Source organism: Lacihabitans lacunae (assembly GCF_042649125.1).
GTDB classification, from domain to species: Bacteria; Bacteroidota; Bacteroidia; order Cytophagales; family Spirosomataceae; genus Leadbetterella; species Leadbetterella lacunae.
In genome coordinates, this window is record NZ_JBHRYQ010000001.1 from 980413 (window position 1) to 1038083 (window position 57671).

General features: G+C 35.0%; 52 protein-coding genes and 4 tRNA genes (2 of these 56 only partly in view). 33 read left to right on the top strand and 23 right to left on the bottom strand.

Annotation, left to right across the window (positions count from 1 at the left end; translation table 11 throughout):
• From ACFOOI_RS04110 to ACFOOI_RS04130, 5 genes are all read left to right on the top strand, one after another.
• On the top strand, positions 1-50 hold the end of the coding sequence (locus ACFOOI_RS04110; RefSeq protein WP_379835392.1) for an amidohydrolase family protein. The gene continues 3010 nt to the left of window position 1, outside the view; 50 of the gene's 3060 nt are visible here — the last part of the coding sequence; its start codon lies beyond the left edge, outside the window; it ends in the stop codon at positions 48-50.
• A gap of 24 nt (positions 51-74) precedes the next feature.
• Entirely contained in the window at positions 75-1379 is a 1305-nt protein-coding gene (locus ACFOOI_RS04115) for an amidohydrolase family protein (RefSeq protein ID WP_379835395.1), read from the top strand.
• Positions 1380-1491: 112 nt separating this feature from the next.
• A complete protein-coding gene (locus ACFOOI_RS04120) occupies positions 1492-2748 on the top strand; it encodes a prephenate dehydrogenase/arogenate dehydrogenase family protein (RefSeq protein WP_379835398.1) in 1257 nt (418 codons plus the stop codon).
• A gap of 3 nt (positions 2749-2751) precedes the next feature.
• On the top strand, positions 2752-3300 hold the full coding sequence (locus ACFOOI_RS04125) for a WcaF family extracellular polysaccharide biosynthesis acetyltransferase (RefSeq protein WP_379835400.1): 549 nt from the start codon (positions 2752-2754) through the stop codon (positions 3298-3300).
• 102 nt (positions 3301-3402) lie between these two features.
• Complete coding sequence (locus tag ACFOOI_RS04130; RefSeq protein WP_379835401.1) at positions 3403-4587, top strand: glycosyltransferase family 4 protein; 1185 nt, start codon at positions 3403-3405, stop codon at positions 4585-4587.
• A gap of 76 nt (positions 4588-4663) precedes the next feature.
• Here the strand turns inward: ACFOOI_RS04130 and guaA are convergent, their stop codons facing one another.
• Positions 4664-6193 carry a glutamine-hydrolyzing GMP synthase gene (guaA, locus tag ACFOOI_RS04135; protein WP_379835403.1) on the bottom strand — a complete coding sequence of 510 codons (1530 nt, stop codon included), beginning with the start codon at positions 6191-6193 and terminating at the stop codon, positions 4664-4666.
• A 6-nt stretch (positions 6194-6199) separates the two neighbouring features.
• Positions 6200-7378: an exo-beta-N-acetylmuramidase NamZ family protein gene (locus tag ACFOOI_RS04140; RefSeq protein ID WP_379835405.1), complete on the bottom strand. Its 1179-nt coding sequence runs from the start codon at positions 7376-7378 to the stop codon at positions 6200-6202.
• On the opposite strand from ACFOOI_RS04140, the gene ACFOOI_RS04145 reads away from it, so the two are divergent.
• Complete coding sequence (locus tag ACFOOI_RS04145) at positions 7379-8599, top strand: ABC transporter permease (protein WP_379835407.1); 1221 nt, start codon at positions 7379-7381, stop codon at positions 8597-8599.
• A 47-nt stretch (positions 8600-8646) separates the two neighbouring features.
• Here the strand turns inward: ACFOOI_RS04145 and ACFOOI_RS04150 are convergent, their stop codons facing one another.
• The 3 genes from ACFOOI_RS04150 to ACFOOI_RS04160 form a co-directional block, all read right to left on the bottom strand.
• Complete coding sequence (locus tag ACFOOI_RS04150; RefSeq protein ID WP_379835409.1) at positions 8647-9642, bottom strand: LiaI-LiaF-like domain-containing protein; 996 nt, start codon at positions 9640-9642, stop codon at positions 8647-8649.
• Between the two features lie 19 nt (positions 9643-9661).
• On the bottom strand, positions 9662-10177 hold the full coding sequence (locus tag ACFOOI_RS04155) for a PspC domain-containing protein (protein WP_379835411.1): 516 nt from the start codon (positions 10175-10177) through the stop codon (positions 9662-9664).
• Between the two features lie 98 nt (positions 10178-10275).
• Positions 10276-10827, bottom strand: coding sequence for a hypothetical protein (locus ACFOOI_RS04160; RefSeq protein WP_379835413.1), 552 nt, complete (start codon positions 10825-10827; stop codon positions 10276-10278).
• A 116-nt stretch (positions 10828-10943) separates the two neighbouring features.
• Between ACFOOI_RS04160 and mnmA the strand changes: the two genes are divergently transcribed.
• The gene (mnmA, locus tag ACFOOI_RS04165) at positions 10944-12050 is read left to right on the top strand and encodes a tRNA 2-thiouridine(34) synthase MnmA (protein WP_379835415.1); all 1107 of its coding nucleotides are present in this window, start codon (positions 10944-10946) and stop codon (positions 12048-12050) included.
• Here mnmA and dnaB read toward each other — a convergent pair whose 3' ends face one another.
• Complete coding sequence (gene dnaB, locus ACFOOI_RS04170) at positions 12051-13619, bottom strand: replicative DNA helicase (protein WP_379835417.1); 1569 nt, start codon at positions 13617-13619, stop codon at positions 12051-12053. It lies immediately after the preceding gene.
• A gap of 201 nt (positions 13620-13820) precedes the next feature.
• Between dnaB and ACFOOI_RS04175 the strand changes: the two genes are divergently transcribed.
• From ACFOOI_RS04175 to holA, 5 genes are all read left to right on the top strand, one after another.
• Positions 13821-14765: a PhoH family protein gene (locus ACFOOI_RS04175; protein ID WP_379835419.1), complete on the top strand. Its 945-nt coding sequence runs from the start codon at positions 13821-13823 to the stop codon at positions 14763-14765.
• The gene (locus ACFOOI_RS04180; protein ID WP_379835421.1) at positions 14746-16017 is read left to right on the top strand and encodes a M43 family zinc metalloprotease; all 1272 of its coding nucleotides are present in this window, start codon (positions 14746-14748) and stop codon (positions 16015-16017) included. The genes ACFOOI_RS04175 and ACFOOI_RS04180 overlap by 20 nt, the downstream gene beginning before the upstream one ends.
• Positions 16018-16140: 123 nt before the next feature.
• The gene (locus ACFOOI_RS04185; RefSeq protein ID WP_379835424.1) at positions 16141-16614 is read left to right on the top strand and encodes a deoxycytidylate deaminase; all 474 of its coding nucleotides are present in this window, start codon (positions 16141-16143) and stop codon (positions 16612-16614) included.
• Positions 16611-17213 carry an acyl carrier protein phosphodiesterase gene (locus tag ACFOOI_RS04190; RefSeq protein WP_379835426.1) on the top strand — a complete coding sequence of 201 codons (603 nt, stop codon included), beginning with the start codon at positions 16611-16613 and terminating at the stop codon, positions 17211-17213. The genes ACFOOI_RS04185 and ACFOOI_RS04190 overlap by 4 nt, the downstream gene beginning before the upstream one ends.
• Positions 17214-18233, top strand: a complete 1020-nt coding sequence (gene holA / locus ACFOOI_RS04195) for a DNA polymerase III subunit delta (protein ID WP_379835428.1) — start codon at positions 17214-17216, stop codon at positions 18231-18233.
• On the opposite strand, the gene ACFOOI_RS04200 is transcribed toward holA, so the two are convergent.
• The 5 genes from ACFOOI_RS04200 to ACFOOI_RS04220 form a co-directional block, all read right to left on the bottom strand.
• Positions 18230-18757 carry an NUDIX hydrolase gene (locus ACFOOI_RS04200; protein ID WP_379835430.1) on the bottom strand — a complete coding sequence of 176 codons (528 nt, stop codon included), beginning with the start codon at positions 18755-18757 and terminating at the stop codon, positions 18230-18232. The genes holA and ACFOOI_RS04200 overlap by 4 nt on opposite strands.
• A 3-nt stretch (positions 18758-18760) precedes the next feature.
• Complete coding sequence (locus ACFOOI_RS04205; protein WP_379835431.1) at positions 18761-19792, bottom strand: YncE family protein; 1032 nt, start codon at positions 19790-19792, stop codon at positions 18761-18763.
• A 54-nt stretch (positions 19793-19846) separates the two neighbouring features.
• Positions 19847-20137 (bottom strand): hypothetical protein, encoded by a 291-nt coding sequence (locus ACFOOI_RS04210; RefSeq protein WP_379835433.1) that lies wholly within the window; start codon positions 20135-20137, stop codon positions 19847-19849.
• 59 nt (positions 20138-20196) lie between these two features.
• The gene (fumC, locus tag ACFOOI_RS04215; protein ID WP_379835435.1) at positions 20197-21594 is read right to left on the bottom strand and encodes a class II fumarate hydratase; all 1398 of its coding nucleotides are present in this window, start codon (positions 21592-21594) and stop codon (positions 20197-20199) included.
• A 71-nt stretch (positions 21595-21665) separates the two neighbouring features.
• Complete coding sequence (locus ACFOOI_RS04220; protein ID WP_379835437.1) at positions 21666-22874, bottom strand: nucleoside permease; 1209 nt, start codon at positions 22872-22874, stop codon at positions 21666-21668.
• A 104-nt stretch (positions 22875-22978) separates the two neighbouring features.
• Here ACFOOI_RS04220 and truA point away from each other — a divergent pair, with 104 nt between their 5' ends.
• Both truA and ACFOOI_RS04230 read left to right on the top strand, forming a co-directional pair.
• Positions 22979-24193, top strand: coding sequence for a tRNA pseudouridine(38-40) synthase TruA (truA, locus tag ACFOOI_RS04225; RefSeq protein WP_379835440.1), 1215 nt, complete (start codon positions 22979-22981; stop codon positions 24191-24193).
• Positions 24193-25155, top strand: a complete 963-nt coding sequence (locus tag ACFOOI_RS04230; RefSeq protein ID WP_379835442.1) for an L-threonylcarbamoyladenylate synthase — start codon at positions 24193-24195, stop codon at positions 25153-25155. The genes truA and ACFOOI_RS04230 overlap by 1 nt, the downstream gene beginning before the upstream one ends.
• Here ACFOOI_RS04230 and ACFOOI_RS04235 read toward each other — a convergent pair.
• Positions 25152-27752 carry an OmpA family protein gene (locus ACFOOI_RS04235; protein WP_379835444.1) on the bottom strand — a complete coding sequence of 867 codons (2601 nt, stop codon included), beginning with the start codon at positions 27750-27752 and terminating at the stop codon, positions 25152-25154. The two genes, ACFOOI_RS04230 and ACFOOI_RS04235, sit on opposite strands and share 4 nt — an antisense overlap.
• A gap of 68 nt (positions 27753-27820) precedes the next feature.
• On the opposite strand from ACFOOI_RS04235, the gene ACFOOI_RS04240 reads away from it, so the two are divergent.
• The 5 genes from ACFOOI_RS04240 to ACFOOI_RS04260 all read left to right on the top strand — a co-directional run bounded on the left by ACFOOI_RS04240 (position 27821) and on the right by ACFOOI_RS04260 (position 33632).
• The gene (locus tag ACFOOI_RS04240; RefSeq protein WP_379835446.1) at positions 27821-28438 is read left to right on the top strand and encodes a WbqC family protein; all 618 of its coding nucleotides are present in this window, start codon (positions 27821-27823) and stop codon (positions 28436-28438) included.
• 64 nt (positions 28439-28502) lie between these two features.
• Positions 28503-31031: an ATP-dependent Clp protease ATP-binding subunit gene (locus ACFOOI_RS04245; protein ID WP_379835448.1), complete on the top strand. Its 2529-nt coding sequence runs from the start codon at positions 28503-28505 to the stop codon at positions 31029-31031.
• Between the two features lie 128 nt (positions 31032-31159).
• On the top strand, positions 31160-32311 hold the full coding sequence (locus tag ACFOOI_RS04250; RefSeq protein WP_379835450.1) for an Lnb N-terminal periplasmic domain-containing protein: 1152 nt from the start codon (positions 31160-31162) through the stop codon (positions 32309-32311).
• Entirely contained in the window at positions 32308-33102 is a 795-nt protein-coding gene (locus ACFOOI_RS04255) for an inositol monophosphatase family protein (protein ID WP_379835451.1), read from the top strand. The genes ACFOOI_RS04250 and ACFOOI_RS04255 overlap by 4 nt, the downstream gene beginning before the upstream one ends.
• Positions 33103-33116: 14 nt before the next feature.
• Complete coding sequence (locus ACFOOI_RS04260; RefSeq protein ID WP_379835453.1) at positions 33117-33632, top strand: YfiT family bacillithiol transferase; 516 nt, start codon at positions 33117-33119, stop codon at positions 33630-33632.
• Positions 33633-33801: 169 nt separating this feature from the next.
• On the opposite strand, the gene ACFOOI_RS04265 is transcribed toward ACFOOI_RS04260, so the two are convergent.
• Positions 33802-34548, bottom strand: coding sequence for a queuosine precursor transporter (locus tag ACFOOI_RS04265; protein ID WP_379835456.1), 747 nt, complete (start codon positions 34546-34548; stop codon positions 33802-33804).
• A gap of 23 nt (positions 34549-34571) precedes the next feature.
• Positions 34572-35225, bottom strand: a complete 654-nt coding sequence (locus ACFOOI_RS04270) for an ABC transporter ATP-binding protein (protein WP_379835458.1) — start codon at positions 35223-35225, stop codon at positions 34572-34574.
• A 120-nt stretch (positions 35226-35345) separates the two neighbouring features.
• Here ACFOOI_RS04270 and sucC point away from each other — a divergent pair, with 120 nt between their 5' ends.
• Positions 35346-36557, top strand: a complete 1212-nt coding sequence (sucC, locus tag ACFOOI_RS04275; RefSeq protein WP_379835460.1) for an ADP-forming succinate--CoA ligase subunit beta — start codon at positions 35346-35348, stop codon at positions 36555-36557.
• 60 nt (positions 36558-36617) lie between these two features.
• Here the strand turns inward: sucC and ybeY are convergent, their stop codons facing one another.
• Together ybeY and ACFOOI_RS04285 are read right to left on the bottom strand one after the other, a co-directional pair.
• Positions 36618-37037, bottom strand: coding sequence for an rRNA maturation RNase YbeY (ybeY, locus tag ACFOOI_RS04280; RefSeq protein WP_379835462.1), 420 nt, complete (start codon positions 37035-37037; stop codon positions 36618-36620).
• Positions 37034-37621: a hypothetical protein gene (locus tag ACFOOI_RS04285; RefSeq protein ID WP_379835464.1), complete on the bottom strand. Its 588-nt coding sequence runs from the start codon at positions 37619-37621 to the stop codon at positions 37034-37036. The genes ybeY and ACFOOI_RS04285 overlap by 4 nt, the downstream gene beginning before the upstream one ends.
• Positions 37622-37693: 72 nt before the next feature.
• On the opposite strand from ACFOOI_RS04285, the gene ACFOOI_RS04290 reads away from it, so the two are divergent.
• The 5 genes from ACFOOI_RS04290 (at position 37694) to ACFOOI_RS04310 (ending at position 43712) form a co-directional block, all read left to right on the top strand.
• Positions 37694-38584 carry a Ppx/GppA phosphatase family protein gene (locus ACFOOI_RS04290; RefSeq protein WP_379835466.1) on the top strand — a complete coding sequence of 297 codons (891 nt, stop codon included), beginning with the start codon at positions 37694-37696 and terminating at the stop codon, positions 38582-38584.
• A 2-nt stretch (positions 38585-38586) separates the two neighbouring features.
• Complete coding sequence (locus ACFOOI_RS04295) at positions 38587-39990, top strand: TlpA family protein disulfide reductase (RefSeq protein ID WP_379835468.1); 1404 nt, start codon at positions 38587-38589, stop codon at positions 39988-39990.
• A gap of 116 nt (positions 39991-40106) precedes the next feature.
• Positions 40107-40451 (top strand): C40 family peptidase, encoded by a 345-nt coding sequence (locus tag ACFOOI_RS04300; protein WP_379835470.1) that lies wholly within the window; start codon positions 40107-40109, stop codon positions 40449-40451.
• A 34-nt stretch (positions 40452-40485) separates the two neighbouring features.
• Positions 40486-43590 (top strand): tolB protein precursor, encoded by a 3105-nt coding sequence (locus ACFOOI_RS04305; protein ID WP_379835472.1) that lies wholly within the window; start codon positions 40486-40488, stop codon positions 43588-43590.
• A gap of 48 nt (positions 43591-43638) precedes the next feature.
• Positions 43639-43712 (top strand) — tRNA-Ala (locus ACFOOI_RS04310).
• Positions 43713-43745: 33 nt separating this feature from the next.
• On the opposite strand, the gene hisC is transcribed toward ACFOOI_RS04310, so the two are convergent.
• Positions 43746-44789 carry a histidinol-phosphate transaminase gene (hisC, locus tag ACFOOI_RS04315; protein ID WP_379835474.1) on the bottom strand — a complete coding sequence of 348 codons (1044 nt, stop codon included), beginning with the start codon at positions 44787-44789 and terminating at the stop codon, positions 43746-43748.
• Between the two features lie 128 nt (positions 44790-44917).
• Between hisC and hemF the strand changes: the two genes are divergently transcribed.
• Entirely contained in the window at positions 44918-45838 is a 921-nt protein-coding gene (gene hemF / locus ACFOOI_RS04320) for an oxygen-dependent coproporphyrinogen oxidase (RefSeq protein ID WP_379840176.1), read from the top strand.
• Here the strand turns inward: hemF and ACFOOI_RS04325 are convergent.
• Positions 45828-46895, bottom strand: a complete 1068-nt coding sequence (locus tag ACFOOI_RS04325) for an o-succinylbenzoate synthase (protein WP_379835476.1) — start codon at positions 46893-46895, stop codon at positions 45828-45830. The genes hemF and ACFOOI_RS04325 overlap by 11 nt on opposite strands.
• Position 46896: 1 nt before the next feature.
• On the opposite strand from ACFOOI_RS04325, the gene lpxK reads away from it, so the two are divergent.
• On the top strand, positions 46897-47892 hold the full coding sequence (gene lpxK / locus ACFOOI_RS04330; protein WP_379835478.1) for a tetraacyldisaccharide 4'-kinase: 996 nt from the start codon (positions 46897-46899) through the stop codon (positions 47890-47892).
• A 123-nt stretch (positions 47893-48015) separates the two neighbouring features.
• Positions 48016-49869, top strand: a complete 1854-nt coding sequence (locus ACFOOI_RS04335; RefSeq protein ID WP_379835480.1) for a putative porin — start codon at positions 48016-48018, stop codon at positions 49867-49869.
• A 40-nt stretch (positions 49870-49909) separates the two neighbouring features.
• Here the strand turns inward: ACFOOI_RS04335 and ACFOOI_RS04340 are convergent, their stop codons facing one another.
• The 3 genes from ACFOOI_RS04340 to ACFOOI_RS04350 form a co-directional block, all read right to left on the bottom strand.
• Positions 49910-50212 carry a DUF4286 family protein gene (locus ACFOOI_RS04340; protein ID WP_379835482.1) on the bottom strand — a complete coding sequence of 101 codons (303 nt, stop codon included), beginning with the start codon at positions 50210-50212 and terminating at the stop codon, positions 49910-49912.
• Between the two features lie 72 nt (positions 50213-50284).
• The gene (locus ACFOOI_RS04345) at positions 50285-50848 is read right to left on the bottom strand and encodes a DUF6580 family putative transport protein (protein WP_379835484.1); all 564 of its coding nucleotides are present in this window, start codon (positions 50846-50848) and stop codon (positions 50285-50287) included.
• Positions 50849-50907: 59 nt separating this feature from the next.
• Positions 50908-52341, bottom strand: a complete 1434-nt coding sequence (locus ACFOOI_RS04350; RefSeq protein WP_379835486.1) for a circularly permuted type 2 ATP-grasp protein — start codon at positions 52339-52341, stop codon at positions 50908-50910.
• Between the two features lie 70 nt (positions 52342-52411).
• Here ACFOOI_RS04350 and ACFOOI_RS04355 point away from each other — a divergent pair, with 70 nt between their 5' ends.
• Positions 52412-53971, top strand: a complete 1560-nt coding sequence (locus ACFOOI_RS04355) for a hypothetical protein (protein WP_379835488.1) — start codon at positions 52412-52414, stop codon at positions 53969-53971.
• A gap of 41 nt (positions 53972-54012) precedes the next feature.
• On the opposite strand, the gene ACFOOI_RS04360 is transcribed toward ACFOOI_RS04355, so the two are convergent.
• Positions 54013-54096, bottom strand: a tRNA-Leu gene (locus ACFOOI_RS04360).
• Positions 54097-54205: 109 nt separating this feature from the next.
• Positions 54206-54907: an SH3 domain-containing protein gene (locus ACFOOI_RS04365; RefSeq protein WP_379835490.1), complete on the bottom strand. Its 702-nt coding sequence runs from the start codon at positions 54905-54907 to the stop codon at positions 54206-54208.
• Between the two features lie 78 nt (positions 54908-54985).
• Here ACFOOI_RS04365 and ACFOOI_RS04370 point away from each other — a divergent pair.
• The 4 genes from ACFOOI_RS04370 to ACFOOI_RS04385 all read left to right on the top strand — a co-directional run.
• Positions 54986-55058 (top strand) — tRNA-Lys (locus tag ACFOOI_RS04370).
• A 29-nt stretch (positions 55059-55087) separates the two neighbouring features.
• Positions 55088-55160: transfer RNA gene (locus ACFOOI_RS04375), tRNA-Lys, on the top strand.
• 199 nt (positions 55161-55359) lie between these two features.
• Complete coding sequence (rlmD, locus tag ACFOOI_RS04380) at positions 55360-56772, top strand: 23S rRNA (uracil(1939)-C(5))-methyltransferase RlmD (RefSeq protein WP_379835492.1); 1413 nt, start codon at positions 55360-55362, stop codon at positions 56770-56772.
• 92 nt (positions 56773-56864) lie between these two features.
• A protein-coding gene (locus ACFOOI_RS04385; RefSeq protein ID WP_379835494.1) for an MBL fold metallo-hydrolase crosses the window boundary here: on the top strand, positions 56865-57671 show its 5' portion. The gene runs 48 nt beyond the window's last position; the window shows 807 of its 855 coding nt (coding positions 1-807); the start codon lies at positions 56865-56867; its stop codon lies off the right edge, out of view.

Consider the following 57671-nt stretch of genomic DNA (forward strand, 5'->3'; position numbering starts at 1 on the left):
AGTTATATGAGTTAATGGACTTTTCTAACTACAATACTGAAGGTAAATAATTATTGAATTTAAAGAAGAAGAATATGAAATTAAATATAATCTCAATATCGTCTGTTTGTTTGTTCTTGTCTTCTCTGGGGTTATTTGCTCAAAACCCAGCAGTAGGTGTTCAAATGAAAAATCAGACCGCTTTTATCAACAGCGAAATATATACGGGAACCGGAGAAGTAATTAAAAACGGGATATTAGTAGTTGAAAAAGGCAAAATTTTAGATATCGGGTCTACCGATCTAATCAGTAAATATCCAAACGCTATAATAGTTGATGTGAAAGGAAAGCATATCTACCCAGGTATCATTTCACCAAATAATCAATTGGGTCTTAACGAAATAGCGGCGGTAAGAACTACGCAAGACTATCAAGAAATTGGGAAATTCAACCCTAATGTGAGAGCTTTGATAGCCTATAACACGGACTCTGAGGTAATTCCTACGGTAAGAGGTAACGGAGTTTTAATAACACAAGTTACACCAGAAGGAGGTACTATTCCGGGGCGTTCGTCTGTTATGAACCTAGACGGTTGGAACTGGGAAGATGCCGTATTGAAGGCAGACGATGGAGTGTGGTTAAACTGGCCAGCTAAAATGGCAAACAGTTTTAATATGGAAACATTTACTAGAGAACGTAAGAAGAATGAAAAGTATGCTCCTGAAATAGAAGAGTTGAATACGTTTTTTACCCAAGCTAAAAACTACCAAAGTAACCCAAAAGACTTCGACAATTTGAAGTTTTCGGCTTTGGCAGATGTATTTACGAGCACTACCAGGCTATATATTAATGTAGGTGGAGAAAAAGAAGTTCTGGACGCAATAAGTTTTTGCAAGAAATTTGAAATAAAGTATCCGGTAATAGTAGGAGAGGTTAGTTCAGAAATTGCACTTAATATGCTAAAAGAAAGTAATATTCCTGTTTTATTACCTACTACACACAGGATTCCTGAAAGTGTGGATGCTGATGTATGGGAAGCCTACAAACTTCCTGCTAAGCTATTTGCCAAAGGTATATTGGTGGGTATGTATTACAACGAATCGTATTGGAGAACGCGTAACTTGCCATATGTAGCTGGAAATGCCGCTGGACATGGCTTAACCAAAGCAGAAGCTTTAAAAATGATTACATTAAACAATGCGAAAATATTGGGAATTGATAAAATGGTTGGGTCACTTGAAAAAGGCAAAAATGCCACTTTTATAATTTCAACCGGTGACATCCTAGACATGCGTACGTCGAAAGTTGAACAAGCATTTATCAATGGTGCTGAAGTAAATCTTGACGATAAACAGAAGCGTTTAGCAGAAAAATACAATAGCAAATACGGAATAAAGTAAAGTTATTTTAAAGTTTTTAAAGGCTCTGTGTAAATGTTTACACAGAGCCTTTTTTATTATAAAGCTATTTTAATGTATTTTTGCATAGGTAGCTCATTTAAAAGTAGAATTAATGAAAATAGGGATTATTGGCCTAGGAGACATGGGAAAAATGTTTGCCAAAAGATGGTCAGGCAGCGGTTTTGATGTTTATGGATGCGACTTGCCCCAGAATATGGTGAGTATCAAATCAGAATTAGCCGAAATAAACATCACCTATCTTGATAATGCCGAAGATGTTTCGCGATTATGTGACTTTATTCTTTATGCAGTAGAGGCCGAAAATATTGACAATGTGGTAAAATCTGCTGGGCATGCTACTAAGTTTGGTGCAATAGTTACGGGGCAAACCTCAGTAAAAAATCCCGAAATTAGAGCTTTTGAAAAATACCTTCCTAATGACACTCAAATAGTAGGCTCACATGCTTTATTTGGTCCCAATGTAAATCCCGTGGGACAAACAATGGCAGTATTTAATCACAGAGCATCTAAAGAAGCTTTTGATGTAGCAATTGAAATTTTAGCCCAAATTGGTTCCAAAATAGAAATTCTAGAAAACGCCGACACCCACGATAAAATGATGGCGGACATACAAGTAGTTACCCATGTGGGTTTCGAAAGTATAGGAACGGCTTTCATGCACAGGAAGGTTTATCCTTGGGAAAACACGCAAAAAGTTAACGGAATTGATAATATCAAAATGTTGATGACTTTGCGAATTTATAGCTACAAAGCTCACGTTTATGCAGGTTTAGCATTTCATAATCCCTTCGCAAAATCTGATGTTAGAAAATATGCCGAAATAGAGAATGAGCTTTTCGGACTGATGATTTCAGAAAATAGAGAGCGTTTTATTTCAAAAATATTACGAGCTAGGGATGTAGTTTTTAAAGATCACAGTTCAAAACTAATGCTCAGTGATGAAATTATGGATGAATATACTCTAAATCCAGACGATGACCATAAACCGAACTCACACTTGAGTTTACTTGCAATGGTATGCACATGGGCGAATCTAAAAACTAATCCGTATAATAATATGGTGTGTCAAACGCCACCGTTTAAGCTGCGTGTAGGTTTGGCAGAATATTTGTTTTTAAATGAAGAGTTATTGAACGAAACCATAACCACGGCCCTCAAAGACAAGTCAATATTGAAAGATGACTTGGCGTTTCATACGGCGGTTCACGAATGGACAAACATATTGGAGCTTGGAGACATGCGGGCCTATGAAAAGCATTTTGAAGCAACGAAGCGATTCCTAAAACCAAGACTAGAAGAAGGAAGATCAAAAAGTACAGAACTTATTTCAAGATTGAATCAAAGCTAAAAAATGAAGACCGTAGATTTTAAAAATTTTAACACAGATTGGTATTATCCTGGAAATAAAGTAAAACTCTTACTTTGGTTTATTGTTGGAAGAATATTTCTAAATACCTATTTACCAATACCGGTATCGTTAAAATTAACCATTTTAAGGCTTTTTGGAGGGAAAATAGGTAAAGGAATTATGATTAAACCAAAAGTAAATATAAAATATCCGTGGTTTCTTGAAATAAAGGATTACGTTTGGGTAGGAGAAAAAGTATGGATAGATAACTTTGTAATGGTAACGTTAGAATCCAATGTTTGTATTTCTCAAGAAGCGATGCTTCTTACTGGCAATCATAACTACCGCAAAACGAGTTTCGATTTAATGCCTGCAGAAATATATATAAAACAAGGAGCTTGGATTGGAGCCAAGACAGTGGTTTGTCCAGGTGTAACTGTTGGAGAAAATGCAATTCTGACTGTTGGCAGTATAGCAACAAAAGACATGGAAACCGCTGGAATATACCAAGGGAATCCCGCGATTTTGATAAAAAAACGAATAATCGATTAAAAACAACCTTTAAATAAATTAAAGCTTCATATTCTAAAAAAATGTTTTTAGAATTATCTAAATGAGCTTATATTTGATAAATATATTAATCTTCAAACACTTATGAATTTAATATTCGAAAACCTGGTAGGAGAAAAAAGTATTCAAATTCTTATATCAATGGTTTTTGCACTTTTAGTTACTTGGAGATCAATCCCTGTAATTATTAACATTTGCAACCTGAAAGGATTAATGGTGGACCCCATAAAGAGGTCTTCACACGAAACACCTACACCTACATTTGGTGGGGTAGCAATATTTGCAGGAACTTTGATTGGCTATATGATGTGGAACTTTTTTGATGAGGGCTTCCTCCTTCACAAAGTTTTCCTTGGTCTTATGGTTTTGTTTTTTCTTGGCATCAAAGATGATATGTTCGCTTTGGCCCCATTTAAAAAATTAGCATCTGAAGTTTTAGTTGCTGTACTTGTAGTAGTTGGGAGTGACCTTAGAATTACAAGCTTCTTTGGAATATTTGGTGTTCATGAATTACCATATTTGATAAGTATACTATTTACAATCTTCCTTTTTGTCGCATTAATCAACTCATTTAATCTTATCGATGGTATCGATGGTTTATCTGGTGGTATCGGAATGATTGCAAGTGGAGGCTTTGGCCTTTGGTTTGCCATGAATGACCAATGGTCTCTTGCATGTCTAGGTTTATCTCTTTCAGCATCTTTGGTTGGTTTTTTAAGATATAATTTTTCACCCACCAATAAAATATTTATGGGTGATACTGGTTCTCTAATTGTCGGTTATATTATATCGGTTTTGGCAATTCAATTTGTACAATTCAATGTCTACAACCAAAACCCTAACTCAGTTTACAAAAACGCTCCAGTTATTGCAATTGTACTTCTGTCCGTGCCTATTTTTGATACACTAAGGGTTTTTGGCTTGCGTATATTAAAAGGAAAATCTCCATTTAAAGCAGACAGACTTCACTTACATCATCTTATGGTTGACAATGGCTTATCACATATTGGTACCTCAATAATTATGATTTGTACCACTGTTATACTTACCTCATTTACATATTTCCTTAGATCCTATTTTACAAATACAGAACTTAGTTTTTCTTTAATATGCTTATTTTTAGTTTACCTAGGTGTTTCATATAATTTAGAGATTAGAAGACTAAAATATCACAAGCAAAAAATTAACGAAAAAGAAACAAGTCCTTCTAATAACAATAACCAACAAAGACCTAAAATATCGTTTGAAGGAAGTATTAATCCGAACTAAATACTATTTAGAATAGCAATAATCAAAAAAAGGACAATCTTACGATTATCCTTTTTTTATGTCTGAAAATGAGGTTTTATTCCCACTCAATAGTTGCAGGTGGCTTTGAGCTGATGTCATAAACCACTCTATTTACACCTTTTACTTTGTTAATTATTCTGTTAGAAATTTCTCCTAAAAACTCATACGGTAAGTGTGCCCAGTCTGCTGTCATTCCATCAACACTGGTAACCGCCCTTAAAGCCACTACAGACTCATAAGTTCTTTCATCGCCCATAACTCCAACACTTTGTACAGGAAGCAACATGGCACCCGCTTGCCAAGTATCGTCATATAGACCATGTTCTTTTAAGCCATTGATAAAAATTGCATCTACTTCTTGTAGAATTGATACTTTCTCAGGCGTTACATCTCCCAAAATTCTGATTCCCAAACCTGGACCAGGGAATGGGTGTCTTGATAAAATGTTTTGGGGCATATCCAATGAAGCACCCACTATTCTAACACCGTCTTTAAATAATAATTTTAGCGGCTCTACAATTTTTAGCTTCATATAGTCAGGCAAACCACCCACATTGTGGTGCGACTTGATAGTCACAGATGGTCCTTTTACCGAAACTGACTCAATAATATCAGGATAAATAGTACCTTGAGCTAACCATTTTACATCCTGAATTTTATGGGCCTCATCATCAAAAACCTCAATGAAAGTTTTCCCTATTGCCTTTCTCTTTAGTTCAGGATCGCTTAACCCTTTAAGAGCATCGTAAAAACGCTGCTTTGCGTTAACTCCAGTTACATTAAGACCAAGACCTTTATAAGATTCCAAAACATCCTCAAACTCATCTTTTCTCAATAAACCATTATCAACAAAAATACAATACAAGTTTTTACCGATTGCCTTGTGAATCAACATTGCAGCTACTGATGAATCTACTCCACCCGATAGGCCCAAGACTACCTTATCATCACCTAATTGTGCTTTTAGCTCAGCTACACTAGATTCCACGAAAGATTCTGCAGTGTAAGTTTGCGAACATCCACAAATGCCAACCACAAAATTCTTAAGGATTTTAACTCCTTCGTCTGAGTGTGTTACCTCAGGGTGAAACTGAATAGCATGAGTAGGCTCGTTTTCAAATGAAAACCCAGCTACTTTTACTGAGCTTGTACTCGCCGTAATTTTGGAATTTGTAGGCATTTGGGTGATGGTATCTCCGTGAGACATCCACACCTGAGAATTTAAAACCACATCTTTAAACAATGGATTTTCTTTGTCAAATTCAGCTAATTTAGCTCTACCGTATTCCCTAGTATTGGAAGCTTTTACTTCACCACCGTTTTTGCTAGCTAATAACTGTGCTCCGTAACAAATACCTAAAACCGGAATTTTACCTCTAAAAGCCGACATATCAATGTTTGGTGAGTCTTCATCTCTTACAGAACACGGACTTCCTGACAAAATCACCCCTTTTATGTTTTCTCCTATTTCGGGTACATTGTGAAAAGGATGGATCTCACAATACACATTAAGTTCTCTCACTCTTCTCGCAATCAGTTGCGTATATTGTGATCCAAAATCTATAATTAGAATTTCTTCGGTCATAATTTGTTATTCGTATAGTAAATATTTCTTTCTCGTTATTTTAAATTTCTCTAAATCTGCCTGCCATTTTTTCTCAATCTCATTTGCTGACAACCCAGCTTCTATATCTTTTATTACCCAATCGTTACCAATCAATAGGTTAAAAAACTTCTTGTTTGTAAAAAAAGTAGATTGATCCGTAAAATTATGATAAAACTTACAAATAAACTCTAAACTAAATGGTTTTTGATAGGCATCTACTTGACTATAATCATCACCATAACACAATTTACCTTCATTAACGGGATTTTCGGCACCCGGCATATCTTTAGGTGTAAACAAAAATTCTCCCAAATGTGAATCTGGCCCACCTAAAATTTGAAACTGCTTGTCGGTACCCCTTCCCACACTAATTTGAGTTGGCTCCATCAAACACAGACTCGGATACAGCAAAATAGAAGTATAGTTTGGGAGATTGGGCGAAGGTTTTATTGGTAAATCATAAGGGGTTTTGTGTTTGTAGTTCTTATTTTTAATAACAGTCAAGTCACAAATAAGCTCTTTTCCAAGATAACCTTCGCCGTTATAAAGCCCTGCAAGTTCACCAATAGTAAGGCCATAAACTACAGGAATAGGAGCAATGCCCACAAAAGAAGTATATGCCATGTCTAAAACTGGACCGGCCACATAATGTCCGTTGGGATTTGGGCGATCTAAGACTATAAGTTTGATTCCGTTCTCGGCACAAGCTTGTTGCACATAAAACAAAGTACTTATGTAGGTATAAAACCTGACTCCTACGTCTTGAATATCAAAAACTACCACATCAAGCCCTTTAAGTTGACTTTGAGTTGGTTTTTTATTTTTCCCATAAAGTGAGTAAATAGGAGCTCCCGTATTTTTATCTTTCGAATTAGAAATCAAATCTCCTGCACTTGCTTCGCCCCTAAAGCCATGCTCAGGAGCAAAAATAGCCTCTATATTTATCTTTTTATTGTGCAAAAAATCAACCAAATGACCTTTTTTAGTCATAGAAGTATGATTAACCACCAAGCCCACTTTTTTATTTGATATCAAATCCAAATATTCGCTAAGGTTTTCGGCCCCAACAATTACCTTTGTATCTGCATTCGGCTTTTCTTCAGTCAATCTTTTTGTAGAAAAACTACAAGAGACAAGTAGAAAGCCTAAAATTGCCAATTTCATATGAATATAACTTTTTTTTTAGCTGAAAAAATTAAGAACACCAAGAACCAAACATTCTCTTCACTAATAATCAAAATTGGAGTAGCAAGTATTGCTATTTCTATTTCTGTGCTACTTATTTCATTTTTTGTTTTGTTTGGGTTCAAAAATACCATAAAGCAAAAGCTCTTTGGTATTTCATCACACATTCAGATAAGCAAAATTACACTTAATCGTTCGTTTGAAGAAGCGAGCATGCCTAATAATTTGCCGTTTTTAAAAAAAATAGAGAATAACCCAGAAATTAAATCTATAAATAAGGTAGGGCAAAAATCTATAATCTTAAAATCAGAAGAAGAAATATCGGGAGTAGTGCTCAAAGGAGTTGATGAAAATTACGATTGGAGCGAATTTGAAACCAATATTATAGCTGGCAGAAAACTTAATCTCGATAAAGATGAGATAAAAAACGAGGTAATTATAAGTGAAAAAATCAAAAAAGATTTAAACCTAAAACTCAACGATGACCTTTTGGTATATTTTATTCAAGATCCACCTAGAGCTAGAAAACTAAAAATTGTGGGTATTTATGACACCAATGTAGAGGAACTTGACCAAGTTTATGTTTTGGGCGATTTGAAATTAATTCAAAAAATAAACGGCTGGAACGAAGGACAATACGGTCATTTGGAAGTTTTTATAAATGACTTAAGTAAATTGGACATTTTAAAAGAACAGCTTTTGGATCAGATTCCGGTAGAATTTCAAGTTTTGAAAATCACGGAAATATTACCGCAGTTTTTCGATTGGTTTAACCTCTTAGATCGAAATATTTTGATGGTTATCGTGCTTATTTTGGTGGTAGCTGCATTTAACATGATTTCTGTGTTACTGATTATGATTATGGAAAGAACACCTATGGTTGGTCTTTTAAAATCTATCGGAACTAGTAACCGTAAAATTCAAAACATATTCTTGATAAATGGCTCCAAAATAATCATTAGAGGCATGATATGGGGAAATATTATTGGTTTTGGACTTTGTTTTTTACAAGCCAAATTTCATTTTATAAAATTAGATGCCGCTAACTATTACATGAGCTTTGTGCCCATTGAATGGGATTTTAAAGTTGCGGTTTTAATCAATATCGGAATATTCATGGCCGTGCTTTTAGTATTGATTATTCCTACGTGGTTTATTCAAAAAATCAATCCTGTAAAGGCCTTAAAATACAAAGATTGACCTTATTTCTAAAGTCAATCTTTTAAAACTAAACTTCTATAGTCTAATTAATATCTGTCAACAGTCACTGCCGAAAGGCCGCTTTTTATTTTGATGGTGATTTTGTTAGTAGCCGTATCAAAATTATCTGATTTATACCTTCCTGAGCTTTGTTTATCAAAACCATTAAAGTCTTTAGCGTTTAAGGCTCCATCAAGAACTATTTCACATGCACTTGACTTTGGTACTTTAATTTTGATTTTGGCAACGCCACTTTCTACATCAATAGCCGTTTCTTTTACAAGAGAACCAACTTTAAGGTCGATCTCAGCGGCTCCAGTTTTTACTTCTAGATTTTTTACTTTGTAATCGCTTAAGTCAAAATCCAAGTTACCTGCACCTATTTTAAGTTCCAAGTCCCAAATTGGCTTCTTGTTTAGTTTTAAATAAACGTCATTCCCTTTTCCTTTGGCCATTTTAATACTCGAATTATTTTTAGAACGCATATTAAAATTGATCTCATGAACATCGTCTTTTACTTCATCTTCAAGTTTAAAACTATTTCCAAAAATCTTGGTATCAGCTTGGAAAACATGAGCAGCGTCAGCTTCGTCTAAGTGAAACTCAGCAGCACCACCACCTATTTCTAATCTTGCTTCTTTTACAGCTGAATTGTAATCAACCTGAAAATTCTGTTCGAAATTTCCACGACTTGAAGAATCACTCGAGCTACTGTAGCTTTCGTCATCGTCAGAATCGTCATTCCATTCAAAATTCAAATCTTCATTTACATCATCTTTAAACTCATCAATGGCTTTATTAGATGCATGATAAATACCCATCGGTATCGCAAACGCCACTAAAAGTGCAGTTGTAGGATTGTAAATCGTTTTTCTTTCATTAAAAAGAACAGCCACCCCAGCCAAAATTATCATTACGGGCCAATATTTGGCAATTTCCCTCATCGAAAAGTCGATATCGAACCAATCGTTTGATACACCCAAAAATATTATTCCAAGGACCACCAAAATGGCCCCACCAAAAACGTTACCTCTATTTCTCATAATTCTCTTTTATTAAAGATTAATAATTGGTACCCGTTGGATTCTTCACATCCGAGTTACCTCCATTAAGATCATCGTCTTTATCTTTTATAATAATCCAAACACCCAAACCTATTAAAATCAAAGGCCAAAGGTTTTTCATATAAGAGAAAAGATTTATATCAAAAAACGTCTTAAAAGAGAAGATTGCTCCCAAAATGATAAGAATAAGTCCTCCTATCATATTTCCGTTTCTATTGTGGTTGCTCATATTATTAATTGGTTTAAAATTTTGATTTGCTGTTTGATATTCTGAATTTGAAAACTCTGTGACTAAAGAACTATAAGTTACGGGCAAAACAGCCCATAAAATTAGATAAATAAAAAAAACAGGGATAGGAGTAAAAAATAATACAACACTTGCTATCCTTACCAGTGTTACATCTACATTTAAATATTGGGCAAATCCACTACAAACACCCCCCAACATGCGATTTTCATCTTTGATTCGATACATTCTTTTATTCATTTTAATAATAGCTTTATTTTGATTCAAAACTATATTATTATGAAGTACTATGTTATGCAAACTACATGAATGGAAATAAATGCGGATGAATACTTCGAATTTAAATGTTAAAAAATGTTAGATTATCAATCATCTAACTTTTCTAAACAATCCATAAGCTCATCGTAAGTGCTAAATCCGGGTCTAAGCTCTTTGCTGCCATAAAAAGCGAAACCAATTTCGGAATTAATGAAAGCGTCTAAATTGTCAAAATCATAACCAACCAATATATTAGGATGCAACTCCGGCAATTTTTCTATTTTTTGGTCCGAATACACAATTATGTTGTCTACTCCCGAGACCGACTTATCCGAAATTTCGGAGAGTTTAATTTCAAACATCTTTATATCTGCCTCTACTTGCGAAATCAGACCTTCTTGAAAATCTTGAAAAATAAAACCATCGAGACTCTTCTCTTCTATAAGGTTTTGCACTTCTGCAGCATCTAGACTATCAAATAAACCTAAGATTTTTACACCACTTAACCAATTTCTTATTTCTTCAAAATGTTCTTTTTTAACAAAAGCCTCACTGTCAGGATTAAAATCAAATGAGATAAAATCCACCATCATTCCTGCACAATATCTCGCCTCAGACAAATTTGTAATACTTTTTACTAGTACTTTTTTAGAAAGCATAAATTCTTTTTTTTCGTAAAAATAACCAAGAACCAAAAGATAGTTACCATTGTTAGCTATTTTTGTAAAAATTTTTAAATATTAAACGAAGGGCCTTGAACCCTTGCAGTGACGAAATGAGTAAAAAAGGAAGAGTTTTAGTAGCTATGAGCGGCGGTATAGACAGCTCACTTGCAGCGGTATTGCTACACGAAGAAGGATACGAAGTAATAGGTATGACCATGAAAACATGGGACTACGCCTCGTCAGGAGGAAATAAAAAAGAAACAGGCTGCTGCAGTCTAGACTCGATAAACGACGCTAGAAATATTGCGGTTGATTTAGGCTTCCCACATTATATATTAGATATCAGGTCAGAGTTTGGCGATTATGTGATCGATCACTTCACAGGAGAATACCTAGAAGGCCGAACCCCAAACCCATGTGTATTATGTAACACACACATCAAATGGGATGCACTTTTGAGGAGAGCAGATAACCTAGATTGTGATTTTATAGCAACAGGTCACTACGCCAAAATTAGAGAAGAAAACGGCAGACACATTATATCTAAAGGAAAAGACACTACAAAAGACCAAAGCTATGTGCTTTGGGGAGTTTCCCAAGAGAGCCTTTCGAGGACTTTATTACCACTGGGGGATTTGACAAAGGCTGAAATCAGAGAAATGGCGGTAGAGCGAGGATTCTATGATTTAGTAAACAAATCTGAATCATACGAAATCTGTTTTGTACCCGATAATGATTACCGAGGTTTCCTAAAAAGAAGAGTGGATGGTCTTGAAGAAAGAGTAAAAGGCGGCAATTTTGTTCTTGAAAATGGTCAAATAGTTGGAAAACACGAAGGTTATCCTTTTTATACCATTGGCCAGCGTAAAGGCTTGGGTATTGCTCTTGGCTATCCAGTTTTTGTTACAGAAATTAGAAAAGACACCAATGAGGTAATTTTAGGTACAGAAGCCTACTTAATGAAAAACGCCATGCATGTAGGAAAACTTAATTTACAAAAATACGCGTCGATACCCGAAATGGGAATTTCGGCAGTAACCAAAGTTAGATACAAAGACCCCGGCACTTCATCTATGGTGAAGCAAATTGGGCCGGATAAAATTGAAATAATATTTGACGAGTCAGTTTCAGCCATCGCACCAGGGCAAGCATCGGTTTTCTATGAAGGAAACGATGTAATAGGAGGGGGCTGGATTTTGAAAAACTTTAATGTTTAATTAGAATGGATACTCCTCAGTATCGTCTTCTTTCGGTTTGGGAGACTCTGGATTGGCTTTGCTACTAAAAGTTTTAAATCCAGGGTCTACATTTTGATTTTCAAAATGGCTAAAACCTGTATTAGCAGAAAAGTTTTGGAAGGAAGCATTTGGGTTTTTAGCTTCATAATTTGTATGACTACCCAAATCGGCAAACTTGGTGTATTTACCAATAAACTGAAGTTTGATATTTTCTATAGTACCTGCACGGTTTTTGGCTATAATAACCTCACCCATACCCTCAGTAGAATTACCAAGTTCATCTTCGGTAATTTTGTAATACTCTGGTCTATACAAAAACATTACCATATCGGCATCTTGCTCTATCGAACCAGATTCTCTTAAATCTGACAGTTGGGGACGCTTGTCTCCACCACGGGTTTCCACGGCTCTACTTAACTGAGAAAGAGCCAAAACAGGCACCTCAAGTTCCTTTGCAAGGTTTTTTAATGAACGTGATATCGCCGCAATCTCTTGCTCTCTACTTCCAGCTACACCTGAACCATCGTCACCAGTCATTAGCTGAAGGTAATCAATGATAACCATCTGAATGTCATGCTGAGCTTTTAGACGTCTACATTTGGCTCTTAATTCCAAAATAGACAGAGCGGGCGTATCATCAATAAATATATTAGATTTAGAAAGTCGCTCTATTCTGTGGTGAAGCTGCTCCCATTCGTGGCCTTCCATGGTTCCTTTACGGAGTTTTTCACTGTCTATTTCTGCTTCTGCAGATATCATCCTGAGCATCAACTGAGTAGCTGACATCTCTAATGAAAATATAGCAATCGGTATATCATGATCCACAGCGGCATTTCGCATAGACGAAACTACAAAAGCGGTTTTACCCATACCAGGTCTAGCTGCAATAATCGTTAATTCTGTTTTTTGCCAACCGCCAGTTAACCTATCTAAATCTGTAAATCCACTCGGAATACCAGTTAAACCGTCTTTATTATTCTCTTTTTTATTTTCTAATTCATCAATAGTTAAACGCATAATTGTATTTGCGTCAGAATAATTTTTCTTGATGTTTTTTTCAGAAATAGAGAAAAACGATTGTTCGGTGAGGTTAAGTAGCTCAAAAATATCTTTTGATTCTTCAAAACTTGATTCCAATATTTCATTGGCTACACGTATCATGTCTCGCTTTACGGCCATTTGGGCAATAGCCATGGCGTGATATTCAATATTGGCAGAAGAATTAACTTTGCTACCCAATGCAGCTATGTATTTGGCTCCTCCAGCTTTTTGAATCAAACCATTTTTACGAAGTCTTCTGATTACATTAAGGGAATCTACAGTTTCTGATTCAGAACTAAGCTCAATGATGGTGGCAAAGATAATTTGATGGGCTTCAATGTAAAAACTACTGACTACGAGCGTTTCTGACACAGCTTGAAATGCATCTTTGTCAATGAGAATAGCACCTAAAACCGCCTCTTCCATCTCAGGAGTTTGAGGTGCTATTTTTCCACGCTGATTAGCGAGGGTCTCATTAGACAAACTTATATTTATAGATTCACTCAAAGCCTTTTTTTTCTTAATTGGTTAATTCAAATACAAAACTAGGAATAAAAAAACCAATACCTAAATTACATATTTTGTTAAAAAAATAGAACCATTTATTTATCAATCATTTATAAAATAAATACGTTTTTTTTGTGGAAAAAATGCTAAAATTGTGAATAATTTTTTTAAAATTTACAGAAATAATAAATCAGAGAAAATTTGACTGAAAAGACATTGAAGTTGGAGCTGTTTCCATTAACAGAGTTCTTAGGAATGCAAAATGGAAATATCAAAGAAGTAGCTAGAGCATACCCAAAAAGCAAAATAATCTCTAGAGGTGACGAAATTCACCTAAAAGGACCTGAAAAAGATATTGACGAAATTACCATTCTGTTTGATAACCTTACAAGTCACTTCGAAAAATTTGGCAATCTGAGCGTAGATAATGTCAAAAACTACATTCAAGGCGAAAAAAATGACATAGAAGACATCATTTACGACAAAGATGTAATTGTACATGGCAACAAAGGTCTTATCGTAAAAGCCAAAACACCCAATCAAAAACGCCTCGTAGAAGCCTCTGAGAAGCATGACATCGTTTTTGCGATAGGACCTGCCGGAACCGGTAAAACCTACACCGCGGTAGCTTTGGCAGTAAAAGCTCTCAAAGAAAAAACTATTAAAAAGATAATAATCACGCGTCCAGCAGTAGAAGCAGGTGAGAATCTTGGTTTTTTGCCGGGTGACTTAAAAGAAAAAATAGATCCCTATTTAAGGCCTATTTATGATGCTTTGGAAGATATGATTTCTTCAGAAAAGTTAAAGTCATTTTTAGAGAAAAATACGATTGAGATAGCCCCATTGGCATATATGAGAGGAAGAACCCTCGACAACGCCTTTATACTCTTAGATGAAGCTCAGAATACTACGCCCATGCAGATAAAGATGTTTTTGACGCGAATGGGACCTAGCTCTAAAATAATTATTACCGGTGACCGTTCTCAAGTAGATTTACCCAAAAACCAAAAATCGGGTTTAGAAGATGCGGTGAAAAAACTACATGCCATTAAAGGAATTAAGTTTATTGAACTTGATGGAAAAGACGTAGTAAGACACCCACTCGTGATAGAGATACTTGATGCGTATGAAAAAGCTGAGCAATAAAATTTTAGTTTTACTATTAATAAGTTTCTGGTCATACGGGCAAACTCCCAAACGCTGTGCTTTAGACGATATGCCTGCTAAATACGGCAGAAATAAAGTCAATGAGCTACAACAAAAAATTGAAGAATTTTATCTTAAAAAAGGAGGAAGACCTAGTTTTGAGAACGAGGTACTAAAAATCCCAATTGTAGTACATGTCATTCACCATTCAACTTCACCTAACCCAACTGGAGGTCAAGACGACAGCAACATTTCAGATGAACAAATAATATCTCAAATTCGGGTATTAAATGAAGACTACCGCCGGAAAATAGGTACACTTGGGTATAACAATTCTCCGGTAGGTGCCGACATGCAGATTGAGTTTTACCTTGCCACTACTGACCCAAAAGGGAATATTTCATCTGGAATAAATAGGGTGTATAACAGCAAACTAAGTTTTGATGTTTTTGAAGATTTAGAATTACTCTCAAGCTTGTCTTATTGGGATTCAAATAAATACTTGAACATTTGGGTTACGAGTCTAAAAAACTCTTACTTAGGCTATGGGCAATTTCCTGGAGCTAAAATAGACGGACTAGACTACGACGACGTAGACGAAAAAATAGACGGAGTATTTATTGAACACAGTGTATTTGGTAGCCAAACTGGAACTGCTACTACAGGCTCTTATAGCTACGGCCGAACTTTAACTCACGAAATTGGGCATTGGCTAGGTCTCCTTCACACATGGGGAGACGAATTCTGTGGTGATGATTATTGTGCTGACACACCTAGAGCTGAAAAAGGAAACAATACGCTAAATTGTAGACCCGTATTTTCAACTTGTGGGGGCACTAAAACCCAGAACATGATAGAAAACTACTTAGATTACACAATAGACTCATGCATGAATATATTCACTTCAGACCAAAAAAATCGCGTTAGAGCTGTTTTAGAGCTAAGTGCAAGACGAAAAAGACTAATCGAAAACTCTAAGTTTAGCTTACCCTCTGCATCCGAACTTTCTGTCAAAATCATCAATAACCCTTCTGGTTTAGACAAAATTGATGTGCAGGTCTTGGTTAATGATTACAAAAATATTGAGCTTGTAATATATAGTGCGGATGGGAAAATTATCCAAACAAAAAGCTTTAAAGACTCTCCGAGTAGATTAATTAGTATTCAAAAAAATGATACCGGTTCTGGGGTATTTATTCTGAAAGTAATAAGTGGGGCTGAAAATTATACTTCTAAATTTATCTTTCTATAATTTAAAAATACGCGGCCTTTCCGAAAGCCCGAAAATTAATATTCGTATATTTGGACTTTGGTTTACACAAGTTACTTTATAGGTAAGCCGTCGTTTTATAAATACAAATTTTGATTATTTTAAATGGAAAACGCAATTCGTCACAAACCAAAATTTGATGACATCTACATGGACTTGGCCGTCAATTTAGCCCAAAGGTCGCATTGTATCAAAGCTCAGGTAGGAGCGGTGTTGGTTAATGAAACAAGAATAATCTCTATTGGTTATAACGGCCCACCCGCAGGCACTCATAACTGTGACGAAGACTTTGGAAATGTAGGTTGCCCGAGAGATTCAAAAGGGAGCTGCTCATTAGCACTCCATGCAGAGCAAAATACCATTTTATATGCTGCAAAAAACGGTGCTAAAGTAGAAGGAGCTACGCTATATGTTACACTTTCGCCTTGTATATCATGTGCAAGGGTAATTTATACCATGAAAATCAAAAAAGTGTTTTTCTTAAACTCTTATGCCGAATACAAAGGAATACCTACTGACGAAGGTGTTGAGTTTTTAAGAAAATTTGGTGTAGAAGTGGTTAAATACGAAAAAGAATGAACTATTTGGCCCATTTGTTTTTAGCTGGAAATGACCCTGAGGTTATAGCGGGAGCATTTTTAGAAGATTTTATAAATGGGAATGTAGACAATCCAAAAAATGATTACCTAAGCCGTAAACATAAAGTTGGAATTAGGCTACATAGACAAATAGATACAATTACCGACAGCCACGACGAAGTAAAAAAATGCAAAGTGTTTTTTTATGAAAAATTCGGTAAATATTCGCCCATAATAGTAGACGTACTGTTTGATCATTTTTTAATAAAAAACTGGAATTCATTTTCTATCGAGCCGTTTCAAGACTTTAGAAAAAGGATTTATCGTGATATTTTGATTACAAGTGATATTCATCCAGAAAAAATGAAAAAACTAGTCTCAAGTATGATTGAGCACGATTGGCTGAAAAATTATGCTTTAGACTGGGGATTAGAAAAGGCATTTTTGAACTTGAATGCTAAGATTAAAAACCCTAAAATTGACTTAACAACCTCAATAGAAATAATGAGGGAAAATTATGAAGAAATAAATAAACACTTCCTCATTTTTTTTCAAGACCTAAAAGACTTTTGTGATAGCTTTTTAAAAGAGAATATTTAAATGGCCAATAATTTTCAAAAAATAATAGAGCAGCTAAAACCTGAAACTTTAAAACCTGTGTATTTAATACATGGAACTGAACCCTACTTTGTAGACCAGTTTGTACAAAAAGTAATCGATATCGCTATTCCTGACTTTGAAAAAGGGTTTAATGAGTATATCCTTTATGGAAAAGACATCAGCTTAGGTGATGTGATAAATTACGCTAGAAAGTTTCCGATGATGGCCGAAAAGCAACTTGTGGTGGTCAAAGAAGCACATTTGCTTTCTGATTTAAATAATAAGGATAGCCTTTCGCTTCTTGAAAACTATTTTAAAAACCCGCTTGCTTCTACTATTTTGGTTTTAAGTTTTGGAAAAGCACAAGATGAACGAAAAACCTGGGTAAAAGCAGCCAATACAAAAGGCGAAACGCATAATTTCAAAAAAATGTATGATTCTGAATTGCCAGATTTCATCATGGCTTTTTGCAATCAAAAGAATTTAAAAATTAATCCAAAAGCGGTGCAGTTGATTGCAGAGCATATAGGAAATAACCTGCAGGCCATACATAATGAAATAGAAAAAATCAGAGTTAACCTAACCGAAGGTCAAACCATAGACGCAGAGGTAATTGAGAAGTTTGTCGGCATTTCGAAAGATTTTAATGTTTTCGAACTTCAGAAGGCTATTTTAGACAAGAACGTGCAGAAATGTTACCAAATAGTAACCTATTTTGCCAGTAACCCAAAAGACAACCCGATTCAACCCAACATTATTGTACTATATAATTTCTTCTCAAAGATTCTATTTGCTCATGGCAGCAAAAGTCTAAACGATCAAGAATTGGCAAGAGCGATAGGGGTAAACCCTTATTTTTTGAAAGATTATAAAAGAGGAACGCAGGTGTATCCAATTTCTCACTTAATGCGAATTATTCATGTATTGAGAGAAGTAGACCAACGATCAAAAGGTATAGGAATGGGCTCACTAACAGAAAAAGACCTATATAAAGATTTGATTTTTAATATTCTACATTAAATCTTTTCCAACATCCTGAGGATAGAAACCTCTGACGTATAATTTTTCAAATCAGAAAAGTCAATCCATTTAAGGTCGTTACTTTCTTCATTTGCTTCAAAGGGAATTTGGGAATCTACCTCAAAAAGATACCTCACGTCATAGTGTAAATGCTCAGGAATCCCTTTTCTTTCGGGAATAGTATGAATATCCAAATCAAAAATTTCTCGATTAAAACCCGAAAAAACAATTCCAGTTTCTTCTGAAACTTCTTTTTTAGCCACGTCTAAAGTATCTGTTTCTCCGTCGCAGTGGCCGCCAGGTTGAAGCCACCGGTCAAGTTTTTTATGATGCAAAAGCAATACCTTTTCGGCCTCTAGGTCAACAATAAACGCAGAAGCAGTTACATGTCCCATCAATAATTCTCGTTTAAAACAGTCTGGATTTTCAGAAACAAAATTATAAAACGAAGTGCTGACTTCGGATTCAAGTGGTCTTTTTACTGAATAAGCTTCAATTTCCGAAAGTAAAGTATTTCTATGCACGATTTAAGGTTTAATTAAAATTCCGTTTGGTTTTTGACCCAACTGAATCGTTTTAAGTATTGAAAATGAATTTGTATCTATAATTTGAGCCGTATTATCTTTTTGATTAACCACCATAGCCTTGTTATTTGAGTCAAAAAACTTAATTTGATGCGGGTCGGCATCTGTATTAATTTGTTTTATAACCTTCCAGGTATCCGTTTTACTATAAACTAATATTTTGTTCGCAGCGGGGTTACAAACCCAAACATTTTTTTTGTCAAAATTAAAAATACTGAAGCCAGGCACAAAGTCAAAATCAATATAATCCACTACTTTTTGTTGAATCAAATCTACAACATTTAATGATTTGCGATTCCCATTCACAACAAAAACCGAGTTTTGATCGTAACCCGGCCACACAATACTGGGATTGGGGTCAACTTTAACTTCTTTAATTATTTGTTTTTGTTTGGTATCAATAATGGTCAAAAATGAGCTTTCTTCGGCTACAGTCAACGCAACTTGACCATTTTGAGCAAAAATAACTTCCGATGGATCAGCACCCACAGGAATTTCAGTCAATTGTTTTCCGCTTTTAACGTCATACACATATACCTTTCCCGAGTGAGAAACCGTAGTGGTCCACACTTCAGAACCATCAGAAGAGAAAACTGCATTGTGATTCGCAAATGGAACTTCAATGTTTAGTTCTAATTGACCTGTATTTGCATTTATTAGCTGAATTTGACCTTTAGGCGAGCTTGTATGTAAAGCCGAATGACCGTTTGAAAAATCAAAAAACGGAACTGCTAAAGCAAATTGATTAAACTCTTGGTCGGCGTAGATATGGTGCACGAATGTGCCGGATTGACTATTTAAAAAAAAGGTATTCTTAACTTCTAAAGTGCTAAGATCTATTACTTGAATGCTATTCTCGCCACCGTTAGTTACCACGGCCACATTGTTTCCTATAGATATGGAAGGAATCTCTTGGTTTGAATTACAAGAGAGAATCAGTACTAAGAAAAATGGTAGAAGGTATTTAACAAACATAAAAAAAGGCGTTGTTTAAATAAACAACGCCAAAGTTTTAAATTAGTTTTTAGATTATAAAAAACTATTAATTATTTTAATAATTAGATTTTGAGCGACTTGAAAAATGAATGAAAAAAATCTATTAATTACACTTATTTCTTTTTTTGATTTTTCAATCTTACCTTCTTCTTCCTTTGGTTCTATAACCAAAGATGCAGACTGATCAACATTTAAGTTGTCTACCTGTGACGACTTAGATTGAGCAAATTGTTTCTCTTTAACACGTGGGTTATCACTTAACCCGAAAGAACTAAGAGAAACTACGGATACGGAAAGTAGAAAATAGATAAGTGCTTTTTTCATTTTTCTGTGATTTTTTGATAAATGTATAAAATCTTTGAATCAACTCAAAAAATAGAACCTTAAATTTTACCTACCATCTCTTCAGGTTTTACCCAAGCGTCAAACTCTTCAGCAGTCAAATACCCCAAAGCAATCGCAGTTTCTTTAAGCGTACTTCCGTTTTTGTGAGCCGTTTGAGCTATTTCAGCGGCTTTATAATATCCTATTTTTGTATTCAAAGCTGTAACTAACATCAATGAATTATCTACGTGCTTTTTGATGTTTTCACGCAATGGCTCAATACCCACTGCACACTTATCATTAAACGACACACAAACGTCACCAATAAGTCTTGCGGAGTGTAAGAAGTTATAAATCATCATTGGCTTGAACACGTTCAATTCAAAATGACCGTTTGACCCTCCAATATTTATAGCTACATCATTCCCAAGAATTTGAGCTGCAGCCATAGTCATTGCCTCACATTGTGTAGGATTAACTTTGCCTGGCATAATAGAAGAACCCGGCTCATTGTCAGGTATGTATATTTCACCGATTCCCGAACGCGGACCAGAAGAAAGCATACGAATATCGTTTCCAATTTTCATCATACTCACAGCTACCGTTTTTAGAGCTCCATGAGCTTCTACGATAGCATCGTGAGCAGCAAGTGCTTCAAACTTATTTTCGGCCGTTACAAATGGCAAACCCGTAAGGTCCGCTATATGTTTTGCTACATTTTCAGAATATCCATCAGGCGTATTTATGCCCGTACCTACGGCTGTTCCACCAAGGGCAAGCTCGGATAGATGCTCCAGCGTATTTTTTATCGCTTTAAGACCATGATTAAGTTGAGACACATATCCAGAAAATTCTTGCCCAACAGTCAAAGGAGTAGCATCCATAAAGTGAGTTCTACCTATTTTAACCACATGCATAAACTCTTTAGACTTAGCAGCCAAAGTATCTCGAAGCTTCTCGATACCCGGTAGAGTCACTTCCATTAGCATTTTGTATGCCGCTATGTGCATTGCTGTAGGGAAAGTGTCATTAGAAGACTGTGACTTGTTTACATCATCGTTTGGATGTACGAATTTCTTAACGTCAGATAGTTCGCCACCTTTTAAAACGTGAGCTCGGTAAGCAATAACTTCGTTGCAGTTCATATTTGATTGCGTACCTGAACCTGTTTGCCAAACTACAAGAGGAAATTGATCGGTGTGCTTATTTTCTAAAATTTCATCACAAACTACACCAATAAGTTTTGCTTTTTCTTCATCTAAAACGCCAGCATCAAGGTTTGCCAAAGCAGCTGCTTTTTTTAGATATGCAAAAGCCGCAATAATCTCCTTCGGCATTTTGTTTATGTCCTGAGCAATTTTAAAATTCTCGATCGAACGTTGCGTTTGAGCACCCCAATAAACATTTGCGGGTACTTTCACTTCACCCATCGTATCTTTTTCAATTCTATATTCCATGTATTTTATTTTTTTAAACAAAGGTAAAATCCAAAACCTATAAATTCAAACCCTCCTGATTTTATTACTAATTAAAGGTTCGTTTTTAATTTAATATCTCTCGTATTTTCTCTAAAAAAGAAGAAAAACAAGATTAATACTGCAAAAGCGATATATGCAGGAACCATCCAAATAGAACGATAGTCATAAGTACCGTCGGCTAATTTATAGTAGTCAAGCACTATTCCCGATAGTTTTGAGCCAATTCCCATTCCAAGACCATAAGTGGCAAACGTAATTAAACCCTGAGCGGAGTTTTTTATTTTTTCTCCTGCTTTATTGTCTGTATATATTTGCCCAGTCACAAAAAAGAAATCGTAGCAAATACCATGAAGTAATATACCAATGTAAAGAATCCATTCTGAACTCAAACCATCTCCATAGCCAAAACAGATAAATCTGATAATCCATGCTACTAAGCCAAAAAGGAGGATATTTTTAACTCCAAATTTAGAAAAGGCAAAAGGTAAAATCAGCATGAAGAATATTTCGGATACCTGCCCCAATGACATCTTGTTTTCTACATTGCTCATATTAGAAGCAGTAAGCGATGGATTTGCTAACGCATAATAAAACGAAAGAGGAATACAGATTAAAATAGAGGAGATGAAGAATATTAAAAACGAACGATCCTTAAATAAAACGAAGGCGTCTGTACCCAGAATTTGAGCCACGCTCGAAGCCTTGTCGGCTTTTGGCGGAGTGTCAGGCAAAGTAAATGCATAAACCCCTAAAGCTAGCGACGAAAACATAGATATCTGGAATATTTCCACCGAGTCTCCGATATTTAATATTCCCACTATGTTTGTAACCACTATCCATGCTATAGTACCCAATACCCGAATAAAGGGAAATTCTTTCTCCGGGTTTTTCATTTGATTCATGGCAATAGAAGTACTCAAAGCCAAGTTTGGCGTAAAAGAAATAGTGTAGGCCAATATGTACCAAAAGAAAACTTCAGGGTCCGTAATTTTCACCAGAAAAAACAAAATAATAGCTCCAAGGATATTTAAAATTCCCATTACTTTTTGAGCAGAAAAAAAACGGTCGGCTATCATTCCCACAAAAAACGGAGCGATAATAGTTGCGATAGAAAAAGCTGTGTAGGCATTTCCTACTTGATCGCCATTGGCGTGGAGTGTTACAAGCATGTATTTACTCATTTGGCCATACCAAGCCCCCCAAGTAAAAAACATCAAAAACATCATCAACATCAGTTGAATTTTAACTTTAATATTCATGGTTTCTAGTTATAAGATTTTAAAATTCGCACAATCTACTTGTTTTTTTTCAATGCTTGATAGTATGTAAAGGCAATATTGGCATTTTTGCATAATTTTGCGGCATGAGATATTTTCTGGAGGTCCAATATTTAGGAACAAACTTTCATGGTTGGCAATTACAGCCAAACGCTACGAGCATTCAAGAGGAGCTTGAAAAGGCTTTGAGCATGGTTTTAAACCAAGAAATAAGGATTAATGGGAGCAGCAGAACTGACACAGGCGTACATGCAAATCAGCAATACGCACACTTTGATTCAGAATTAAACTTGGAAGAAACCAAAAAGCTAATCCAAAGGCTAAACAAAATTTTACACCCAGATATTGCGATCCGAAATATATATAAACTGGCACCGAATACAAACAGTAGGTTTGACGCTCTTTCTCGTTCTTATATATACAGAATCTCAAATCAAAAATTACCATTTCAGTATAATTTTGTTTCCATTTATTTCCAAAATTTCGATTTTGAGCAAATGAATTTAGCAGCTAAAGTTTTATATAATCACACTGATTTCCAAAGTTTTAGTAAAGTAAAAACCGATGTAAAGACATTCAACTGCACCATAGAACTAGCAGAATGGGTGAAAAATGGCGAGATTTGGGAGTTTCATATTAAAGCCAACAGGTTTTTACGGGGAATGGTCAGGGCAATAGTTGGAACATTACTTGATGTAGGAATGGGAAAAATTAGTATTGCTCAATTTGAAGCCATAATTTTAGCAAAAGACAGACGAAAAGCCGGCACAGCAGCTAAAGCAGAAGGTTTAACTTTAGAAAAAGTAACATATCCTAAAAAATATTTTGAATCAAAAATGGAATATCAAATAATAGAAGCGAAACAAGAGGATTTAGAAACTGTAAAAAGTTTGTTTAAAGAATACCAAGAATTTTTAGGTTTCTCGCTTTGTTTTCAAGGTTTTGAAGAAGAACTGAAATCTTTACCTGCACCATATAATAGCCCTACGGGTGCCTTAATTGTTGCAAAATACGAAGACGAGATTATTGGGGTAGTGGGAGTAAAAAAACTCGACGGGCAAACCTGTGAAATGAAAAGGTTGTATTTGAAACCTAAATATCAAGGTTATGGAATTGGCAAGGCTTTGGCAGTAACTATAATAGAAAAAGCTAAAGATTTAGGATACAAAACCATGAAACTTGATACCTTGATTAGATTAAAGTCTGCGGTTGAAATCTACAAAAAACTAGGTTTTGAAGAAACTGAAGCATATAACCAAAATCCAGAATCAGATATTATTTATTTAGAAAAAACACTATAATGGAAGCTCAGATTGGCACGGATATTTTGCTTTCAGAAGAACTTCTGAGAAAAGGTAAGTTGGTAGCTATCCCTACGGAAACCGTGTATGGATTAGCTGCAAATGCATTGGATATCAACGCGGTTAGCGATATTTTCAAAACAAAAAACAGGCCGAATTTTGATCCTTTAATTATTCATGTTGCCAGTTTTGAAGAAATAAATAAATACGCAGAAGACATCTCTGAGGATATTTGGAAACTTGCTGAGAAGTTTTCTCCAGGCCCGATAACCTTTTTATTAAAGAAAAAAGACATCATACCTGATTTAGTAACTTCAGGTTTAGAGCGAGTAGCCATTCGTATTCCTGACCACAAGTTAACATTGAAATTATTATCAAAACTAGATTTCCCTTTGGCTGCTCCTAGTGCCAATCCATTCGGATATGTTTCACCTACCAATGCCGAGCACGTTTACAATCAATTGGGGCAAAAAATACCGTACATTTTAGACGGTGGCCAATGTGAAGTGGGTTTAGAATCTACCATTATTGGGTACGCAGATGGTGAACTTACCGTATTCAGAAAAGGCGGTTTGGCACTCGAAACTTTGGAAGATTTTTTGGGTAAAAAAATAAAAATCAACGACCATTCTTCATCTAACCCAGCAGCACCAGGCATGCTACTAAAGCACTACTCACCAAATAAAAGAATTCAGATTTGGGAACCTGACAAAGTGCTTATTGACCCAAATAAAAAGATTGGTTTTTTAGGTTTCAAAAATGAAAACCCTGAAATAAGTTCGGAAAATCAGTATATTTTATCAAAAAAAGGAAATTTGGCAGAAGCTGCCAATAGGCTTTTCTCAGGACTACGGTGGTTTGACCAACAAGACGTAGATATTGTTTATATAGAACTAGTGCTCGAAGAAGGCCTCGGAATGGCCATTAATGATAGGTTAAAAAGAGCTGCAGCTAAATCTTAATCTTTAAAAACAGTTACCTCGATTCTTCTATTTTTGGCTTTGTTTTCTTCGCTATCATTCGGCACCAAAGGTTCAGTTGCCCCTTTGCCTTTAATCTCGATTCTTTCTGGAGATACACCTTTGTTAAATAGGTAATTTGAGACCAATTTAGCTCTAAATAAGGATAACCTCTGATTTAGCCTAACATCGTCGCCGTCATCATCTGTGTGGCCCGTTATCAAGATTTTTAGCTCTGGATGAGTTGTTAAATAATCGGCAAGTTTATCCAATTCCCCTTCACCTCCTGGTGTAAGCGTAGGTTTAGATTTCTCAAACGAAACTCCCGCTAATTCGTATTTTTCACCTTGCTTAATTTCTAAAGGAGCCTCTTTAACTGGTTCTGGTTTTTTCTGCATTTCTACATTGGTAACTTTTGGAGCGGGTGCTTCCTCAGCCAATTTAACCAGTTTTCTTGGACGTTCATCCTCTTCTTTTTTAGCAATCGGATTTATTTTTATTACATACACTAGTGACTCAGCATTGGCCTGATTTAAAGTGAAACTAAAACTATTAAAATCAAAACCTTCCAATTTAGCCGATATCAAATATGATTCTTCAGGTGCAATCTGTGCTGTAAATGTTTGAGTTCCCTCGTCAATTTTTAGCTTTTGAGATTTGCCGCTAGTTTTTTCTTTTATAATAATTTCATTTTTAGAACTTTTATTTAGGTCGTGGTCTAATTTAAACTCGATATCATAAAAATTCTTTTTTAATGGGAAAACAAAAGTCTTGGCATTCGCTTCTCTCTTATCTATCACCTTTTTAAGTTCTGAGAATCCTTCTTTATTTACTAACACAGAATAATTTTGGGTGTTAGATAAAAAACCAGTAAAGCCTTTTTCTACTTTTTCAAGTTCAATACTCACGTCTGAGGCAAGTAGCTTAAGGTCTGCATCAAGTGTTTTTTGTGTAAAGAAATCAACAGGCACAAAATTGTATTTAACCAACTCTGTTGGAGAAAGATTAAATACAACATCTCTATTGCCTCTCTGAAGCGACTGATTTTGGTTTATATATCCGTTGGCGTTAATTTCAATAGTATATAAAGAATCATCATTTATTTTTTCGGTAAAAAATGTCTGAGAATCTGGCAAATATGAGACAGGAATAGCTTTTTTGTTATTTTCAAAAATCCTTATTTTGGCATCTGAAATAGGCTTCAGCGTCTGTTGGTCCAAAATCCGAATAGTTACTTTATTAAGTTGGGCTTCTGTCTTTTTCTTTAAATAAACTGTGATATTTTTTTCAGTTGCTACGTTTGCAGTGAAATCAAAATAGCCTTTTGCCGAAACCTCAAAGAAAAACTTTTGAGATTCATCTAAAGTTACCGTTTTGGTATTTTGATTTACCTTTCCCGCTATTTCTCTCGATTGATTATTGAAAACCTTTACGATAGCAAAATTTATGGGCTTTTTGGTTTCGTCATCAAACACACTTATTATGAATTCGTTTGAACCTTTTTTAAGCCTCAAATTATAAAAAGTACTGCCTCCAGAGAGTGATTTTACAATAAAAGTCCCCGATTTGTTGGCATAGTCTTTCGAAATAGAAGAAATCTGATAAGTACCCACTATTTTAGGTGTAAACTTAACCGCATCTTTGTCAGAACTTTTTATTTTAATTTCTTTACCCGAAGGGTCCGTAATAGTTAAATCAGTGATTATTCGTTTTTCATCTAATTCATCAATAATATCAATTTCGATGGTCGTTTCTGGCGTAAGGCCATAGGTCAAATCTTTTCCATCTAGCTTAAACTCTTGACTTTCGGACTGGAAACCAGGGATGTCTGTCATAAGTGAATATTTATCATCTCTATTACCAACAAAAGTAACTTTACCATTTTCTATTTTTCCTTCAAAAACGTTTTGTTTGGTATCCAAATGCTTCACTACCACTTTTCCAACATTTACTTTAATATTGGTGGCTTTGTCAAAGAATGAGATTTTTTGTTCCAACCTATTTCTAACCATTTCTACAAGCAGCTCTGTACGCAGTTGCTCATCCGAAATGTCTAAGCTCATTTCTCTAACGTCATTTAAAAAATCTTTGGAAGTAACTTTAAGCGTATATTTTCCTTTTAAATCATAGAAATAATCGTAGCTGTTGCCATCTTCTTTTTTGACAACTCCCTTTGAATTTTGATTAAAAAATGTCACCTCAATGTTAGCATCAATAGCATCACGGCTTTGTGCGTCTATCACCCGAATCGCCAAAACACCCGATGGGCGAGGGCTTAGCCTAATTTCAATATTTTCTTCATCTCTCAGATCCGACTTAATAATCTCTTCCTTGTAAAAACCTTTGGCAATAACCTCAATTTTCAATTCTGCATCGCCTGGCACCATATAAAAACTCTCGCCTTTTTCGCGAGTAAGTTTATAGCTCACTTTGGTTTTAGAGTTCGTAACTTTTACTTCAATATCTTTTAATTCGTTTCCATTTTTATCATTAACCACATAAACATATATCTTGATATTGTCAGCGATACTAGAAGCGATAGCCGAATTTTTAGTAGTTAAAAACAGTAAGGTAAAATAAAATAGAATTTTAAAATTCATTTTTTGGAATAAATCTGATGGTATATTTGTTAGCAAAACGGAAATACTAAGCTTAAATTTCTTTGTCAATGATATTCTCCTCAAATTTTCTGCCATGTTTGGCTTATATGATTTCTATTTTGAAAGAAAACCAAATAAATATCTGGAAAAATGAGCCATTTAGAAAACAAACTTACAAAACTCGTGCTTATATATTAGGACCGCACAAGGTGGAAACCTTGAATGTGCCTGTAAAGAAGCCTCGAAATAATTGCCCGTTAGATGAGGTCTTAATAGATTATTCTGAAAACTGGCAAGTCAAAAATTGGAGAACTATTGAGACCGCTTATAAAAACAGTCCTTATTTTGAATATTACGATTATTTAATAAAACCCTTGTTTGATTCAAAAATAGAGCGTTTATTAGATTTAAATTCACTTTCTATGTCAATATGTCTTAAAATATTAAAGCTCGATAAGACAATTTGTCCGCTAGAATTTTCGTACTTTGAGAATAAGAACCAATTTATTAGCTTTAATGCAAAGAATAGGGAAGAAGACGTCATTAATTATCAAGGGGTGTCATACTACCAAAACTTTGGCTCAAAGTTTGAAAAGAACTTAAGCATTATAGATTTAATATTTTGTAAAGGCCCCGAAAGCCTTTCTATATTAAACAATTCATTAGCGGCTTCAGAAATGTTGTAACTACATAAATTGAACATTGTAAAAAAAAATATTGTTATCATTCTAAATAAAAGGAGAATACTAAATGGAACCCAAATTTTCGCAAAGAGTTAAAGAAGTAATTTCCCTCGCCAGAGAAGAAGCTTTGAGGCTTGGGCACGATTACATTGGCACTGAACACCTAATATTAGGTATGATTAGAGAAGGAGAAGGATTGGGTTTAGAATTGATTCAAAAAGCTGGTTTAAATCCAGAAGAATTAAGGACTTCTATCGAAAACTCGACTAGAGGAACAGCAACAAACACGATTAAGAACCTATCTAATATTCCGCTTACACGTCAGTCTGAAAAAGTACTAAAAATCACCCACCTAGAGGCTAAGATTTTTAAATCAGACGTAATCGGAACTGAGCACTTGTTATTGGCAGTCTTAAGAGATGACGACAACCTCGGTTGCCAAATCTTGAACAGATATCGAATTAACTATAAACTTATAAAAGAGATGTTGGAATATCAGCTAACAGGTCAAGAACCAACCATGGAAAGACCAGACACTGACGACGAAGACAAAGCTTTTGGAGGAAGTAGTTACTCGGGCCAGTCTAAAGATTCAAAAATGGGAGAAAAGTCAAGAACACCTATCTTAGACAATTTTGGTAGAGATTTAACCAAAATGGCTGAAATAGGCAAATTAGACCCTATAGTTGGTAGAGAGAAAGAGATTGAGCGTGTAGCTCAAATACTTTCGAGAAGAAAGAAAAATAACCCGATTTTAATAGGTGAGCCAGGTGTTGGTAAAACAGCTATAGCCGAGGGTTTGGCCTTGAGAATCGTTCAGAAGAAAGTATCGAGAGTACTTTTCGGTAAGCGAGTAGTAACTTTAGACCTAGCTTCTTTGGTAGCAGGTACAAAATATAGAGGTCAGTTTGAGGAAAGAATGAAAGCGGTGATGCTCGAAATTGAAAAGAACCCTCAAATCGTACTATTCATTGATGAAATACACACTATTGTAGGTGCAGGTGGAGCTAGTGGCTCACTTGATGCTTCTAATATGTTCAAGCCAGCATTGGCTAGAGGTGATATTCAATGTATTGGTGCCACCACGTTAGATGAGTATCGTCAATATATAGAAAAAGACGGTGCACTTGCCAGAAGATTCCAAATGGTGATGGTAGATGCTACTTCTATCGACGAAACTATTGAAATCATCAATAATATTAAAGGTAAATACGAAGATCACCACAATGTAACGTATTCTGACGAGGCGATTGATTCAGCAGTTAAATACTCAGAAAGGTACATAACAGATAGATTCTTGCCCGACAAAGCCATCGATGTAATTGATGAAGTTGGAGCTAGAGTACACATCAAAAATATCAATGTACCTCAAGAAGTACTTGACCTAGAAGAGTCAGTAGAGCAAATCAAACTTGAGAAAAACAAAGTAGTTAAAAGTCAACGCTACGAAGAGGCTGCTCAGTTGAGAGACAGAGAGAAGAAACTTTTGGAGCAGCTCGAAAACGCTAAACATGCCTGGGAAGAAGAAAGTAAAACTCTTAGACATGTAGTAACCGAAGATCACGTGGCCGAAGTAATCGCTATGATGACTGGAATACCAGTAAGAAAAGTGAATATGAATGATGGCGAGAAAATTCTTAAAATGGGTGATGCACTCAAAGGAAGGATTGTAGGTCAAGACAAAGCAGTTGAGAAACTTGTAAAAGCTATCCAAAGAACTAGAGTTGGACTAAAAGACCCTAAAAAACCAATCGGTAGCTTTATATTCTTAGGGCCTACTGGAGTTGGTAAAACCGAATTGGCTAAAACACTTACAGATTATCTTTTTGACAAAGAAGACGCTCTGATACGTATTGACATGAGTGAGTACATGGAGAAATTCAGTATCTCTCGCCTAATTGGGGCACCTCCCGGATATGTAGGTTACGAAGAAGGTGGTCAATTGACTGAAAAAGTTAGAAGAAAGCCGTACTCGGTAATACTTTTAGATGAGATTGAGAAAGCTCACCCTGATGTTTTCAATATCTTACTACAAGTTCTAGACGATGGACTTTTGACAGATAGTTTAGGAAGAAGAGTTGATTTTAGAAATACAATCATCATCATGACTTCAAACATTGGAGTTAGAGACCTGAAAGACTTTGGTGCTGGAATAGGTTTTGCAACAAAATCAAGAGTAGAAAACCAAGACGAAATGGTTAAGTCTACGATTCAGAATGCATTGAAGAAAACATTCTCTCCAGAGTTTTTAAACAGGTTAGACGATGTCATTGTATTTAACTCACTATCGAGAGAAGACATTCACCAAATCATCGATATATCTTTGGGTAAATTGATAAAGAGAATAACGTCTCTCGGATATACACTTGAATTGACAGAAAAAGCGAAAGATTACATGGCTGACAAGGGATATGATCAGCAATATGGAGCTAGACCTCTTAATAGAGCTATCCAGAAATATGTGGAAGATCCTCTGGCCGAAGAAATCTTAAAGGGTGTATTTGTAGAAGGAGACACTATCATCGTAGATCACGATGGAACTTCTGAGGTGCTCAATTTTGGTAAAAAACCAAAAGAGCAAGAAATAGAGCAATAATAGATTAAAATATATTCTAGAAGCACGAAATGGCAACATTTCGTGCTTTTTTATTTTATTAACTCCAAACATCACATAAAATCCGTTTGTAAGTTTTATTTTTGGTTTAAATATTAAAAAAACATTCAATGCGAAAAATATTTTCCATTTTTCTGATTCTTACTTCTACACTTGTATTTGGTCAGCAGCTTTCCAGCCAGTCTAAGGTCTCATTGATTACAATTGCTCCCGGCGAAGAACTCTATTCTTCATTTGGGCATTCGGCCATTAGAATTACAGATCCTGTAAATGCATTAGACCAAAGTTTTAACTACGGCTCATTTGATTTCAATGCTTCCAATTTCTATCTAAGGTTTTTGAGAGGTACTCTACCTTATCAAATTTCAACGCATGAATTTTACAGGGAATTTGAATACTATACCTATCAAGAAAACCGTGGAATAGAGGAGCAAGTTTTAAATTTGACTTTGGAGCAAAAACAAAAAGTTTATGACTTTCTACTCAATAATCTTCTGCCTCAAAACAAAGAATACGCATATAAGTTTTTTTACGACAATTGCTCAACACGGTTAAGAGATGTTTTTAAAACAGCATGCGGCGATAGTCTAAAGTTTGACCAACAGATTCATCCCGACAGTAGCTTTAGAGAATGGATAGATGTTTATGCAAATTCGGGCGAGTTATATTGGTCAGATTTCGGAATGGACTTAGCTATTGGAATTCCTTCGGATAGGAAAACCGGATGGAAAGACGCCATGTTTTTACCAGACAACCTCAGAGATGCTTTTGGAGCGGCTAAAATTTATAAAAATGGACAATGGGTACCCGTTGTGACCTCATTAACAAAGTTAAACCAAACTAATCCTGTCAAAACTGAAAGGCCCTTACCAAAGCCAATCAACCTTTTTTTAGGCTTATTAATTTTCGGAATAGCATATACTGCTTTTCAATATTACAAAGTGAACAAATCCAACGTATTTGATTATATCTTTTTCACTATTCTAGGCGTATCGGGTTGGATATTGTTTTTGCTTTGGTTCTTCACAAATCATGGTGTTACTAATTATAATATGAATATGCTTTGGGCTTTTCCACTGCTTTTACCTTTTATTTTTAGCAGAAAACTGCAAAAAAATCTACGCATATTTCATACAATTACAAGTAGCATATGTATAGTTGGATATTGGTTTTTACCTCAGCAACTACATCCGGCGGTACTTCCAGTCTGTATCCTGATTATAATTAGACATTTATTTTATTTAAAAAATAGCAAAGCATGAACTTGAACGAATTAATAATTGAAGTAAAAAAAGTAGCCAAAGAGGCAGGTTTATTTATAAAAAATGAGTCATTGAAATTTAACACCGATTTAGTTGAATACAAAGATGTAAATAATGTGGTTTCGTATGTAGATAAAGAAACAGAAAGACTGATTGTTGACAGATTGAGTGCAATTCTGCCAGAGGCTGGGTTTATAACTGAGGAAGGTACAGTAGAAACAGAAGACATTAATATGCTGAACTGGATAATAGACCCGCTTGATGGCACCGCCAATTTTATTCACGGATTACCGAACTATTCGGTTAGTTTGGCTCTTGCTAGGGGAAAAGACGTACTTTTGGGAGTAGTGTATAATGTATGTACAGAAGACATGTTTTGGGCTACAAAAGGGGGAGGGGCATTCAGAAATGATACGAAAATATCTGTTTCTAAAGTTGAAACATTCGGTCAAAGCTTATTAGCTACGGGTTTCCCATACTACAAGTTCGAAAATATGGACAAATACATTTTGGTATTGGAATCTCTAATGCAAAAAACACACGGATTAAGAAGATTAGGATCGGCAGCCATAGATTTGGCTTATGTGGCTTGTGGTTATTTTGATGCATTTTTTGAATATAACCTTAACTCTTACGATATGGCGGCAGGCGTATTATTGATAAAAGAAGCAGGCGGGACAGTAACGGATTTTCAAGGAGGAGACGATTATCTTTTTGGTGGAATGGTTATAGCGGGCGGAAAGGTTCATGCCGAACTTTTAGCCGAAATAAAGCGTTTTTGGAATAGCTAATAAATAGTATTAATATGGAAAATTTACAATACCCGATAGGGAGATTTGATAACACAAAAGAAGTTAGCCCAAGTGAATTAAAGAAAGCGATAGCCTATTTAGCTGACTTTCCGAAAATTTTAAATAAGTTAACTTCAAACCTGAGCGATCAGGTTTTAGATAAAACCTACCGACCAGACGGATGGAGTATCAGACAACTGGTGCATCACATTGCAGATTCTCACGGAAATATGTTTATTAGGTTTAAATGTGCACTAACCGAAGAAAATCCTACCATAAAAGGCTACTCTGAGGGTGCATGGGCAAATTTACCAGACTCAAAACTCCCAATTTCGGTTTCACTACCTATTATTGAAGGCTTACATATTAGACTCAATAGTCTATTGGATTCTATGTCAGAGGCTGATTTTGAAAAAACTTTTTATCATCCTGGCTATCAAAGAACGTATGTACTCAAAGGCGTGGTGGCACTTTATGCTTGGCATTCAGAACACCATCTTGAACATATCAAAATAGCCATTAATAACTAAATTGTCATGTGGATAGTTATAGAAAATTTAATAATAGTAAGTGTATTTGCAGCGGCTTTAAGATATTTAATTTTAAGGTTTTGGCCAACAAAAAATAACACAAACAGTTCATGCAGTTCATGCAGCGGTGGTTGTAATATTCCCTCTTTTGAGGCACCAGTCGAAAACCCTAAACATGGGTAGCCTCATGAATCATTTGATCTGAGGTTTCTTTTCCGAGATATTGGTCAATCATATAATGCACCAAATAAATTATTGGTGTCATCAATATCGCTACAAAAAACTTGTACAGATAATTCACACTACCAACAGCGACAATTTGGGACATCTCCCAATTGCCAAACAAAAAGAAAGCAATAAACAATACCACGTAGCTATCTACCAATTGCGAAAAAAGTGTAGAGCCTGTAGCCCGAAGCCAAATATGCTTATTTGAAGTCATTTTTCTTAACTTTTTGAAAACGACTGCATCTAAAAGCTGCCCAATCATAAAGGCAGTTATGCTACCTAAAATTATCCCTAAACCTTGTCTTAAAATTTTGGAGAAGGCACCGTTTATATTCATCGGATTACCCTCACTATCCAACATATTAATATCTATCCAAAACTGAGCGGGCGGGAGCATAGTGGCTCCGTATAAAACAAAAAAACTATATGCTATAAGAGCAGTAGTAAGGTAAGAAATCACTTTCACCCCTTTTACTCCATAGTATTCATTAATAATATCAGAAATTATGAACACAATTGGCCAGTTTAGCACACCTGCAGTCATATTAAAATCTAATTTGTAACCCAAAAGGTCGATTTGTGCGGGTTGAAAACCAAATATTTGCTCAAAGGAAAAGATTTTAGCCCCAATTATTTCGGCAATAATGGCATTTGTAATGAAAATTCCTGCTAATACAAGCAGTAACATTTGCTTTTTGGAAAAATCCATACTTAATTTTTTAAAAATCCATCTACTAATTCAATCTTACGGTCAGACTGCTCAGCCAAATGCTGATTATGTGTAACGATAACAAAAGAACTTTTAAACTTGTTGCGAAGGTCAAAAAACAAACTGTGGAGTTCTTCTGCATTTTTTGAATCCAAGTTACCGCTTGGCTCATCTGCAAATACGTATTCGGGTCTGTTAATTAATGCTCTCGCCACCGCAACACGCTGCTGTTCACCGCCTGACATTTCTGAAGGCAAATGCCCTTTACGGTGATCTATTCTTAGCGTTTCCATTAGTTCGGTGGCAATATTTTCAACCTCGTCTTTGTTTCTTTTTCCTACCCAAGCAGGCAAACAAATATTTTCGAAAGCTGTAAGTTCGGCCATCAAATTATGAAACTGAAAGATAAAACCGATTTTTTGATTTCTAAAATCGGAAAGTTGACGCGAATTTAAACTACCCAACTCTGTATTATCCAAAAACACCTGACCAGAATCCGCTTGGTCTAAGGTTCCTAAAATATGTAGTAGTGTACTTTTTCCGGCACCAGACGCTCCTACAATAGAAACAACCTCTGAATGGTCTATTTTAAGACTTATATCTTTCAAAACCTCTATTGAGCCATATTTTTTAAATAAATTCTTAGCCTCTAGCATATATTATTTGCTTGTTTTTTAATTGAATTAGTTTATTTTTAAAAGTATTGTTTTTAATAAGAACAATTATTTGCTAATTTGGCAAGAAATTAGAAAAGTTCAATTTTTATTTTATAATTTATGAATATTCACGAGTACCAAGGTAAAGAAATTTTATCTAAATACGGTGTTAGAGTGCAAAGAGGTGTAGTAGCCGACACCGTAGAAGGAGCCATAGAAGCATACAATCAAGTAGCGGAAATGACTAATTCTAAGTTTGCAGTTGTTAAATCTCAAATCCATGCAGGTGGTAGAGGTAAAGGCAAAATAGTAGGAACAGAGCATAGAGGAGTACAATTAGCAAAATCAGCTGATGATGTAAAAACTATAGCTACTAACCTTATTGGAAATACTCTTGTGACTATTCAAACCGGCGATGAGGGTAAGGTAGTAAACAAGATTTTAATTGCTGAAGATGTTTATTATCCTGGAGCATCTGAGCCAAAGGAGCTTTATGTTTCTATTCTTTTGGATAGAGGCAAAGCTTGCAATGTGATCATGGCATCTACAGAAGGTGGTATGGACATTGAAGAAGTAGCTGAGCACACTCCAGAGAAAATTATTAAAGAGTGGATTGACCCAAGAGTTGGTCTTCAAGGTTTTCAGGCTAGAAAAGTAGCTTATAAACTAGGTTTGACGGGTGGAGCAAACAAAGAGATGGTTGCTTTCTTAATGTCACTCTATAAAGCGTATGATGAAACAGATTCATCTATGTTTGAAATTAACCCAGTTTTGAAAACTTCTGACGATAAAATTTTGGCAGTTGATGCTAAAGTTAATATCGACGATAACGCACTTTTCAGACACAAAGACATCGCGGCTTTGAGAGACAAAGCTGAGGAAGATCCAATGGAAGTAGAAGCATCTGAAAGTGACCTTAACTATGTAAAACTTGACGGAAACGTAGGTTGTATGGTTAATGGAGCTGGACTTGCTATGGCAACTATGGATATCATCAAACTTTACGGTGGCGAGCCAGCTAACTTCCTTGACGTAGGTGGTGGTGCAAATGCTACAACTGTAGAGGCTGGCTTTAGATTAATATTAAAAGATCCAAACGTGAAAGCGATTTTTGTAAACATCTTTGGTGGTATCGTAAGATGCGACAGGGTGGCTGCAGGTATTGTTGAAGCTTACAAATCGATCGGTGAAATTCCAGTTCCGATTATCGTAAGACTACAAGGAACAAACGCCGAAGAAGGATCTAAAATTATAAACGAATCAGGATTGAAAGTTTATTCAGCTATCTTGCTTAAAGACGCTGCAGAACTTATCACCAAAGTTTTAGCTTAAGATTCAAGATTATTTTAAAATTTAAAGAGCGACCTTCGGGTCGCTCTTTTTTTTTAGTTACTAAGACAAATACTTCCCCAAATAATACTCTTCTTTCTCTCGCATAATTTTTACGTCAGCGGGCTTTTTGTCTAAATAGCCACAGAGGTGAAGTAATCCGTGCGAAAGTACTCTGATTAGCTCCGTTTCGGCACTTACATTAAATTTAAGAGCGTTTTCAGCGACACGCTCTACACTAATAAAAATATCGCCCTCTATTTTATCCTCTTGTTCAGAATTATCAAAGGTGATGATGTCGGTGTATGTATCGTGATTCAGGTATGAAACATTCATCTCGAGTAACTGCTCATCACTCAGGAATATATAGTTAAGCTCAATAATTTTAAAACCCTCTTCTTTGGCCAACTCCTTTAACCAGTTTTTCTTTTTCCTCAGATCTTTGAGCTTAAAACCATCTGTTTCTATATTAAAATTTATCATCTTACGAAGTAATGAAATAATACTAAATAAATAACTCCCACGAAATTGCCTAAAATAAATCCATATTGAACCTCAATAACTTTATGTCTACCCAAAACCACCCGTGACCATAAATTAATAAAACCAAAAAGAAAAACACCAACCGCAACCCAGAGATTTAGCGGAAAACACAAATATGCAAACAGAAAATTAAAGCTCGTATGCATAGAAACTTTAACGGACTGGTTTATTAAAAATGAAAGAATTAATTGAATACAAAACGCAAAAATTAGCAGAAGGGCTTTTAAAGGATAACCTTTAATCACCATAAATGACGCCATCAATACAAAACAAAAAATGGCGAAAACATACAATGAATTCCGCTGTTTTTGGTCTGAAACATCAAGATTGGTATACCTTTTTCGGTGCACATTTAAACCTACAAAAGCACTAATTGGTATTAAAACCAAAACTGCAAATAGTAAAGGTAAATGTTTGTAGGCGTCAGGTTCAGTATTGGAATACTGAACAAATGCACCAAAAAGGAGTCCCAAAATAATGGGATTGCCTAAAGTAGAGATAAACTTTGCTAGTTTGACGTTCAAAATGGGATATTGTCTAATGAATTTCAAAATTATACATATTTTTGCATACTACTCTTTATGAATTAATATTAAATGAAAATAGCTGCTATAGATATTGGCTCAAATGCCGCGAGGATGCAAATTTCCTCAGTTTTAAGTGATGAAGGCAAAATCTCATTCAAAAAAGTGGAATACGTTAGGTTTGCTCTCAGACTTGGACACGATGTATTTAACGAAGGAAAAATAAATTACGAAAGTGAGGCTCGAATCAAAAAGCTACTTACTGTATACAAATTATTGATGGAACTACACGAAGTAGACGCTTATTTGATTTGTGCCACTTCAGCCTTGCGAGAAGCCGAAAACGGCTTGAATATTTGTGAAAGAGTGAAACTAGAACTTGGAATGACCATTAACCTTATTTCGGGCGACAAGGAAGCTGAAATGATAAACAATGTTATTGTTCAAGAACTAAAAGATGATGTGTTTTATCTACATATTGACGTAGGCGGTGGCAGCACAGAGTTAAACTTATACCAAGGCAAAATTAAAACTACTTCGCAGTCGTTTAAAATAGGATCGGTACGTATAATGGAAAACAAGGTGCCGAAAGACATGTGGAAAAAAATGCAGAAATGGATTGGGGATAACGTACCTACGCACCAAGAGGTAGTGGCGATAGGTACTGGTGGAAACATCTCTAAGATTTTTGAATATGTAGAAACAGACACGAAAGGCTGTGCTACTTTAGAACAACTAGAAACTGCTCTTTCATATATTAAAGGATATTCGGTTGAGGAAAGAATCAACAAACTAAAAATGAACCCTGACAGGGCAGATGTGATAGAATTTGCTTCAGAAATATATTTTTCAGCAATGAAGTGGTCGAAATCTGTAAAAATGTTTGTACCTGACCTTGGGTTAAAAGACGGTATTCTTTTAGAAGTTTACCAAACACTGATGCAACAAGAAGAACACAAATAACTATGGCGAACAAAAGAGTTTTCGTACTGATATTAAATTTTGTCTTTTTTGGAATATTAACCTCAAAAGGGCAGGAGTTTTTTAGCCTAAACGGCAATATCAAAAACTTAAACGAAAATGAAATTTCTATTAGCGTTTATAAAAATTGGGTGGAACCCCCTTTGGAATATGAACTCAAGGTAGATAAAAAAGGAAACTATATTTTTCAGACACCACTTACTGAAATAGCATATGTAGATTTAAACATTGGCGAAAAGGGGTATTACTATTTAGTGATTGAACCCAAAGATAAAATTACCCTAAATGCAGATTACAACGATTTTGAAAATAGTATCGCAATTTCTGGTGATGGAAGTCAAAAATGGAAGTATTACCGCGACCTAAAGAAGTTTTTTGAAGACGATAAAGACTGGCATATTGAACTTATTAAGCTCAAAAAAATAAGTAGAAAGGGATATTTTGATTTAACTAACTATCTTTTAGAGGAGCAAATCAAAATTTTAAATACTTACAAACCTTCTGTTTCAGAAGCATTCTTCTCGCTGATGAGAGCGGACATATATGGCAAAATGAGTCAGTTTGAATTAGAATATTTAGTTGGTAAGAATATATTTTCACAGGCCGAATTTGACAGATTTCAGCTTAAAACTTTTAATAATGTAACCCAAGAGAAATCTTATTTCTTTGGAAATTTTGTAGAAAGCCTCATTGAGAAACACAACATGATGAGCAAAAAATACGAAAACGACAATCTCCTAGACTATGAAAGTATTAAGGCATATTTTGATAGAAATGATATTGTAGGCAAAAACTTGATTGACAGAATATTGGCGACTAAAATAATTAGTTATTTAGACGTAGATGGTCCTTCAGAAAAAAACAAATTGATAGTAGGGAATTATAAAGAGTTTTCTAAAAACAAAAATTATACAAATTACGTAATCAACAAGTTAAGCCGTATTCAGGGGCTTTTGCCAGGAAGTCAGGCCCAAAATTTTATTCTTGAAAATGAAAAAGGGGACTTAATATCACTGAAAGACTTTAGAGGTAAAAATATTCTGTTGAGTTTTTATACCGGCTGGTGTGGACCATGCATTGTAGACCAAAACACGATGCATATTATTAAAAACTACTTTTTGGCAAATAATGATTTGGTAATACTTTCAGTTTCATTGGATGACAGAGACGAATTTAAACGAGTTTTAGAAGCCAATAGATTTCCTGGTGTTCATCTTTTTGCTCCGAAAAATTCGAGTATTTTAAAAGATTATGTAATTGAAAGTGTGCCACAATACTATTTAATAAATAAATCTGGCATAATTATTTCAGAACAAATAATAGAACCTTCGCTTGATGAAGGGCGTGCTTTAATAAAACAAATAGAAAGACTTCTATACGGAAAATGAGAAAAATTCTTGGTGTCTTATGTTTAATTGTAATTTTTACATCCTGCAAAAGCTCAAAAGTTAAATCGAAAGGAAATTTACGAAATCAACTTTTAGTCCAAAATTGCTTTAATTATATGGGAACACCTTATAAGTTTGGTGGCACTGATAAAAGCGGAATGGACTGTTCGGGTTTGATATATACGGGCTTTAACGAACTGGGAAAGCAAATTCCGAGAGTCTCCTACAAACAAGCCGACTATTTTAATGAAGTTTCAAAAAATGCACTGGAAATAGGCGACTTGGTTTATTTTAAAGTTAATAGCCGCAGAATAAACCACACAGGGGTAATAAGTCAAATAAAATCTAGAGATGAGATTTACTTTTTGCACGCGTCGGTATCAAAAGGGGTCCGAGAAGATTTACTATTAGACGGATATTGGAAAAACAAATTTGTGAAGGCGACAAGACCAATCTGGTAATTTTTTCGTTTATTTATAACCCAACTGATACTAAATGAATAAAACTTTATTTTGGCTTGTATTATTTTCTTTAAATTGCTTTGGTCAATCTCAATATTTTGGTCAAAACAAGCCACGCAATAAAGCCAATAATTTTAAAGTTTTAGAATCTCCCCATTTTGAATTGTACCACTACCAAGAAAAACCTGAAGTCACCAAAGACTTTTTGGTTAATGCCGAAAACTGGTATAAGCTACACCAAGATGTATTTAAAATCGCTTTTGTAAGGCCCAATCCTATTATTTTATATAATTCTCATCCAGACTTTCAAGAAACTACCGCCATCGGTGGAGATATTGGAGAAGGGACCGGCGGTGTAACCGAAGGAATGAGAGTGCGTGTGGTTATGCCATTTATGTTTACCAAAAGACAAACCAATCATGTATTGGGACATGAACTTGTTCATGCATTTCAGTATCAAACCATGAATTTCGGAAGCGATTCTACTTCATTGGTTAACATTCAGAATATTCCACTTTTTATGGTAGAAGGTCTTGCTGAGTATATGTCTATTGGTAGAGTATACGCCCATACAGCCATGTGGATGCGAGATGCCGTACAAAGCGGTGATATTCCGGAAATTATAGAATTAGTAAATAAACCATACAAATACTTCCCATACCGATGGGGGCAAACATTTTGGGCGTATGTGACCGCTATGTATGGCGATGATATTATCCGTCCACTTTTTAAAGAAACCGCCATTTATGGTATTGAAAAGGCATTTGTTCGTGCATTTAATATGGATTTGGAAAGGTTTTCAATGAAATTCAAAAATGACCTTATTCAAACTTATGGAGTTTATAAAAACAGCACAGAAACTTCAGCTAGAGGTACATTATTAATTTCTGAAAAATCAGGAGCAGACATGAATATCTCTCCGGCTATTTCGCCAAACGGAAGATTTTTGGCCTATGTCTCTTCAAAAAATGTACTTTCCTTAGATATTCTGATTGCGGATGCCACAACCGGCAAAACCCTCAAAAAAATAGAAACTACAAACATTGGCTCGCACGTAGATTCATATAGTTTTATTGAAACCTCAGTTACGTGGTCGCCCGACAATAATAAAATCGGGATTGTTATTCAGTCCAAATCAAAAAACAAACTGCTTATTGTAGATGTAGTTACTGGTGAAAAACAAACGCTAGAACCCAAAGACGTTTCAGCATTTACTAATCCAGCATGGTCACCAGATGGCAGTCAGATAGCATTTTCGGGACTTAAAGACGGCACTTCTGATTTATATATTTTAAATGTTAAATCAGGTGAAATAGCAAATATAACTCAAGATAATTATTCAGATATTCAGCCTACTTGGGCTCCTGATGGTAAGTCCTTGGTATTTGTATCAGACAGAAATTCAGGAAAGGGAACTTTAGAAAAAGAGAATTTTAAGATTTACAAGATTGACTTAAGTTCAAGAAAAGTAAATCAATTCAAGTTATTTGAAACTGGTGACAACATGAATCCCGTTTTTAACGAAATCGGAGATGAGTTTTACTTTCTAAACAACGGGGATGGATTTCGAAATTTATATAAATACAATTTAGAGACAAATAAAACTTTCAAATTAACCAATTTCTTTACAGGTATAAGCGGAATAACCGAATTTTCTCCTGCTATATCTGCAGGGGGAAATGAAGTCTTTTACAACTATTTTTTCAATGGAAACTATCAAATACTTAAAGCAAATTCAAATGAATTATTGAATATTGAAATTACGGATTTATCTCCTGATAATGTAGCTGCAAACTTACCTGCTGGCACCAATCCAGGTGGTTCAAATATAGTACAGAATAACTTAGAAAATCAGAATTTACGCGTATTATCAAATGATTTTACATTAAAAGAGAAGAAGTATGATGCTAAGTTTAAATTAGATTATCTCGCAAATTCAGGATTAGGTGTTAAAACATCGAGGTTTGGAACCGGAATGGGTGGTGGCGTTATGGCTTTGTTTACAGATATGTTAAACAACAATCAGTTAATGGGAACTGTAGCTATGAACGGTGAAATTCAAGACCTCGGCGGACAGATATATTACCTAAATCAAAAAAGGCCTTTGCAGTTTGGTGCTAGTTTTTCTCACATTCCTTATAGGTTTCAAGGAACTACCGATTTTAAAATATTAGATACTTTATATACAGCCAACAATCTCAGCTATCACAATGCGGAAGTCAAACAACGTGTAAATCGATTATTGATTGATAATTTTTCAACTTTTGTATTTAGACCTTTTAGTAAATATTTAAGACTTGAGTTAGGAGCATCACTAAATTGGTATACATTTAACGTAAAAGAATATCCGCAATTAGGTGAAATTGGAATAGGATCAGATGGTAATGTATACGATTATAGAATTTTCAACAGCGGCACACCCAAGAAATTAAACCCTGCAGAATATGGCCTAAATAATTTCAAATTAGGACAAGTATACACAGCTGTTGTTGGTGATCATGCGGTTTTTGGCACCGTAGCACCACTCAAAGGTTATCGATATAGATTCGAATTGGCACAATATTTTGGAACAAGCTCTTATACATCGGTTTTGGCCGACTATAGAAAATATACTTATGCTAAACCGGTAACTATTGCTACCCGATTCCTTTACAATGGCCGATTGAATCCAACGAATTTGGACGTTTTAAACCAAATAAATCCCCTCTATCTGGGATTCCCTTGGAATATGCACGGCTTTTGGGGTAGAGCTTTGACCAATCAACAAGGCACTATCTCTCAAGAAAACCTGCAAGGTGATCAAATGTTAGTGGGCAACTTCGAAGTCCGATTACCGTTTACTGGACCTGAAAAACTTGCACTAATAAAATTTAACTACTTACCTTCTGACTTAAACTTCTTTGTGGATGCAGGTTTGGTGTGGTCAAAAAGCAATAAGATTGGTGAAACCAATGCTATCACATCATTTGGAGCAAATAATTTTAATTTTAAAACCTCACCAATAGTTACCACAGGCCTGAGTTTACGGGTAAATGTATTGGGATATGTGATTTTAGAACCTTACGTAGCTCTTCCATTTTACAACAGCAAAAAACAAGCCCTCGTAAGCGGTTTAAATTTTATGATAGCAGGTTGGTAAATTGCTTGTAAAATAAAAATCTATGATTAATTTTGCATCACAAAAAAAGGGGATGTAGCTCAGTTGGCTAGAGCGTTTGACTGGCAGTCAAAAGGTCGTCGGTTCGAGCCCGATCTTCTCCACAAAAAAGCCTTGAGTCTCAAGGCTTTTTTATTTTAGAATGTTCTTAGTGTTTCCAATAATCGTTGGTTTTCTTCGGCAGTTCCAACCGTTATTCGTAGGCAATCGTCGCAGAGAGCTACATTTGACCTATCTCTGACTATTATTTGCTTATCAAGCAAAAACTTAAATCTTTCTTTTGCTTTCTCAAATTTTACTAATATCATATTTGAATCTGAAGGAAAAACTTTAACTACTCCTTCTAATTCTGACAATTCTTTTTCAAGCTTTAGCTTATTTGATAAAATTTCAGCAACCAAGCGATCTTTCTCATCATTTTTATCCAAAGCCTCCAATAGCAAACCTTGCGTAACGATATTGATATTATACGGATATTTAATCTTGTTTAATACTTGGATTAAGGTAGGGTGTGCATAAGCAACTCCAAGCCTCAAACCGGCCATTCCCCAAGCTTTAGAAAATGTTTGAAGAACCGCGATGTTCTCATAATTCTCTAATTCAGAAATAAATGAAGGTTCTGTAGAAAAATCTATATAAGCCTCATCTATTACCACCAACTTGTCTGGAAAAGCTTTCACTATTTGTAAAATAGATGCTTTGCTCAGGATATTGCCACTCGGATTGTTTGGTGAGCATACCCATATTATTTTGGTGGCAGCGTTTACCGCATCAAAAACATTATCCAAGTCAATTTCAAAGTCTTCTGTTAAAGGAGCTTGCTGAATATTTACTTGCTGAATATCCGCACAAACCTTATACATTCCGTAGGTTGGTGGCATAATCACTATATTTTCCTCTTTAGGCTCACAAAGTGCTTTGATTAGTAAATCTATAGGCTCATCACTTCCGTTTCCTAAGAAAATACACTCAGGTTTGGTGTTTTTAAGTTCGGCTAGTTTCTCCTTTACCTCAGATTGGTATGGATCCGGATATCTGTTGAAGGGTTTTCCCAATACAGAAGAATATGGGTTTTCATTGGCATCTAAAAAAATGCCGGCCTTACCCGAATATTCATCTCTGGCAGACGAATATGGAGTTAAAGACAAAATATGCGGTCGTATAAGTTTCGTAAAATCCATAATTGTATAAATTGAGGTGCAAAAATAATCCAAAACTTTTTAAGGATAACTAATAGTTTTTTAAATCGTTTGCGTAATTATCAAATTAATGACAATTGACTACTTTTGTAGCAAATAAGATAAATTCTATGATTTCGAAAGAGCAAATAGCTGACTTTTATAAAAACTTACAAGACGATATCTGCAAAGCCATAGAAGCCACAGATGGAAAAGGTAAATTTAGAGAAGACAAGTGGAACCATACCAGCGGTGGCGGTGGCAGAACGAGGGTATTAGAAAATGGAAATATAATAGAAAAAGGTGGCGTTAATTTTTCAGCAGTAGAAGGAGAGGTTTCGGAGGCTTTGAAAAAGCAACTGCAACTCGAGCAAAATGCTTCTTTTTTTGCAACAGGCGTTTCTATCGTCATGCATACCCAAAATCCACATGTGCCGATAATTCACATGAATACGCGTTATTTCGAGCTTTCAGACGGTACTTGTTGGTTTGGTGGCGGCATTGACCTTACACCGCATTATGTAGACTTAGACCAAGCCCGATGGTTTCATCAACAACTCAAAAATACATGCGATAGCCACGATACGGGCTTTTATCCTATTTTTAAGGAATGGGCAGATAATTATTTCTTTATACCTCATAGAGACGAAACTCGTGGCGTTGGAGGCATCTTTTATGATTACATGAAACCTGACCTCGCTCACCCTAAAACAAAATTAACCCACACAAAAGAGCAGCTTTTTGAGTTTAATAAGGCTGTTGGCGAAACTTTTGCCCCAACTTATACGCATTTGATGCAACTCAATGCCAAAAAAGAGTTTTCTGAAGCTGAGAAAAAATGGCAGCTTTATAGACGAGGTAGATATGTGGAATTTAACCTTGTATGGGACAGAGGCACCAAATTTGGTTTAGAAACCAATGGTAGAACCGAATCAATTTTGATGAGCTTACCACCACAAGCCGAATGGATTTATGACCGAAAAATAGAAGAGGGATCAAAAGAAAGCGAGACTATTTCATACCTTAAAAAAGGAATTGACTTCATAAGTTAAAGAAGTCCAAGTCCCAATCTTTGGTTTTATCATAAAAAATCTCGCCTTTTTGAATAATCAAAGGCGACTCGAAGTTGTTTGTGTAGAGTTTACCGGTTCCTAGCCCTTGTGGCAGGGGATTTTTAAACTCTGCACAAAACTGACAAATGGCATTCAATCCCACGTTCGACTCCAATGCAGAGGTCATCCACCAACCAATATTTAGTTTCTCTGCTGTATTTATCCAATCTTTTGAGCCAGATAAACCGCCCATCAAACTTGGTTTGAGTATTATAAACTGAGGTTTAATTTCATTTAAAAGTGTTTCTTTCCTATCATAGTTTGGAATTAATTCCTCGTCTAAGGCTATGGGAAGAATATTTTTTTCACAAAGTTTGGCCATAGCTTCGTGTTGTCCTGCCTTAATCGGTTGCTCTATACTATGAATTTGTAAATCAGACAATCGATGTAGTTTTTGCTCTACATTATCAAGGCTAAATGCTCCGTTTGCATCCACCCTAATACACATTTCATTCTCCGAAAACTGCGAACGTATCCCTTTTATCAGCCTAAGTTCTTCTTCAAAGTCAATTGCTCCAATTTTTAGTTTAATCGTAGAATACCCCTCGTTTATTTTTTCTTTTATTTGACTTTGCATAAAATCCAAATCTCCCATCCAAATTAGTCCATTGATGGCGATTGGAGTAGATTTTTTAAAAAATGAATTATTGAAAACTAGGCCAGTTTGTTTACTTTTAAAATTCAAAAGAGCAGTTTCCAAAGCAAACTTCACACTTGAAAATGAATCTAAACTTTCAATTATAGATTCTAAATCGGCAACCTCAAGTCCTTTTTCATTTATTAATTCACAAATTAATTTTAGTTTGATTTCTGCAGTTTCAAAATCTAAGCTTAAACCAAACAATGGGCCTGCTTCGCCAATGCCAAAGGTTTCGGGGCTTTGAGAATCATAAATTTTTATAAAATAGGAATCCTTTTTTTTCAAAACTCCACGTGAAGTTCCTGCATCAAATCTAAAATTTAGCGTATGTTTGTAAAAATGAGCGTTTAAAGACATTATGCTTAGAATTATATTATTGTTTCCTTTTTCTATGGTTTACAAAGCTATTACAAGTTTTAGAAACCTTTTGTTCGATTTAAAATATTTTAAGGAAACTCCCATAAATATTCAATCTATCGGAGTAGGAAACCTCACAGTAGGTGGCACAGGTAAGACTCCAACTATAGCATATTTGATAGAAAAACTAAGTGATAAACATTTGGCTGTATTAAGTAGGGGATATGGGAGGAAAACTTCCGGTTTTGTCGAAATTAAAAACACATCAACACCAAAAGAAGTTGGGGATGAACCTTTAATGCTCTATAAGAAATACCAAAATAAAGCTAAATTTTTTGTCTGTGAAAAACGAGTGTTGGGATATCGTACCATTTTAGAAAAATATCCAGAAACCGAAACACTATTGTTAGATGATGTCTTTCAGCATCGACACATCAAACCCCAAAAGCTAATATTACTTTGCGACTATAGCCGACCGTTTTTTGAAGATTATTTACTTCCTTCCGGAAATCTCAGAGAAGCGAAGTCAGGAGCTAAACGAGCGAGTGTGGTATTGGTTACTAAATGCCCAAATAACCTTTCCGAGGATCAAAAGAAACATTTTAAAACTCAAATCGATACATACACCAAAGCCCAGAGTCCTGTTTTCTTTTCAGAATTCAAGAAAAGTGTACCAACCAATTATTTAGGCGAAAAACTAACCGCAAAAGAAAACTGCATCATAGTGGCGGCTCTAGCCAAAAACGAAGCTTTTTATGAAGAATGGAAAGACACTTATATCATCAATGAAAAGTACTTTTTCAATGATCACCACAGCTACACCAAAGAAAACGTGTTAGCAATTAGTTCAGAAAATAAAAAAGTAATAACTACCGAAAAAGACTTCGTAAAAATAGAAAATCAACTTTCAGAGGCACAAAAAAGTAATTTTTATATTGTAAAACTTAGTTTAGAAGTACAAAACGAAGAAGGATTTTTAAATGCACTTTTTGCTTAAAAAAGATTAAAGCTTAAATTTTAGATTAATATTCTAGATTTAACAGCTTTTAACAAGTTTAAAAAAGTGCTTTTACATTTAAAATAGCGTAATTTGCAATTTAAAATTCGAAAAGTCGGAAAAATGCTAAAGTTCGCTTGGACGTTTATCTTAATAAGTTCTTTTTTATCGGTATCAGCCCAAATATTAGATGATTCTACCAAACAAGTATATGGACCATCGTCTGTGTATTTTATCTATGAAAATGAACTTTTAGAGAACCTAAATATAAAAAATCACCCGGATACACTCATAGATAAGTTTTACAAAACCAATCCCAACAATAGACTTGGTTGGTTATATCAGGACCTAGGAAACGTGGGAACTGCCTCAAAACCATTATTATTTGAGCCATTAAAAAATATCGCTACCCAAAATGGCTACGATGTTTTTTCACTATACGCTCCCAAAACAAAGAATATCAAATATTATAACACCCGCTCGCCATTTTCAAACTTAATGTATATCCAAGGTTTTAAAGGCTATAGCCAACTTGATTTTACACACAGTCAAAACATAAACGAACGTTGGAATATCACACTAGATGTAGAAAAGTACAATTCTTCAAAACAAATAGATGCCAGTACAGCAGAAGACCGCCTGGTAAACCATTGGAGTTATGATATATCGAGCAACTATATTTCTAAAAATAAAAAGTATACGTTTTTAGGAGCTTTTTATCATTTTAATCACAAACAAACCGAACAAGGAGGTATTTTAGCACAAGAGAACCTTTCTATTGAACCGAAAGAGTTATTGGCAAACTACAGAAGTAACTATTCGTCACAACTGACAACGGGAGTTTTTAGCAGCGAAAGATGGAATAATCTTCATATTTTTCAGCAATATAAACTCAAGAATGGTTTTCAAGCCTTTCATGTAATGGATTATGAAAGAAAGAAAAACTTTTTTCATGACCCAGCTTTCCAAACAAATTTTAATTCTACTGCTTACAATCTATCGCTTGACAGCACACAGATTGACACTTTAAATCAAAATAGCTTGTTTGCTGTTTTCTCAAATCAATTTGGTTTAAAAGGACGATACAGAGGTTTTGACTATAGAATGTACGCCAAACAACGATTTTTCAAGCAAACTTCGATATATGGAGACCAATATACCTCAGGACTAAAAAGTGAGTCATTTATTGGAGGACAGCTTGCGTATTATTTTAAAGACTCAACCAATAGAGTTATAGCCGAAGCAGAGTTTAGCACAAACTTGGGATATTTTTTAAATGGTGAAATCACATTTAAAAATTTCAAAGGGCAGTTTTACCAGTCATTTTCGCCCGTAGGCTTGTTTTATAGTCAATTTTATACGCCGCTTAATGAATGGCGAAATATTTTAACTAACCCTTTTAATACTTTTATAAAAGGTACTTTTGATTTTAATTATAGTGGAATTTACATTAAACCTGGTGCTAGGTATACTATCTATTCAAATTACATTTACCTTGACCAGAAACAAAAGATAACCCAAAACTCAAGTTTGTTTAATACACTCTCTTTTGATCTAAACCTTGGTTATAGTGCAAAGAGATTTAAATTCTCGAATGAATTTACACTTACTATAAATTCGGCAGAAAATATTTTGCGAATTCCAAGAATTATTAATAATTCAAATGTGGAGTTTTTGCTTAGATATGCCAAAGTGCTTAATATTTATACAGGAGCTGACATTTTTTACAGATCTGCCTACTTTGCAGATGCCTATTCTCCTGTGTTACAGCACTTTTATCTACAAGACAATATTAAGGTTTGGGGAACCGCTGTAGTGGACCCATATTTAGCATTTCAGGTAAATAGGGTCCGTTTGTCATTTAAATTTGAACACGCCAACCAAGGGCTTGGAAACCAAGGATTTTACGTAACTCCTTATTATTTGGCAATGCCAAGAGCATTCTCTATTAAAGTCAACTGGCCTTTGTTTGATTAAGCTCCTGAATCTAAAGTAAAATTAGATTATGTATTTCCGATCAAAACTTCTGAAGCAAAGTTTGGAAATATCCGTAATGTCCTGAAAACAGAATCTCAACCTGTCTTAGTATTTCAGGAAAAATATCAGCTTGGAAATCTTCATAATCTTTCATGGTATCAAAAAATATTTGAAACGAATAATTACTTGAATTTTCGTCAACTTTGTCTAAAAGCTTAAAAGTCTGAATCTCATTAGTAAGACCATTTCCTTTCATAAAAATCAAGACTTCCTTCTTTAAAAATATTTCGAAATATTCGATATGCTGATTAGAAACTGCAAAAGTGATATTAGATAAATACATAAATTTTATAAATTGGTTAAAAAAAAATGGAGCCGTAAAGACCCCATTTTAAAAATAATATTTTGAATACGATTAGCTTACTTTTCTCTGTAAACCGAAGCTTTGGACTAGGGCGTAGGTACCAAACAATATCGCTGAGTAAAACATATCACCTGTAATCATATTCCTAAAGAAAGGTAAACCTGCCTCGTATGAAGTGATAATTCCAGAAATATCGTGGCTATATTGACCAAGAGTTGGGTTAGAAACTGCAGCTACCGGATAAAAGAATGCAAAGTTGGTTACCAAGTAAAATACGATAGAACCAAACAGAGTACCTGCTACAACATTTAATATGTTGATTTTCTTTATTACTCCAAAAGCCACTAAGCCAACTAATATATAAGCTCCATACACTAACCAAGTACCAGAATGGAACCCGTAACCAGTTTTGAACTGTAGCATCAGGTCGCTCAAAAGTATAACCGCAAAAGGTATTACGATTTTCAAGGTGCGATTTTTAATAACTGCCACCGAGAATATAATGATAGCCAAAACAGGAGTAAAATTAAATGGGTGGTCCACCAACCTACTTAAAGCGGCCACAGTGATTAACCCTCCAATAATAATTCCTGATTTTAAATCTAATTTTGACATTTTTCCTTGTTTTTTTTGCAAAGTTATAAAAGACAAATCCTATTCACAATAAAATGGTCTTAATCTTTAAGTACCCATGTGTCTTTACTACCACCACCTTGAGATGAATTTACTACCAAAGAGCCTTTTTTAAGAGCCACTCTAGTAAGACCGCCTGGTGTTACATAAATTTCCTCTCCATAAATAATATAAGGTCTTAAATCCACGTGTCTAGCTTCAATATTATCATCGATTAAGCATGGTGAAGTTGACAATGAAATGGTTGGCTGAGCAATATAGTTTCTTGGATCAGCTTTAATACGCTCTCTAAACATATCTTGTTCTGCTTTTGTAGACCTTGGCCCAATCAGCATTCCGTATCCACCTGCTTCATTAGCTTCTTTAACTACCAATTTTTCTATATTTTCTAATACATATTTTTTACTATCCTCTTCACCACACAGATAAGTTTCTACGTTTGGAATAATTGGATCTTCACCAAGGTAATATTTGATAATTCTAGGCACATACGCATATACCACTTTATCATCAGCTACGCCGGTACCCAAGGCATTGGCAAGTCCTACGTTCCCTTTTTTATAAGCATCAAATAAGTGAGGAATACCAATCATTGACTTAGGATTAAAGTTCATTGGGTCAAGGAAAAGGTCATCTAACCTTCTGTAAATCATATCTACAGTTTTGTATCCTTTAGTTGTTTTCATCTTGACTATATCATTTTCAACTACCAAATCACGATAATCGACTAATTCAACACCCATTTGTTGAGCTAAGAATGAATGCTCATAATAGGCCGAATTATAAATTCCTGGAGTTAAAACCGCAATAGTGGGTTCTGATTTCCCTGAAATATAAGCTAAAGCTTCAAATAGTTTTTCCGGATACTCAGAGATTGACCTTACTTTAGATTTAGAAATAAGATTAGGTAAAATTTGTTTCGAAAGCTCTCTTCCTTGTAGCATGTAAGAAACGCCGGAAGGGCTTCTTAGGTTATCTTCTAATACTACAAACTGCCCTTTTTCGTCTCTAATTAAATCTGAACCTGTAATATGTATGAAAATATCTTTCAGAGGTTTAACGCCCATACATTGTTTTATAAAACCCTTGCTAGACAAAACAACTTCTTTCGGGATAATGCCGTCTTTTAGAATTTTTTGATCTGAATATATATCTTTTAAAAATTCATTTAATGCAAAAATTCGTTGTTTTAAGCCTTTCTCCAAAGCATCCCAATCCTTTCCACTAATCACCCTCGGAATCATATCTAACGGAATAATCCTTTCAGTACCGCCTTCTTCTGAATATACATTAAAAGTGATACCCATATTCATCATTGCTGCATCAATGGATTTTTGCTTAAAATTTAGTTCGTCGAATGATAAATTAGCTAAATAATCAAAAATAACCTCGTTTCCGTTTCTAGGTTTTTTGTTAGTCCCCACTAATTCATCAAAGTAGTGGCTAGTTTCGTAGGAATCAAAATTCATTTTCATATGTTTTCTTTGGTTTTATGTGTTAAGCTTAGAATTAATAATAATTTTGTATAAATATAATCTATTTAGCTTGAAGGCATCAAAATACAAATTAATTCTATTTATTCTTTATTCTACCAATCTTTTTTCTCAAAATTTCTTGGGAATAGCTGGGAGTAATTACGCTGGAATACATTCTACCATCCAAAATCCGGCAAATGTAGTGGACACTCGGCAGTTTATCAATATTAACTTAGGAGCAGCAGGTGTGGACCTTCAGAATAATTATGTGAGATGGAATGCTCCTTTTTCATTGTTTTCGATGATGAGTGGAACAGTTAGCGACAAATATAAACTTAGTAATGGAAAAGTCCTTTGGAAAACTGGTGATGAATATTTTAAAGTTCTAAATCAAAAAAACAGAGCCGATTTATTTGCAAATGGAGAAGGTAGAGGTCCTGCAATTAGCATAGATTTAAAAAAAATAGGATTAGGTCTTGCAGCAGGCACCAGATATAGGTTCATGAACTCGCTTACGAGTACCTCTCTAGAAGTGGGAAAAGCTTTAGTTGAAGGCACACAATCCCCAGACCTTAATGGAAACCTATACACAAACCGATCGGTGAATTTCAATAGCCTTTATTTAACGGAATATTTTGGCACAATTGGAAAAGTAATTATTCAAGACGAAGAAAGGTTCATAAAAGTAGGAGGAACCCTAAAGTACTTGGTAAGTAATATGATGGGTAACATTAAATCATCGGATTTTGACTTTATAAAAACTGCAGACCCTGTAGATACAAAAAAACAAACTATCGATTTCCCAAGAGCTACAGGAGACCTTACTATTGCTTCACCTTTTCCAAGTTTATCTATTTCTAATTTCACTAGCCAACTTACAGCATTTAATGGAATTGGAAAAGGTGTTGGGGCGGAAATTGGTGTTATTTATGAATATAGACCCGATATTAGAAAGTATTCCAGAAACAACAATGGAAAAGGGTTTGTAGACGCAACCGTAAATAAATACAAATATAAAATTGGATTTTCAATCAAAGATATCGGCTTTGTTAATTTCAAAGACCCAATTAATGTACAAACTTCAGAAATAAACTCTACTGGCACCCAGATTCTGCCAGGAGACTATAATCGAATTAAAGGAATAGAAGAGCTCATTAAAACAACCGGAGATGTATTTAATGTAAATCCAGCAAGCTATGGAAGAGCGTTTAGGGTTTATCTCCCGGTTACGAGCATCTTAACTTTCGACTATCAACTAACGGAGAAATACTATGTTAATATGGTTTATCGACAAAATTATCTACCTAGCAATAGGAGAGGGCCAATTAGCTATTCGGGGATTTCAGTGATACCTAGAATGGAAAAAAAGAATTTAGAATTATCAGCTCCGCTATCTTTAGACAATAATTTCCAAAATTTAAATCTAGGTTTTGCCTTGAGGTATTATAGCTTTTTTATAGGTTCAGATAACTTAACCGGTTTGTTTAAGTTGGTAAAGCCAAGAGGATTATCTATATATTCAGGAATTTCGATACCTATTTATCATAAGCTGCCGGACAGCCCGCTAAAATGTTTTACAGAGTTAAGACCCATCAGAAAGAAGAAATACAAAAAGGCAAGATTTAAATAAGCAAAAAGCCCTCAGAAATTAATTCTAAGGGCTTTTTTATGTGACGGGAAAGAGATTCGAACTCTCACAGGCTAATGCCCACTACCCCCTCAAAGTAGCGTGTCTACCAATTCCACCATCCCGCCATTTGCGATCGCAAAACTATAAAAACAATATTATTATTTTTAGAATTTGCTCATATTTTTTTGAATAAAAAATTGATAAATGAGTCTAAGATTCTTGGTGTTTTTGAAATTAATTCACCAAAACCCAGGTGTCATTTTTGTGTATATAGACCAGTTTTTTCTTCCAAAATACCTTTAACCATTTCTCATCTTCTCCAAAAATATTAATCTTATTTCCCTCAGAAATGAATCCAATAATGGGTGAAGCAGAGGTAGGTTCTGCCCTGATATACGATTTTTTGTTTACAATAGCTGCTTGGTAATTACTTGGTACATTGATTATTAACAATAAAAACAAAAGATAAAGTCCAGCCAAAATTTTATGTTTTTTACTTACCTCCAAATTCTTTCTGTTTTGATTAAACATAATCATAAAAATCAATACTCCGATAGCAATAAAGAAATACAAAATGTATAAATAAAACTGCTGATACAGCATAAGAAGGAAATTCAAATCGCTTCTTTCGTAGCCACCAAATTTATTTTCTAAAGCCATCTTGTGCATTTTTTCAAAAACCTCGTCGCTCGGATTTAAATTATAATAATTGTTAAGTTCATAAATAGCCCTTGGGTAATCGCCAGCATTTTCATATATAAAAGCCAACTTCAGAAATATATTCTCCCTACTTACGGCGTTGTCGCTAATTATGTTTTCATACACAATTGCAGCTTCTGTATATTTTCTTGCACTAAATAAAGAATCTGCTTCGGAGGCAATATCATTTTGAGCCTTAGAATCAGGACATTGAGAGAAAAATAGAAAAAACAGCAAAATAAATTTTGCAACAAGATTTTGCAATCTAAAATAAATCACATAATTTTGCATCCTCATTTGAAGGAGACGATAAATGATTCCGTAGCTCAGCTGGTAGAGCAATACACTTTTAATGTATGGGTCCTGGGTTCGAATCCCAGCGGGATCACTTTCAAAACAACAAATCGAATCTTTCGAGATTCCGTAGCTCAGCTGGTAGAGCAATACACTTTTAATGTATGGGTCCTGGGTTCGAATCCCAGCGGGATCACAAAGCGGTGAAAATTTCATCGCTTTTTTTTTGTCATTTTTCGAAAGAAATAAGATACTTTTCAATTGGAGCCTGTTTTTAAAAAAATTCATAATTGGGCTGCAAAATTAGGGAAATAAACCTCTTTTTTGCTCCATGAATTTAAAATAAATAAAAATTATACGTTTTTTCTCTCTTTTCGGAAAAGAGATTATTTGTAATGAAAAAAAATAGAAAACGAATATTAGAAAACATTGAGATACTAGACTTTGCTGCCGAAGGTAAATGTATCGTAAAAGATGAAGGCGAAGTTGTTTTTGTAGAAGGAAGCAATGTTTGTCCGGGAGATGAGGTTAAACTTATTATCTCAAAAGCTAAAAAAAGGTTTTCTGAAGGCAGAGTTTTAAAAATCAACAAATATTCCGAAGACAGAATTACTCCATTCTGTAGCCACTTCGGCGTGTGTGGTGGATGCAAGTGGCAACATATTCCATACGAAAAACAGCTTGAACAAAAACAAAAGCAAGTTTTTGATCAATTGACTCGAATAGGAAAGGTTAACCTAGACAATTTAAGCCCTATTTTAGGCTCTGCTAAGACCCAATACTATAGAAACAAACTGGAGTTTACATTTTCTAATTCGAGATGGTTTACCGAAGAAGAAATCCAAAATAGGAGTGAAGACGATTCTCGCAATGCACTAGGCTTCCATATTCCAAAAAGGTTTGATAAGGTTTTACCAATTACGCACTGTTATTTGCAACCAGAGCCATCTAACGAAATCAGAGATTTTTTCAAAGAATACGCGGTTAATAATGGCTTAAGCTATTATGACCACATTGAGCACAAAGGATTCTTAAGAACTTTAATGATTAGAACTACCACTAAAAATGACACAATGGTAGTGGTACAATTTGCGGAAAATAATTTAGAAGAAATATCTAAGGTTTTTGACGCTTTCTTGGTAAAGTTTCCAAACATAGCCTCATTAAGCTATATAATCAATCAAAAGAAAAACGATTCATATTTTGATTTAGAACCTGTTTGCTACTCGGGTTTGCCTTATATAGTAGAAGAAATGGAAGGCTTGAAGTTTAGAATTGGGGTTAAGTCATTTTATCAAACCAATCCAGAGCAAGCATACGAATTATATAAAATCACGCGAGAATACGCGGACATTCAAGCCGAAGACCTTGTGTATGACCTATATACAGGCACCGGCACTATCGCCAACTTTGTAGCCAAGCAAGCTAAAAAAGTAGTTGGAATAGAATACATAGAAGAAGCGATAATTGATGCTAAAATCAACTCTGAAATAAACGGTATAGAAAATACGAGTTTCTTTGCAGGTGATATGGGTAAGATTTTGAATGATGAGTTTGTAGCTCAAAACGGCAAGCCAGATGTAGTTATAGTGGATCCACCACGTGCTGGAATGGATAAATCTGTTTGTCAGGTTTTACTAAATGCCGCTCCTCGAACCATCGTTTATGTAAGTTGTAACCCAGCCACTCAAGCTAGAGATTTAGAGATTTTAAGCGAAAAATACCAAGTAACTTTAGTTAAGCCAGTAGACATGTTCCCGCATACTTTCCACGTTGAAAATGTGGTTAAATTGGTTTTGAAAAGTTAAATTGATATTTTGCTTGATAAAAATATAGAAAAGCTTGGCGATCGTGTCAAGCTTTTTTTTTGTAATTTGCTTTAAATCTCAACAATCAACGAATGAAAATATCTATAATAGATGCAGGGAATTTTAAATTAGATGGTGGGGCCATGTTTGGGGTAGTTCCTAAAACCATTTGGCAAAAACTAGTACCCGCAGACGAGAACAACCTTTGTAACTGGAAAATGAGGTGTTTGTTAATAGAAGATAATAATAAACTGATATTGATAGACACAGGAATGGGAGATAAACAACCCGAAAAATGGCAATCATACTATTATAGAAATGGCGATGCAAGCTTAATTTCATCAATAAGGCAGCAGGGATATCACGAAAGTCAGGTTACGGATGTGATTTTGAGTCACTTACATTTTGACCATTGCGGTGGTGCTGTTTCTTGGAATTCCACAAAAGATAACTATCAGCTAACGTTCCCAAATGCCCATTACTGGACGCACACAGAGCATTGGAACTGGGCCATGAACCCAAACGCAAGAGAAAAGGCGACTTTTTTAAGTGAAAACCTCAATCCAATATTCGAAAGCGGGAATTTAAATTTTATCGATAAAGCCAACAATTACTTTGGCTCAAATTTTGATTTTCTGTTTGCAAACGGCCATACAGAAAAAATGATAATGCCCGTAATAACTAAAGAAGAGCAAAAAATTATTTTCGCAGCCGATACAATTCCATCTTTTGCTCACATTCATGTACCATATTGTATGTCGTACGATGTTAGGCCTTTGGTCACCATGGAAGAAAAAGCCGATTTGGAAAATAAAATTGTGAAAGAAAACATCATTTTAATGTTTGACCATGACATAGAGAATGAAGCCGCAATTTTAGAAAAAACCGATAGGGGATTT

What these genes read in the sequence shown, in the direction of transcription:
- ACFOOI_RS04245 (WP_379835448.1), top strand. Translation starts at nt 28,503, where the DNA reads ATGGAACCCAAATTTTCGCAAAGAGTTAAAGAAGTAATTTCCCTCGCC.
- ACFOOI_RS04125 (WP_379835400.1), top strand. Translation starts at nt 2,752, where the DNA reads ATGAAGACCGTAGATTTTAAAAATTTTAACACAGATTGGTATTATCCT.
- ACFOOI_RS04230 (WP_379835442.1), top strand. Translation starts at nt 24,193, where the DNA reads ATGGAAGCTCAGATTGGCACGGATATTTTGCTTTCAGAAGAACTTCTG.
- holA (WP_379835428.1), top strand. Translation starts at nt 17,214, where the DNA reads ATGGCCAATAATTTTCAAAAAATAATAGAGCAGCTAAAACCTGAAACT.
- ACFOOI_RS04140 (WP_379835405.1), bottom strand. Translation starts at nt 7,378, where the DNA reads ATGAAATTGGCAATTTTAGGCTTTCTACTTGTCTCTTGTAGTTTTTCT.
- ACFOOI_RS04185 (WP_379835424.1), top strand. Translation starts at nt 16,141, where the DNA reads ATGGAAAACGCAATTCGTCACAAACCAAAATTTGATGACATCTACATG.
- ACFOOI_RS04255 (WP_379835451.1), top strand. Translation starts at nt 32,308, where the DNA reads ATGAACTTGAACGAATTAATAATTGAAGTAAAAAAAGTAGCCAAAGAG.
- rlmD (WP_379835492.1), top strand. Translation starts at nt 55,360, where the DNA reads ATGAAAAAAAATAGAAAACGAATATTAGAAAACATTGAGATACTAGAC.
- ACFOOI_RS04210 (WP_379835433.1), bottom strand. Translation starts at nt 20,137, where the DNA reads ATGAAAAAAGCACTTATCTATTTTCTACTTTCCGTATCCGTAGTTTCT.
- ACFOOI_RS04160 (WP_379835413.1), bottom strand. Translation starts at nt 10,827, where the DNA reads ATGCTTTCTAAAAAAGTACTAGTAAAAAGTATTACAAATTTGTCTGAG.
- ACFOOI_RS04300 (WP_379835470.1), top strand. Translation starts at nt 40,107, where the DNA reads ATGGGAACACCTTATAAGTTTGGTGGCACTGATAAAAGCGGAATGGAC.
- ACFOOI_RS04345 (WP_379835484.1), bottom strand. Translation starts at nt 50,848, where the DNA reads ATGTCAAAATTAGATTTAAAATCAGGAATTATTATTGGAGGGTTAATC.
- ACFOOI_RS04120 (WP_379835398.1), top strand. Translation starts at nt 1,492, where the DNA reads ATGAAAATAGGGATTATTGGCCTAGGAGACATGGGAAAAATGTTTGCC.
- ybeY (WP_379835462.1), bottom strand. Translation starts at nt 37,037, where the DNA reads ATGATAAATTTTAATATAGAAACAGATGGTTTTAAGCTCAAAGATCTG.
- guaA (WP_379835403.1), bottom strand. Translation starts at nt 6,193, where the DNA reads ATGACCGAAGAAATTCTAATTATAGATTTTGGATCACAATATACGCAA.
- truA (WP_379835440.1), top strand. Translation starts at nt 22,979, where the DNA reads ATGAGATATTTTCTGGAGGTCCAATATTTAGGAACAAACTTTCATGGT.
- ACFOOI_RS04265 (WP_379835456.1), bottom strand. Translation starts at nt 34,548, where the DNA reads ATGTTACTGCTTGTATTAGCAGGAATTTTCATTACAAATGCCATTATT.
- ACFOOI_RS04220 (WP_379835437.1), bottom strand. Translation starts at nt 22,874, where the DNA reads ATGAATATTAAAGTTAAAATTCAACTGATGTTGATGATGTTTTTGATG.
- ACFOOI_RS04305 (WP_379835472.1), top strand. Translation starts at nt 40,486, where the DNA reads ATGAATAAAACTTTATTTTGGCTTGTATTATTTTCTTTAAATTGCTTT.
- ACFOOI_RS04115 (WP_379835395.1), top strand. Translation starts at nt 75, where the DNA reads ATGAAATTAAATATAATCTCAATATCGTCTGTTTGTTTGTTCTTGTCT.
- ACFOOI_RS04290 (WP_379835466.1), top strand. Translation starts at nt 37,694, where the DNA reads ATGAAAATAGCTGCTATAGATATTGGCTCAAATGCCGCGAGGATGCAA.
- hisC (WP_379835474.1), bottom strand. Translation starts at nt 44,789, where the DNA reads ATGGATTTTACGAAACTTATACGACCGCATATTTTGTCTTTAACTCCA.
- ACFOOI_RS04130 (WP_379835401.1), top strand. Translation starts at nt 3,403, where the DNA reads ATGAATTTAATATTCGAAAACCTGGTAGGAGAAAAAAGTATTCAAATT.
- ACFOOI_RS04190 (WP_379835426.1), top strand. Translation starts at nt 16,611, where the DNA reads ATGAACTATTTGGCCCATTTGTTTTTAGCTGGAAATGACCCTGAGGTT.
- sucC (WP_379835460.1), top strand. Translation starts at nt 35,346, where the DNA reads ATGAATATTCACGAGTACCAAGGTAAAGAAATTTTATCTAAATACGGT.
- ACFOOI_RS04235 (WP_379835444.1), bottom strand. Translation starts at nt 27,752, where the DNA reads ATGAATTTTAAAATTCTATTTTATTTTACCTTACTGTTTTTAACTACT.
- ACFOOI_RS04145 (WP_379835407.1), top strand. Translation starts at nt 7,379, where the DNA reads ATGAATATAACTTTTTTTTTAGCTGAAAAAATTAAGAACACCAAGAAC.
- lpxK (WP_379835478.1), top strand. Translation starts at nt 46,897, where the DNA reads ATGCTTAGAATTATATTATTGTTTCCTTTTTCTATGGTTTACAAAGCT.
- ACFOOI_RS04250 (WP_379835450.1), top strand. Translation starts at nt 31,160, where the DNA reads ATGCGAAAAATATTTTCCATTTTTCTGATTCTTACTTCTACACTTGTA.
- fumC (WP_379835435.1), bottom strand. Translation starts at nt 21,594, where the DNA reads ATGGAATATAGAATTGAAAAAGATACGATGGGTGAAGTGAAAGTACCC.
- ACFOOI_RS04180 (WP_379835421.1), top strand. Translation starts at nt 14,746, where the DNA reads ATGAAAAAGCTGAGCAATAAAATTTTAGTTTTACTATTAATAAGTTTC.
- mnmA (WP_379835415.1), top strand. Translation starts at nt 10,944, where the DNA reads ATGAGTAAAAAAGGAAGAGTTTTAGTAGCTATGAGCGGCGGTATAGAC.
- ACFOOI_RS04350 (WP_379835486.1), bottom strand. Translation starts at nt 52,341, where the DNA reads ATGAAAATGAATTTTGATTCCTACGAAACTAGCCACTACTTTGATGAA.
- hemF (WP_379840176.1), top strand. Translation starts at nt 44,918, where the DNA reads ATGATTTCGAAAGAGCAAATAGCTGACTTTTATAAAAACTTACAAGAC.
- ACFOOI_RS04270 (WP_379835458.1), bottom strand. Translation starts at nt 35,225, where the DNA reads ATGCTAGAGGCTAAGAATTTATTTAAAAAATATGGCTCAATAGAGGTT.
- ACFOOI_RS04240 (WP_379835446.1), top strand. Translation starts at nt 27,821, where the DNA reads ATGATATTCTCCTCAAATTTTCTGCCATGTTTGGCTTATATGATTTCT.
- ACFOOI_RS04325 (WP_379835476.1), bottom strand. Translation starts at nt 46,895, where the DNA reads ATGTCTTTAAACGCTCATTTTTACAAACATACGCTAAATTTTAGATTT.
- ACFOOI_RS04205 (WP_379835431.1), bottom strand. Translation starts at nt 19,792, where the DNA reads ATGTTTGTTAAATACCTTCTACCATTTTTCTTAGTACTGATTCTCTCT.
- ACFOOI_RS04150 (WP_379835409.1), bottom strand. Translation starts at nt 9,642, where the DNA reads ATGAGAAATAGAGGTAACGTTTTTGGTGGGGCCATTTTGGTGGTCCTT.
- ACFOOI_RS04340 (WP_379835482.1), bottom strand. Translation starts at nt 50,212, where the DNA reads ATGTATTTATCTAATATCACTTTTGCAGTTTCTAATCAGCATATCGAA.
- ACFOOI_RS04260 (WP_379835453.1), top strand. Translation starts at nt 33,117, where the DNA reads ATGGAAAATTTACAATACCCGATAGGGAGATTTGATAACACAAAAGAA.
- ACFOOI_RS04335 (WP_379835480.1), top strand. Translation starts at nt 48,016, where the DNA reads ATGCTAAAGTTCGCTTGGACGTTTATCTTAATAAGTTCTTTTTTATCG.
- ACFOOI_RS04295 (WP_379835468.1), top strand. Translation starts at nt 38,587, where the DNA reads ATGGCGAACAAAAGAGTTTTCGTACTGATATTAAATTTTGTCTTTTTT.